General features: G+C 42.0%; 51 protein-coding genes (2 of these 51 only partly in view). 37 read left to right on the top strand and 14 right to left on the bottom strand.

Annotated features, from left to right (window positions below):
* The 12 genes from NDN13_RS09180 to NDN13_RS09125 form a co-directional block, all read left to right on the top strand.
* A protein-coding gene (locus NDN13_RS09180) for an RHS repeat-associated core domain-containing protein (RefSeq protein ID WP_251118017.1) crosses the window boundary here: on the top strand, positions 1–1,884 show its final stretch. 3,009 nt of this gene lie to the left of the window's left edge; only the last 1,884 of its 4,893 coding nucleotides appear in the window; the start codon falls outside the window, past its left edge; its stop codon occupies positions 1,882–1,884.
* A gap of 3 nt (positions 1,885–1,887) precedes the next feature.
* Entirely contained in the window at positions 1,888–2,277 is a 390-nt protein-coding gene (locus NDN13_RS09175) for a hypothetical protein (RefSeq protein ID WP_251118016.1), read from the top strand.
* Positions 2,278–2,342: 65 nt separating this feature from the next.
* Entirely contained in the window at positions 2,343–2,708 is a 366-nt protein-coding gene (locus tag NDN13_RS09170) for a hypothetical protein (protein ID WP_251118015.1), read from the top strand.
* A gap of 66 nt (positions 2,709–2,774) precedes the next feature.
* Positions 2,775–3,005 carry an SMI1/KNR4 family protein gene (locus tag NDN13_RS09165; RefSeq protein ID WP_251118014.1) on the top strand — a complete coding sequence of 77 codons (231 nt, stop codon included), beginning with the start codon at positions 2,775–2,777 and terminating at the stop codon, positions 3,003–3,005.
* Positions 3,006–3,034: 29 nt separating this feature from the next.
* Positions 3,035–3,211, top strand: a complete 177-nt coding sequence (locus NDN13_RS09160; protein WP_251118013.1) for an SMI1/KNR4 family protein — start codon at positions 3,035–3,037, stop codon at positions 3,209–3,211.
* 83 nt (positions 3,212–3,294) lie between these two features.
* Positions 3,295–3,660, top strand: a complete 366-nt coding sequence (locus tag NDN13_RS09155; protein ID WP_251118012.1) for a hypothetical protein — start codon at positions 3,295–3,297, stop codon at positions 3,658–3,660.
* Between the two features lie 310 nt (positions 3,661–3,970).
* Positions 3,971–4,591, top strand: coding sequence for a suppressor of fused domain protein (locus NDN13_RS09150; protein ID WP_251118011.1), 621 nt, complete (start codon positions 3,971–3,973; stop codon positions 4,589–4,591).
* A gap of 204 nt (positions 4,592–4,795) precedes the next feature.
* A complete protein-coding gene (locus NDN13_RS09145) occupies positions 4,796–5,101 on the top strand; it encodes a hypothetical protein (protein ID WP_251118010.1) in 306 nt (101 codons plus the stop codon).
* A gap of 173 nt (positions 5,102–5,274) precedes the next feature.
* The gene (locus NDN13_RS09140; RefSeq protein WP_251118009.1) at positions 5,275–5,643 is read left to right on the top strand and encodes a hypothetical protein; all 369 of its coding nucleotides are present in this window, start codon (positions 5,275–5,277) and stop codon (positions 5,641–5,643) included.
* A gap of 122 nt (positions 5,644–5,765) precedes the next feature.
* A complete protein-coding gene (locus tag NDN13_RS09135; RefSeq protein WP_251118008.1) occupies positions 5,766–5,999 on the top strand; it encodes a hypothetical protein in 234 nt (77 codons plus the stop codon).
* A 282-nt stretch (positions 6,000–6,281) separates the two neighbouring features.
* Positions 6,282–6,605, top strand: a complete 324-nt coding sequence (locus NDN13_RS09130; protein ID WP_251118007.1) for a hypothetical protein — start codon at positions 6,282–6,284, stop codon at positions 6,603–6,605.
* Between the two features lie 67 nt (positions 6,606–6,672).
* Positions 6,673–7,110 (top strand): hypothetical protein, encoded by a 438-nt coding sequence (locus tag NDN13_RS09125; protein ID WP_251118006.1) that lies wholly within the window; start codon positions 6,673–6,675, stop codon positions 7,108–7,110.
* 77 nt (positions 7,111–7,187) lie between these two features.
* On the opposite strand, the gene NDN13_RS09120 is transcribed toward NDN13_RS09125, so the two are convergent.
* From NDN13_RS09120 to NDN13_RS09110, 3 genes are read right to left on the bottom strand one after another with little or no spacing between them, the layout of a single operon-like run.
* Positions 7,188–8,660 carry an efflux transporter outer membrane subunit gene (locus NDN13_RS09120; protein WP_251118005.1) on the bottom strand — a complete coding sequence of 491 codons (1,473 nt, stop codon included), beginning with the start codon at positions 8,658–8,660 and terminating at the stop codon, positions 7,188–7,190.
* Positions 8,661–8,670: 10 nt separating this feature from the next.
* Positions 8,671–11,850: a multidrug efflux RND transporter permease subunit AdeG gene (adeG, locus tag NDN13_RS09115; RefSeq protein ID WP_251118004.1), complete on the bottom strand. Its 3,180-nt coding sequence runs from the start codon at positions 11,848–11,850 to the stop codon at positions 8,671–8,673.
* A 5-nt stretch (positions 11,851–11,855) separates the two neighbouring features.
* The gene (locus NDN13_RS09110) at positions 11,856–13,079 is read right to left on the bottom strand and encodes an efflux RND transporter periplasmic adaptor subunit (protein WP_251118003.1); all 1,224 of its coding nucleotides are present in this window, start codon (positions 13,077–13,079) and stop codon (positions 11,856–11,858) included.
* 197 nt (positions 13,080–13,276) lie between these two features.
* Between NDN13_RS09110 and NDN13_RS09105 the strand changes: the two genes are divergently transcribed.
* The 3 genes from NDN13_RS09105 (at position 13,277) to NDN13_RS09095 (ending at position 19,550) form a co-directional block, all read left to right on the top strand.
* Positions 13,277–14,308 carry a LysR family transcriptional regulator gene (locus tag NDN13_RS09105; protein WP_251118002.1) on the top strand — a complete coding sequence of 344 codons (1,032 nt, stop codon included), beginning with the start codon at positions 13,277–13,279 and terminating at the stop codon, positions 14,306–14,308.
* 196 nt (positions 14,309–14,504) lie between these two features.
* Positions 14,505–18,011: a two-partner secretion domain-containing protein gene (locus NDN13_RS09100; protein ID WP_251118001.1), complete on the top strand. Its 3,507-nt coding sequence runs from the start codon at positions 14,505–14,507 to the stop codon at positions 18,009–18,011.
* Between the two features lie 171 nt (positions 18,012–18,182).
* Positions 18,183–19,550, top strand: coding sequence for a PQQ-dependent sugar dehydrogenase (locus NDN13_RS09095; protein WP_251118000.1), 1,368 nt, complete (start codon positions 18,183–18,185; stop codon positions 19,548–19,550).
* A 318-nt stretch (positions 19,551–19,868) separates the two neighbouring features.
* Here NDN13_RS09095 and NDN13_RS09090 read toward each other — a convergent pair whose 3' ends face one another.
* Both NDN13_RS09090 and NDN13_RS09085 read right to left on the bottom strand, forming a co-directional pair.
* Positions 19,869–20,228 (bottom strand): hypothetical protein, encoded by a 360-nt coding sequence (locus NDN13_RS09090; protein ID WP_251117999.1) that lies wholly within the window; start codon positions 20,226–20,228, stop codon positions 19,869–19,871.
* Positions 20,229–20,611: 383 nt separating this feature from the next.
* Positions 20,612–21,004: a hypothetical protein gene (locus tag NDN13_RS09085; RefSeq protein WP_005321688.1), complete on the bottom strand. Its 393-nt coding sequence runs from the start codon at positions 21,002–21,004 to the stop codon at positions 20,612–20,614.
* Positions 21,005–21,377: 373 nt separating this feature from the next.
* Between NDN13_RS09085 and NDN13_RS09080 the strand changes: the two genes are divergently transcribed.
* From NDN13_RS09080 to NDN13_RS09065, 4 genes are all read left to right on the top strand, one after another.
* Positions 21,378–22,721, top strand: coding sequence for a spinster family MFS transporter (locus NDN13_RS09080; RefSeq protein WP_241271323.1), 1,344 nt, complete (start codon positions 21,378–21,380; stop codon positions 22,719–22,721).
* An 87-nt stretch (positions 22,722–22,808) separates the two neighbouring features.
* A complete protein-coding gene (locus tag NDN13_RS09075) occupies positions 22,809–23,819 on the top strand; it encodes an AraC-like ligand-binding domain-containing protein (protein WP_251117998.1) in 1,011 nt (336 codons plus the stop codon).
* Between the two features lie 84 nt (positions 23,820–23,903).
* Positions 23,904–25,010, top strand: coding sequence for an NAD/NADP-dependent octopine/nopaline dehydrogenase family protein (locus tag NDN13_RS09070; protein ID WP_251117997.1), 1,107 nt, complete (start codon positions 23,904–23,906; stop codon positions 25,008–25,010).
* Position 25,011: 1 nt separating this feature from the next.
* Complete coding sequence (locus tag NDN13_RS09065; protein ID WP_251117996.1) at positions 25,012–26,001, top strand: 3-hydroxybutyryl-CoA dehydrogenase; 990 nt, start codon at positions 25,012–25,014, stop codon at positions 25,999–26,001.
* A gap of 57 nt (positions 26,002–26,058) precedes the next feature.
* On the opposite strand, the gene NDN13_RS09060 is transcribed toward NDN13_RS09065, so the two are convergent.
* Positions 26,059–26,526 carry a MarR family winged helix-turn-helix transcriptional regulator gene (locus NDN13_RS09060; RefSeq protein WP_032860853.1) on the bottom strand — a complete coding sequence of 156 codons (468 nt, stop codon included), beginning with the start codon at positions 26,524–26,526 and terminating at the stop codon, positions 26,059–26,061.
* A 148-nt stretch (positions 26,527–26,674) separates the two neighbouring features.
* Here NDN13_RS09060 and NDN13_RS09055 point away from each other — a divergent pair, with 148 nt between their 5' ends.
* From NDN13_RS09055 to NDN13_RS09000, 12 genes are all read left to right on the top strand, one after another.
* The gene (locus NDN13_RS09055) at positions 26,675–27,787 is read left to right on the top strand and encodes an amidase (RefSeq protein WP_251117995.1); all 1,113 of its coding nucleotides are present in this window, start codon (positions 26,675–26,677) and stop codon (positions 27,785–27,787) included.
* An 18-nt stretch (positions 27,788–27,805) separates the two neighbouring features.
* A complete protein-coding gene (locus tag NDN13_RS09050) occupies positions 27,806–28,972 on the top strand; it encodes an acyl-CoA dehydrogenase family protein (protein WP_251117994.1) in 1,167 nt (388 codons plus the stop codon).
* A 41-nt stretch (positions 28,973–29,013) separates the two neighbouring features.
* Complete coding sequence (locus NDN13_RS09045) at positions 29,014–29,541, top strand: nuclear transport factor 2 family protein (protein WP_251117993.1); 528 nt, start codon at positions 29,014–29,016, stop codon at positions 29,539–29,541.
* A gap of 30 nt (positions 29,542–29,571) precedes the next feature.
* Positions 29,572–30,849 (top strand): aromatic ring-hydroxylating oxygenase subunit alpha, encoded by a 1,278-nt coding sequence (locus tag NDN13_RS09040; protein WP_251117992.1) that lies wholly within the window; start codon positions 29,572–29,574, stop codon positions 30,847–30,849.
* A 10-nt stretch (positions 30,850–30,859) separates the two neighbouring features.
* Entirely contained in the window at positions 30,860–31,345 is a 486-nt protein-coding gene (locus NDN13_RS09035) for an aromatic-ring-hydroxylating dioxygenase subunit beta (protein ID WP_005238964.1), read from the top strand.
* A 9-nt stretch (positions 31,346–31,354) separates the two neighbouring features.
* Positions 31,355–32,092, top strand: a complete 738-nt coding sequence (locus tag NDN13_RS09030) for an SDR family NAD(P)-dependent oxidoreductase (RefSeq protein ID WP_251117991.1) — start codon at positions 31,355–31,357, stop codon at positions 32,090–32,092.
* A 34-nt stretch (positions 32,093–32,126) separates the two neighbouring features.
* The gene (locus NDN13_RS09025) at positions 32,127–33,080 is read left to right on the top strand and encodes a PDR/VanB family oxidoreductase (RefSeq protein ID WP_241271333.1); all 954 of its coding nucleotides are present in this window, start codon (positions 32,127–32,129) and stop codon (positions 33,078–33,080) included.
* A 66-nt stretch (positions 33,081–33,146) separates the two neighbouring features.
* Complete coding sequence (locus tag NDN13_RS09020; RefSeq protein WP_251118206.1) at positions 33,147–34,106, top strand: p-hydroxyphenylacetate 3-hydroxylase reductase component; 960 nt, start codon at positions 33,147–33,149, stop codon at positions 34,104–34,106.
* A 197-nt stretch (positions 34,107–34,303) separates the two neighbouring features.
* Positions 34,304–35,221 (top strand): transcriptional regulator FeaR, encoded by a 918-nt coding sequence (gene feaR / locus NDN13_RS09015; RefSeq protein WP_004805411.1) that lies wholly within the window; start codon positions 34,304–34,306, stop codon positions 35,219–35,221.
* Between the two features lie 203 nt (positions 35,222–35,424).
* On the top strand, positions 35,425–37,740 hold the full coding sequence (gene tynA / locus NDN13_RS09010; RefSeq protein WP_251118205.1) for a primary-amine oxidase: 2,316 nt from the start codon (positions 35,425–35,427) through the stop codon (positions 37,738–37,740).
* 142 nt (positions 37,741–37,882) lie between these two features.
* A complete protein-coding gene (locus tag NDN13_RS09005; RefSeq protein ID WP_251118204.1) occupies positions 37,883–39,100 on the top strand; it encodes a hypothetical protein in 1,218 nt (405 codons plus the stop codon).
* 30 nt (positions 39,101–39,130) lie between these two features.
* Entirely contained in the window at positions 39,131–40,618 is a 1,488-nt protein-coding gene (locus NDN13_RS09000; protein ID WP_251117990.1) for an NAD-dependent phenylacetaldehyde dehydrogenase, read from the top strand.
* A gap of 68 nt (positions 40,619–40,686) precedes the next feature.
* Here the strand turns inward: NDN13_RS09000 and NDN13_RS08995 are convergent, their stop codons facing one another.
* From NDN13_RS08995 to NDN13_RS08960, 8 genes are all read right to left on the bottom strand, one after another.
* Positions 40,687–43,101: a penicillin acylase family protein gene (locus NDN13_RS08995; protein WP_251118203.1), complete on the bottom strand. Its 2,415-nt coding sequence runs from the start codon at positions 43,099–43,101 to the stop codon at positions 40,687–40,689.
* Between the two features lie 354 nt (positions 43,102–43,455).
* Positions 43,456–44,229 (bottom strand): 3-oxoadipate enol-lactonase, encoded by a 774-nt coding sequence (gene pcaD, locus NDN13_RS08990; protein WP_251117989.1) that lies wholly within the window; start codon positions 44,227–44,229, stop codon positions 43,456–43,458.
* A 10-nt stretch (positions 44,230–44,239) separates the two neighbouring features.
* Complete coding sequence (gene pcaF / locus NDN13_RS08985; RefSeq protein WP_251117988.1) at positions 44,240–45,454, bottom strand: 3-oxoadipyl-CoA thiolase; 1,215 nt, start codon at positions 45,452–45,454, stop codon at positions 44,240–44,242.
* A 218-nt stretch (positions 45,455–45,672) separates the two neighbouring features.
* The gene (locus NDN13_RS08980; protein WP_251117987.1) at positions 45,673–46,326 is read right to left on the bottom strand and encodes a 3-oxoacid CoA-transferase subunit B; all 654 of its coding nucleotides are present in this window, start codon (positions 46,324–46,326) and stop codon (positions 45,673–45,675) included.
* Positions 46,323–47,012 carry a 3-oxoacid CoA-transferase subunit A gene (locus tag NDN13_RS08975; protein WP_251117986.1) on the bottom strand — a complete coding sequence of 230 codons (690 nt, stop codon included), beginning with the start codon at positions 47,010–47,012 and terminating at the stop codon, positions 46,323–46,325. Before NDN13_RS08975 ends, NDN13_RS08980 begins: the two co-directional genes overlap by 4 nt.
* 119 nt (positions 47,013–47,131) lie before the next feature.
* Complete coding sequence (gene catA, locus NDN13_RS08970; protein ID WP_241304193.1) at positions 47,132–48,052, bottom strand: catechol 1,2-dioxygenase; 921 nt, start codon at positions 48,050–48,052, stop codon at positions 47,132–47,134.
* Between the two features lie 119 nt (positions 48,053–48,171).
* Complete coding sequence (catC, locus tag NDN13_RS08965) at positions 48,172–48,462, bottom strand: muconolactone Delta-isomerase (protein ID WP_005190515.1); 291 nt, start codon at positions 48,460–48,462, stop codon at positions 48,172–48,174.
* Between the two features lie 14 nt (positions 48,463–48,476).
* Complete coding sequence (locus NDN13_RS08960; RefSeq protein WP_251117985.1) at positions 48,477–49,586, bottom strand: muconate/chloromuconate family cycloisomerase; 1,110 nt, start codon at positions 49,584–49,586, stop codon at positions 48,477–48,479.
* Positions 49,587–49,690: 104 nt separating this feature from the next.
* Here NDN13_RS08960 and catM point away from each other — a divergent pair, with 104 nt between their 5' ends.
* The 6 genes from catM to NDN13_RS08930 all read left to right on the top strand — a co-directional run.
* Complete coding sequence (gene catM / locus NDN13_RS08955; RefSeq protein WP_004654826.1) at positions 49,691–50,608, top strand: cis,cis-muconate-binding transcription regulator CatM; 918 nt, start codon at positions 49,691–49,693, stop codon at positions 50,606–50,608.
* Positions 50,609–50,898: 290 nt separating this feature from the next.
* Complete coding sequence (locus tag NDN13_RS08950; RefSeq protein ID WP_241288592.1) at positions 50,899–52,164, top strand: OprD family outer membrane porin; 1,266 nt, start codon at positions 50,899–50,901, stop codon at positions 52,162–52,164.
* A gap of 320 nt (positions 52,165–52,484) precedes the next feature.
* Positions 52,485–55,319: a TonB-dependent receptor domain-containing protein gene (locus NDN13_RS08945; RefSeq protein WP_251117984.1), complete on the top strand. Its 2,835-nt coding sequence runs from the start codon at positions 52,485–52,487 to the stop codon at positions 55,317–55,319.
* A 59-nt stretch (positions 55,320–55,378) separates the two neighbouring features.
* Complete coding sequence (locus NDN13_RS08940; RefSeq protein ID WP_251117983.1) at positions 55,379–55,726, top strand: iron transporter; 348 nt, start codon at positions 55,379–55,381, stop codon at positions 55,724–55,726.
* A gap of 4 nt (positions 55,727–55,730) precedes the next feature.
* The gene (locus NDN13_RS08935) at positions 55,731–57,428 is read left to right on the top strand and encodes a PepSY-associated TM helix domain-containing protein (RefSeq protein ID WP_251117982.1); all 1,698 of its coding nucleotides are present in this window, start codon (positions 55,731–55,733) and stop codon (positions 57,426–57,428) included.
* A protein-coding gene (locus NDN13_RS08930) for a DUF3325 domain-containing protein (protein WP_251117981.1) crosses the window boundary here: on the top strand, positions 57,428–57,671 show its 5' portion. The gene runs 92 nt beyond the window's last position; only the first 244 of its 336 coding nucleotides appear in the window; its start codon is at positions 57,428–57,430; the stop codon falls past the right edge of the window. The genes NDN13_RS08935 and NDN13_RS08930 overlap by 1 nt, the downstream gene beginning before the upstream one ends.

Genomic DNA, 57,671 nt, shown 5'->3' with positions numbered 1-57,671 from the left:
TATACCGAGCAGGAATTAGAACAAAAACAGGTTGAAGAATTTGCCTATAACAATAATGGCCAATTGATTCAGGCTAAAAATAATGAGAGCAATCTTCAGTGGTATTACGATGTCATCGGCAATCTGGTGAGAGAGCATCATCAAGATCAGCAAACGCATAAAACTGCGGTGTGGAAACACAGTTATGATGAAATTAATGATCGAATTAAAACCATACGTCCAGATGGGCAACAGGTCGACTGGTTAACTTATGGCAGTGGGCATGTTCATGGTTTGGTCCTGAATGGTAAAGATACTATCAGTTTTGAACGAGACGATTTGCATCGTGAAACTGTCCGCCATTATGCCAACGGGATTAGCCAAGAGCAGCATTATGATGAACTGGGGCGTCTGACTCAGCAGCGCGTGCTGAATGGGCATGAATTTGCATATACATCGCCGCAGCAGGCAATACAGAACAATGCCATTCAAGAAACTGAACAGTTGATTCAGCGTTTATATCAGTACGATAAAACGGGGCAATTGCTCAATATTGCAGATACTCGCCGTGGCAATATCCAGTATAAATACGATCCTGTCGGTCGTTTACTGGAAGCCAATAGTAAGCTGGGCAAAGAAACTTTCAGTTTTGACCCTGCAAGTAACATCATTGACCGAAATCATCATCAAGAACCGAGTGCAGCCCCAACAGCAAGTAATGCTTATGGTTATAACCGTTTAGTGAATAATGTTGTTAAAGCATATTTAGATCAGCAATATCAGTACGATGCTTATGGTCAATTGGTGCGTCAAAAGTCATCTAAAGGGGACTTGTACCTTGAGTGGGATGCTTGTGGGCGGTTAATCAAGAGTCGTAATACAGAATACACTGCGGAGTATCGTTATGATGCTTTAGGACGACGTATTCAAAAGCGCAGTAAACACCATCATACAGGTGAAGAGCAGAATGTGATCTATGGCTGGGATGGCAATACTTTGGCCTTTGAATCCAATGATCAGATCACCAAGCATTATGTGTATGAGAAGGATAGTTTTGTCCCTCTATTGCAAGCAATCTATCGTGAACCGATTGAGCTTGTACAAACACCTGATTGGACAGATCAGCCTTATCATATTGCCAAAGATCCTTTATGGCGTAAGACTGCCTCAGCAAAATCTTTAGATGATATTTGTTTCTATCATTGTGATCATTTGGGGACGCCTCAGGAGATGAGTGATGCTCAAGGTCAAATGGTCTGGAAAGCTGAATATAAGGCATGGGGCGAGCGTGTATCAGTAAAGTCAGCATCTAACTTTTTTGAAAATTCAGAAATCGTCACCAATAATATCCGCTTCCAAGGTCAGTATTTTGATGAAGAAACAGGTTTACATTACAACCGTTATCGATATTATTCGCCTTATGTAGGACGTTTTATCTCTAAAGATCCAATTGGGTTGTTGGGTGGTAATAACGTTTATGCTTACGCGCCAAACCCTATAAGATGGGTTGATCCTTTAGGATTGAATAAAGATGATTGTTCTCCAGGAAAAAAGAACCATTATGACGCTTATTCAAGAAAAGAAGCTCTAAGAAAGGCTAAACAAGATGCTAAAATTCCAAAAAGTCAACAACCAATAGTAACGAGAGAGTATTTAGATGATGGTTATGGAAATAAAGTTCTAAAAGATGGGAAACCTGTAATGACTCGAAATTATCAGTATACAAATACAGAGGGTAAGCAAATCGTTATTCAAGAGCATACTTATGGTCATACTAAGGCTGAGACAAACAAAGGTTTAGAACCACATGTGAATGTCAGACCTATTGAAAATACACAAACAGGATATGTTTCTGGAACATATGGGCATTATAATATTAAACCTAAACCTGAGGATGGTAATTAAGCTATGGTTATTGAGAATATAGATAATAACATTTTTTTGAAAAAACTTTATCCTTCTGGTATTGTTTTTCCTGTAAGAATAGGGCGCTTTAGTGTTGATCTATCTGGGTATTGTGATATCGATTTTCATATTAGTGAACGACCAGATGTAGATATTAAAAAATATGGTTTGTGGGGAGAGGATTATAATACTGTTGTTATAAAGTTGAAAGCACGATTGGTGGGGAGTATATCTATTGAAAATTGGATTAAAAATAGTTTTGGTGAGTTGATTTTTGAAAATATAGGAAAATATTTTGTTTTAAAAGTGCATAAAGATGATTTTGTTTTTTCTGTTGAAATAGATGGTTTAATATTTCAAGAGTTGTCTGTTTATTTTAATGGTGTTGAGTGATTTAATTAATTTGAGTTGGGGTGTATACAAATTCCATGAAATAATTTGGTGTTTTAGGGGGTGAGGTGAAGTTTAATATCCTTGATAAGTTAAATAGGATTATGGGAGATTCTTTAAGTACAGATTCTTTATTTGAGGAGCTAGGTGAGATTTCAGATCTGTTTTCTCCTTATTTGAATGAGAAAATATTTGAAAATGATGTTTTAATCAAATTATGGGATGTTTTAGTATATATATGTATTAATAATCCACTGAAGGAAAATAGGTCGGATGCTCTATCTGTTATTTATGATGTTTATATTTATGCTGTGAATATAGGTTTTTCTATAGATAAAAAAGAACTGATTAAACATTATCTGGAGTTGAGTGGTAACGATAAATTAGATCAAGAATCTAAAGAAATTTTAGAAGAAATTTTGTTTGATATTTAATAATTTTAAAAGTTTGCTTAATTGAGGTTTAGTGATAAATAGCCTGTAATCGAAGAGGGAGCTGTGGTGGACGCCTATTTATTGGATAGATTATCAAAGTTCTATAAAGATAACCCAGAAATGAAAGGGGTTCCATTAACTTTGGATGATATTAATAATGTGGAAAATATCTTGAAAATAAAGCTTCCAGAGGACTATAAGCTATTTGTTAGTACATATGGTGGTTCATACGCAGGTTTAGCTATATATGGTTTGAAAAATGCTGAGATGATGGGGGTGAAACTGTTATTGAATTAACTAATAGAGCAAGAAAACTTTTAGATGATTTGAAAGTTGATAACTATATTTTAAAATCAGTAGTAGTTTCGGATGATGGTGCAGGTAACCCTATTTTTATAAATGTAAATGGAGAAGTATATATTTATTATGTAGATAATGGTGAGTATAATAAGTTGGGGGATTCTTTGGGTGATGTAATAGAAGAAAATTTCCATGAGTGGTAACTATTGAAGAGAAACTATATATGTGTAAGATTATGGGATGCAGGTTGTGTTAAATATTGAAAAATGAGTATAAATGAGAAAAATTGTTAGATGTATATCAGTTGATAAATCAGTTCTTAGATTATTTAAATCAAAAGGATCAGCATCAACTTGAAGAAAAGCTTGAGTTGTCATCAGCAATGTATGAAGAAATTATTGAGGAATTAGAACGGAACTTTGATAATAATTCGTATGTTTTATCGTTGATACCCTTTAGCGAGATGGAAAGTGTAAAAGTAAAATCTCCTAATAGACCTATTTTTGAAATAGAGGATACCGATGAGGATGGCGAGTTTATTGTTGAGTGTAATATATACAACAAATCAAAAATAACTGATTTAATTTTGCAAGGTTATCTTGAATACGAGGATGGAATATTGAAATTTACATTGCCATTATTTAGGTCTTGATCTTAAAAAGAAAAACTCAGAATAAGTTACTGGGTTTTTGTTTAATACAACATAGATATCGTTTATGATCTTGTAGAGTAAATTACCCTTAAATATTACAATGAAGTATCGGGTAGTGAGATATTTATACTTGTCAAAGAAATTATAGGCTATAACACTGACCAAAAAGTAGAAATTAACTGTATAACTTAATGACAACGGAAATTAATTTTTAGAGTGCCAGAGATCAGAAGGCGGTCAATTAAGTCATACTCAAACATATCGAGCAGACATTGGTTTAAACTATGAGGTAAAAGCCAAGAGGGAAAAAATGAAGTTTGATAGCAAAGAAAGCTTGATATTAGATATATATCGTTCTCAAATTTTATCTTTGTATATTAGAGAGTGGGGGCAGCCGGAGAATAGATGGATTTTTAAAAAAGAAAATGATATTCCATTAGAAATATATTTTTTCCCTAGGAAAGATAATGATTCTATATCTCGTATAGTAACAATTGGTATAGGGCTTATTAGTCAATTCAAGAAGCAAAAATTTAATTTTGAGTATCTTTTTGCCTTACCATATGATTTTGTAGAGAAAAATGAAGAGATGATTGTGAAATACTTATTAGATATAGCGCTGCATCTTTCTAAGTCAGAGGTAGAAAGTGATATTAGAGTTATTTCAGAGATTAATGTTGCACCGAATTGTTTTTTGCAAAAATCAATTCTTGTTGATGAGGCAAGAGGCGAAGCAGAAGAACTTGCTGATATCTTTATAGCAGAAAAATTTAATAACGTTGCCTTGCGATGGGTAATCCCAGTCTATAAGGATGAAGCAGATTTTATATTGAAAAATGGAATAGAGGAATTTGATTGTTTAGAATCGAGTAGTAATCTTAGTCTAATTGATATTAATAGAAATTCATTTTTAGATACTCTTATAAATTGAAAATTACTGAAATATTTTATTTTTATTGTGTGCTTGTTGGCTTTGAAAATAATATTTATAATAGAGGTAAACTTATTATGAATAAGATTGGTTACTTCGGGGAAATGATTTTAAAGGTTTTTCCTTTAAAAATGGTTTAAATCTGAGAAGTGATATAGGTGGCAGAAATTTTTATCGTCTCATTATGTAGGTCCTTTTAGTGATTTGGAAACTTTTTATAAGGTAATTCATAATAAGGATAGAAGAATTTATCTGGAAATTATTGATTTTAAATGTGGTAGTGAAAGTAAGCTATTACTAAAAGGAAGTTATGTTGGAGTTGATTCTTATTCATGTATAAGATTGTTATTCGGTTTTGATATAAAAGAAAATCTGTATTTATTTTTTTTAGGTGATAAGGTGTTTTTAGATTTGCTAGTTAAAGATTTAAATTTTTGTGTTGAAAATTCCTTTGAAAAAGTTGTTGTAGACCGTATTAATTTTTGGAAAAAAATACAGATGAAATGTTAGAGATATTAAATATTTTTAAGGGTGAACTGAATGTTTGATTTTTATTTAATTTTAATTCGTGAGTTTTAAATATAAAAACCTTTGAAGGCCGAGTGTAAGGTGGGCAACTCCCGAAGAGATACAAAAGAAGCAACTTTAAGTAGGTTTTCAACAACAGACGCAGGTAAATATATATGTCCGAATCAACATTCTTACCCATACAAACAAAATTTGGAATTTTATGTTCAAGAACAGATTTTTGGTTAAATAGCTTTGTTTTTGATGTGAATGGAAATAGTCTAGAGATTAATATTAACTTTAGTATGGTTAAAAAAAATGAAGATGGGAGTAGTTTTAGAATGTCAGAACCTTTTTTAATAAGGTTTAATAATGTAAAGAGTTTTAATTTGATTCAATATGATGATTTTGAAAGAAAATTTTCAAATGTTTCTGGTTCTAATTTTGATCAGTCTAATAGTGATAGTAGTGGATTAAATATATATCTTTTGTGGACATATGATCATTGTTTTGAAGTGCATGCAAAGGGATATTCATTTAAATAGTTTAATTTTTATGGCAAGTAAAAATTCAATAATTTTTGATGAAAACCTATATCCAATAGTATGGCGTTTTAACTCTGATGATTGCTCTTTATCAGATAAAGAAAAGAAAGAAATTTTTTATAATGAGTGAAGAATCAAAAAAACTTTGGGATTCATTATTTCCTTTTAATAATCTAATGGATATTGGGAGAGATTCTTTTTTCTTAAAAGAAAAAAAAGAACTTGATTTTGATGATGAGAATGAGGCTTTAAGTTTTTTCGAAGAAAAGCTAAAAGGGGTTTCATATTTAATATTCTTTTGGGGGAGGTGTAATTGTGCAATTGTTCCATCATATATATTTAAAATCATGGAGTGATTTTTTTTACCCTAGTGATGAAAATTGTATTGCCTATTTAGTTAATAAAAGTGAGGTTGTTTTTTCTTACGAAGAAACATTCTTTTATGGGGGCGTTTTTAATGAATAGTAATTGGTTGATGTTGATTAATTGATGTGTTGTATTTTTTGTCGATATGAAGAGTAGAGCTAGTCTGGTATGGTTAAGTTTTTTATGAAGCTAGAACAAACTGAAACAGCAGATATGGATGTAAAAAGTACAAAGATTTTTATCAAGTTTCAGGTCGTAATCACAGAGATTAAATGATGTCAGCCGAGTTATTTATAAAATTCAATGATAAAGAATGGCTTGAGAAAAACAAGTTAAAAGTAATTGATAAACTTAAAGAATTAAAAAGTTTTTCTGTGTTTGATACGGAAAAGAAAGTAGTTTATTTGAAAGATGAAAGTGGAGATAATGGTTGGGTTTATGATGTTAGATTCTTCTTTCATGAGAATTATATTTTTTTTGAAGTGTCATCACATGGAGAAACTGTAACTTCAGATTTAATTAGTTTTTTTGGCTGGTTACGTAATAATACAACTATTTCTATAGAAGATGAGGATGGAGAACTTTCAAGCTGGTGAAATAGGGGGTAGCTATCCATTTAAGTAGCTTTATTTTTTAGTATATTTTTATGGTGAATAGAATCCGATGATTGTTGAAATAGAAATTCCCTTTTGGCAAGATCCCCAATGTCATGTTTTTACTCAACATTATCGGGATGATTTAATTACCTATTTTACATGCTGGGATGATAATGCTGAGCTGATAAAAAATAAACTCGGAGAGATTTTTTTTAATGATGTTTTAAGTGTCAAAATTGAAAGTGAAATTAGAAGTTACCTAATAGATGAGCCCGAGTATAGGTCATCTATATATGAGGTTTTAGATTCTAAAGTGATAAGAAAATACTTAAAGAAAAGAAAGAAATGGGAATATTCTAAAGTTAACATTAAAGATTATAGGTGTTTCGTTGTTAACAGTCATGATTATCAGATTGTAATTATAGCAAAAAAATATACATTTAAACTAATTTCAGTTGATCCGCATACAGAGGTGATATATAAGAAAATTTTAGAGGTAATTTAGCAATAAGCTAGTAAAATTTAACTTGCCCAATATAACCGAGAAAATCTACATCCTTGTATATTTTCCCAATTTAAGCCTTATTGCCGTACCAACTCCACTTGCCCAGTATGCCAACCACCACCTAAAGCCCGAATAAGATCCACACTGGCAATCATTCGACTGCCATGAAGCTGTGCAGCGAGTTGCTTTTGCTGCAAGATACTCCGATCCGAATCAATCACATCCAGATAACTAATGCTGCCTTCACGATAACGCAAATGTGAAAGCTGATTGGCATGTCGGGATGACGCAAGTGCTTGAGCTTGTGCCTGAATTTGCTGATCCAAAATACGCTGATCAGATAAACCATTTTCAACCTCACGGAACGCATTCAGCACGGTCTGCCGATAATTGGCGACACTTTGTTCATAGCCTGCACGTGCCTGAGCAACGCCTGCCTTACGTTGCCCACCATCAAATAACGGTAAAGACAAAATTGTGCCCGCGACAGGGCCGAGTAAAAAAGTTCGACTCGACCATTTACCCAAATCGCCTAAACTTGCTGATTCATAACCCAGCGCACCAGTGAGATCCAGTTTGGGGAAAAAGGCAGCACGGGCAATACCGATGCGTGCATTATCGGCGGCCATAGCCCGTTCTGCGGCAGCGATATCGGGACGACGTTCAAGCAAGCTCGAAGGCAAACCCGCAGGCAGGCGAATCGCAGTAGCAGACAAGGGTTGAATCGCTAAGCTAAATTCAGCAGGTGGTTTACCGAGTAATACTGCCAATGCATGTTCGGTACTGGTTCGATTCCGTGTAATGCTGAGCGCAGCGCTTTGGGCGGTCGAGAGTTCTGTTTGCGCACGAGAAACATCCAGATCACTGACAAGACCATTGCGATAACGTGCTTGAATCAAATTTTGATTCTCAGTCAGTAACTTGATGTTTTGCGTATAGATGGCTTGTTCAGCATCGAATTGACGTATCAGAAAGTAAGCCTGTGCCACATCTGCTTGCAAGGCTAACAGTGCAGAATGATACAAGGCTTCCTGTTGCTGCACATCTGCGGTTGCTGCATTGATACTGCTAGCAACCCGTCCAAATAGGTCCAGTTCATAGGAGACATTGGCTTGCACCCGCCATAAGGTACGTGCAGATGTAGATGCATCCGAATCAAGTCCTAAAGAAGCGGGTGAGGGCTTCTGACGGGTTGGCCCAAAACCTGCGCTGATACTAGGCAAGCGTTCAGCTTGTGCAGCAGACCTTAAAGCACGTGAGGCCTGAATATTGGCTGCGGCTGCCTTTAAATTCTGGTTACCTGCAATGGCCTGTTGTTCCAGATCATTCAGTTGCGGGTCATTAAAAATACGCCACCATTCACCGCGAGACTGCGCATCGGCAGGTTGCGCGATGGTCCAGTTGGGATCATCCAGTTTGGTATCCGCTTCTTTGAATTGCAGTGGAATAACTACCTTGGCAGGCTGATATTCAGGTGCCAATGAGCAGCCTGCAAGCAGCAGGCTTCCCATCAGTGAGGAGAGTATCCAGTGGGGTTTGAATCCTGTCATGGCCTGCTCCTTAGTGATCGTGTGAACTGTGCAGTGGTGCTTCATGCACAGCTGCCGAATGCAGTTTATGTTTGCTGTTCAGGGTACGAATCAACACATAGAAGGCAGGGGTCAGGAACAAACCAAAGAAGGTCACGCCGATCATACCAAAGAACACCGCAACGCCCATGGCATGACGCATTTCAGCACCCGCACCTGTTGATGTGACCAGTGGAACCACCCCCATAATGAAGGCGATTGAAGTCATCAAGATCGGACGCAAACGTAGTCGACTGGCTTCAACCGCAGCATTGAATGCAGTCGCGCCTTGCATCTCCAGTTCTCGGGCAAATTCCACGATCAAGATGGCATTCTTACAGGCCAGCCCGACCAGTACCATCAAGCCGATTTGGGTAAAGATGTTGTTATCACCGCCTGTGAGCCAAACCCCTGTTAGTGCCGCCAAGATACCCATTGGCACAATCAGAATCACGGCCAATGGCAAGGTCAGGCTTTCATATTGTGCTGCCAAGACCAAGAACACTAACAGCACACTGATCGGGAACACCCACAATCCGGCATTACCTGCCAAGATTTTTTGATAGGTCAGATCGGTCCATTCAAATTTCACCCCACGTGGCAAGGTTTCAGCGGCAATGCGCTCAACCGCAGCTTCAGCTTGGCTGGATGAATAACCCGGTGCAGGACCACCATTAATATCGGCTGCGGTATAACCGTTATAACGCACCACCATTTCTGGACCATAGGTTTGAGTGACATTGACCAGAGAAGACAGCGGTACCATTTGTCCTGCATTGTTACGGGTTTTAAGCTGTAAAATATCTTCAGGGTTGGCACGGAACGGCGCATCGGCTTGGGCACGCACCTGATAGACACGACCAAAGCGGTTAAAGTCATTCACGTATTGTGAACCGAGATAAATCTGCATGGTATTAAATACATCGGTCACGGCAACGCCTTGCTGCTTGGCTTTGACCCGATCCAGATCAACATTTAGTTGAGGTACATTGATTTGATAACTGGAGAACATTGGCCCCAATTCAGGTGCAGATTGTGCTGCCTTCATAAAGGATTGCGCTGCGTTGTTTAACTCGGCATAACCCAAAGCACCACGATCTTCCAGCTGGAGTTTAAAGCCGCCCATTGTGCCGAGACCCATTACGGGTGGTGGTGGGAATACTGCAATATAAGCATCTTGAATCGCGGCGTATTTCTGATTCAAAGCACCTGCAATGGCATTGGCAGAAAGATCAGCCGCTTTACGTTCCGCAAATGGTTTTAAGGTGACAAACACAATCCCTGCACTGGAACTGTTGGTAAAACCATTAATGGATAAGCCAGGGAAGGCCACCGCACTTTCTACGCCGGGTTGTTTCAGCGCGGCATCACTCATTTTACGAATCACGGTTTCGGTTCGATCCAGTGAGGCACCATTCGGTAATTGGGCAAAGCTGATCAGGTATTGCTTATCTTGTGCGGGCACAAAACCGCCCGGAACGATATAAGAAATCCCAATGGTCAGACCGAGTAGTACTGCATAGACACCCATCGCTGAGGTTTTATGCGAAATCACCCGACTAACGCCACGACCATATTGATCCGATGCGCGTGAGAATACGCGGTTAAACAGGGCAAAGAAGCGTCCGAAAATACGGTTCATTACGCGGGTCAGGAAGTCAGGTTTGGCATCATGACCTTTGAGTAGCATGGCGGCCAAAGCAGGTGATAACGTGAGGGAGTTGAAGGCCGAAATCACGGTGGAGATGGCAATGGTCATGGCAAACTGTTTATAGAATTGCCCTGTTAAGCCGGTCATAAAAGCGAGAGGGACGAACACGGCAACCAAGGTCAAGGCGATGGCAATAATCGGTCCACTGACTTCACGCATGGCACGGTAGGTGGCATCTCTTGGACTGAGTCCTGCTTCAATATTCCGCTCGACATTCTCCACCACCACGATGGCATCATCGACCACGATCCCGATGGCGAGCACCATCCCGAACAGTGACAAGGCATTGATGGAATAACCAAAGGCTAGCATCAAGGCGAAAGTACCAATGATTGAAACAGGCACTGCCAGTAATGGAATGATTGAAGCGCGCCATGTTTGTAAGAACAGGATCACCACCACAACCACCAGTGCAATCGCTTCAAGCAGGGTATGAATTACCGCTTTGATACTTGAACGTACAAATTGAGTCGGGTCGTAAACGATATCGTATTTAATCGAGGCTGGAAAATCTTTGGACAGTTCCGCCATGGTGCTACGCACTTGATCAGAGACCTGTAAGGCATTGGCACCCGGTGCTTGGAAAATTGGAATCGCCACCGCCTGTTTATTGTCCAGTAATGAACGCAAGCCATATTGCGAAGCGGCCAGTTCAACACGGGCCACATCACCGAGTCGAGTTACTGCACCATCCGCAGCCGTTTTTAAAATAATGTCGGCAAATTCCTGTTCGGTACTTAAACGGCCTTGTGCATTCACCGAGAGCTGTAAAGGTGAATTGTTTGGCGCTGCACCGATGGTTCCTGCGGCAACTTGAATATTTTGCTCACGGATGGCATTGACGATTTCGGTCGCAGTGAGATTACGTTGTGCTACCTTTTGTGGGTCTAGCCATACACGCATAGCGTAATCGCCTGAACCAAATAGCCCCACTTCACCTACACCTTGTAGGCGTGCTAAACGGTCTTTGACATTGAGTACTGCATAGTTACGCAAGTAGGTCATGTCATAGCGATTATCCGGTGAGGTCAGATGCACCACCATGGTTAAGGTTGGTGAGCTTTTCAGCGTAGTCACACCGAGACGTTGTACATCTTCAGGCAAACGTGGCAGGGCTTGTGAAACCCGATTCTGGACCAGTTGCTGGGCTTTATCGGGATCAATCCCAAGCTTGAAATTGACGGTAATGGTCAGGTTACCATCGCTGTTGGCTTGAGACTGCATATACAGCATGTTCTCTACGCCGTTGATGGATTCCTCCAACGGAGAAGCAACCGTTTCAGCAATCACTTTAGGGTTTGCACCCGGATATTGGGCACGCACCACCACAGAGGGTGGCACTACTTCTGGATATTCAGAAATAGGCAGTTGGAAAAGGGAGAGTAAGCCTGCCAGTAGAATCAGGACGGACAGCACCCCAGCAAAGATCGGACGATCAATAAAGAATTTAGAAATATTCATGCGGATTAACCTTTTGCCGAAGTTGGGGTTTTATCTGTAGGCTGAGGTTGTTGTGCGGTGTTATCGGCAATGATTTGAGGATTTGGCATAGGGACCAGATGTGGATTTACAGGATCACCCGGACGGATACGTTGCAAACCATTCACCACGATGCGGTCACCGACTTGCAGGCCGCTATTAATGATTTGTAGGCCGTCTTGTTGTGCGCCGAGTTTTACTTCACGGTATGCAGTTTGGTTTTTCGCATCGACCACCACCACAAAACGTTTGTCCTGATCGACACCAATTGCCGTTGGGCTAATCAGAATCGCTGCGCGAGGTTGTCCACCACCCAGACGGATGCGGGCATACAGTCCAGGGAGCATCACACCTTTGGGATTATCAAAGGTGGCACGAACCCGGATGGTGCCTGAGGTGGTATTTAAATTATTGTCGATGGAACTGATATAACCTTCACGGCTAAAACCAGATTCATTGGCGAGACCGAGATAAACGGGAACTTGAGCCGAATTGCGTTGATTGCTGATGTATTTTAAATAAGTTTGTTCATCGACATCGAAAGATGCATACAGACGTGACACCGAAACCAAACTGGTGAGGACTTGTGCGCCATTGCCTGCGGAGACCACGTTACCGACCGTGACTTCGGCACGGGAAATACGCCCACTGACAGGGGCAGTAATACGGGTATATTCCAGATTCAAACGGGCGGTTTCCACTGCGGCTTTAGCGGCTTGCAAGTTGGCATTGGCTGAGCGGGCTTCATTTTCCGCTTGATCGAGTTCTTGATGGGCAATCGCATTACTTTGGATTAAACGCTGGTTGCGGCCTAAGTTAGCTGAAGAGTAAGTCACTTGCGCTTCAGCCGAGGCCAGTTGTGCTTTGGCGCGATTTAGTTCTGCTTCAAAAGGCCGTGGGTCAATGGTAAATAGCAGGTCACCTTTGTTAACTAAACTGCCATCTTTAAAATGCACGGCAATCAGTTTGCCTGAGACCTGAGGGCGGACATCGACTTGATCGATGGCCTCGAGGCGTCCGGAGTATTCTTGCCAATCGGTAATGGTCTGACTGACCACACTGGCGACATCAACGGTTGCAGCAGGTGCTGCACTTGCTGTTGGGGTAGCTTTCGCATCTGCATTTTCTTGGAAGAGAATAAAACTGCCACCCGTTGCAAAAATAGCAAGAATGACGGCAGACAGCGTTAGCTGTTTGCGAGAAAGTGACATGGGATGCTCCTGGTTATTTGAATCCCTGTTTTCAGACTTTTTGTTGTGGTCTGTATGGGAGAAACAGGTTTATGGAATGAAAGGAGCATAAAAGTTTGTCAATTACGAATAAATATACTAAATTTGATAACACTATTCGTATTTTTATAATAATTGTTGTGTCAAACTGAAAAAATGCAGCAATGAGGAGTGGGTGTGTGGACCTATTTCATGCAATGAGAGTCTTTAATAAAGTGGTTGAAACCAACAGCTTTAGTTTGGCAGCTGACAGTCTGGGACTACCGCGTGCTTCTGTCACCACGACCATTCAGGGTTTAGAAAAGCATTTACAGGTTCGTTTACTGAATCGAACCACCCGTAAACTGAGCCTAACACCCGATGGTGCAGTGTATTATGACCGTACGTTGAGAATTTTGGCCGATGTTGAAGATATTGAGGCCTCTTTTCATGATGAGCAACGAGGGCCACGAGGGCGTTTACGCATTGATGTACCTGTCTCGATTGGTCGTTTAATCTTAATTCCAAGATTGCGAGAGTTTCATCAGCGTTATCCCGATATTGAGTTGGTGATTGGCTTGAATGATCGGCCAGTCGATCTGGTAGGTGAGGCCATTGATTGTGCTATTCGGGTTGGAGAATTACAGGATTCAAGTTTAATTGCACGCCGTATCGGTACGTTCCAGTGTGCTACGGCAGCATCGGCCTGCTATTTAGAAAAATATGGTGAACCGAAGACACTTGAAGATTTACAAAAAAATCATCAAGCCATTCATTTCTTCTCCAGTCGGACAGGACGCAATTTTGATTGGGATTTTGTGGTCGATGACTTAATCCAGAGTGTCAGTGTTAATGGGCAGGTGTCGGTCAATGATGGCGATGCTTATATCGATTTGGCGCTGCAAGGCTTTGGGCTGATTCAAGGACCGCGTTATATGCTGACCAATCATTTTGAAGCAGGGACTTTAAAAGAAGTCTTGCCGCAGTGGACATGTGCACCGATGCCGATTTCAGTGGTATATCTACAGAGTCGGCATTTATCCCAAAAAGTTCGGGTCTTTGTCGACTGGGTGGCGGAGCTGTTTGCAGGATGTCCACTATTGGGTGGTAGTGCTTTGCCGCTGGATCAGAAATGTGAATTTGCCTGTGACCAAAAAAGCAATCATGAATATACCATCCGGACTTTGGTGGAGCAGCATAATATTGCTGAAGCGCGGGCTTTAAAGACTTAAAGATCAGTGATGGAGTTACAAGCTTAGTCATCACTGAATCTATAAAAATGCGTAAAAAGGAGATCAAAACGCTACGATCTTCTGCATGCGCTTCATCCGAAAAATGATAAAAAATGATCAGAAAAATAAAATATATGGTAAAAAAAATGCTCAACAAAAAGTTGAAATAATATTAAAAATCAAAGGGGAAGTATAAGTGAATAAAGTTTATAGAATTGTATGGAATGCAACACATCTCTGCTGGCAAGCCGTGAGTGAGAAGGCCAAAGGTGGAATCGTTGCAACGCAATCAACAACAAATATCAAATCTAAAACTTCTGTTGCTCATACAGCAAAAATAACAGCATTCTTTGCAGTGAATGTATTGAGTGCAAGTATTGTTTTCGCGGGACCAACAGGTGGGGTGGTGAGTTCTGGAACAGCGAGCATTTCAACCGCAGGTACCACCACCACGATTAACCAGTCCACCGCAAAAGCTGCAATTGACTGGAGCAGCTTTTCCACCAATAGCAATGAAATTGTGAATTTCGTGCAACCGAATAGCAGTTCAATTACCTTAAACCGCGTCACAGGTACAAGTGCATCCAACTTAAACGGTCAGTTAAATGCCAATGGACAAGTGTTTATTATTAACCCGAATGGGGTGCTATTTGGCAGTACCTCACAGGTGAATACCGCGGGTTTGGTGGCATCGACTTTAAACTTGAGTAATGCTGATTTTAATAATAATCTATTTAATTTTAACAATCCTACCAATAACAAAACCGTTGAGAACCGAGGCAAAATTACCGTGCCTACTGGCGGTACGGTTGCCTTAATTGCACCAACGGTAAAACAGACAGGTACGATCAAAGCACCGCAGGGCAATGTATTATTGGCAGCAGGTGGTGATATTACCCTGAATCTAAATAATGGCAGCCTATTGGGTTACACCATTAATCAAGGTAAAGCACAGGCCTTGATTAACTCAGGTGGCATGATTCAGGCCGATGGCGGTAAAGTGATCCTTACTGCAAAAGGGATTGATGAATTAAGCAATGCAGTGGTGAATAGTGTTGGGGTGATCCAAGCACAAACGGTGAATAATGTCCGTGGCGTGATTGAGCTTGGCAGTGATTTAAGCAGTGGTACCGTGAATGTCAGCGGTACCTTAGATGCATCCGCCCCGAACGGAGGCAATGGTGGGCAGATTAAAACTTCTGCGGCAGAGGTAAATATCAATTCTGGGACCAATATCACGACACAGCGAAATAGTACGAGCAGCTTACCGCCGACCACCAGTGGCTGGGAGCTGAAATCCAAAAATGTCGATGTCAATTTCTTTGGTGGCAGTGTCAGCAGTACCACTTTGGGTGATGCTTTAAACAAAGGCAATGTTACTTTGAATGCGATTGGTACGGCAGAAGGCCAAGGCAATATTAATCTCAATGATGCAAGCAGTTGGAACGCCAATACCGCACTAACACTAACCGCAACTAAAGATATTAATTTTAATAGCGATTTGGACTTAAGTGGAGATAAAGCCAAGCTTGCTATGAACTATGGAGCTGGTTCGGATTACAACTTAAATAATGGTGCCAAGATTAATATCAGCGGTTCATCACCGACTTTATTGATTAATGGAACGTCTTACATTGTAATCAATGACTTAGGTGAGGAAGGTGATGCCAATATCAATACCCTACAAGGGATGAACAATAACCTTACTGGAAATTATGCTTTAGGTAGCAATATTGATGCCTCTGATACGGTGAATTGGAATAATGGGAAAGGTTTTGACCCCATTGGTAGTTTTGGCACAATTCTCACGATATTGAATGACCCCAATAATCCAGGTGGGATTACCGCAACTCAAACAACGATTGATAAACCTTTTACAGGCGAATTCCATGGTCTTGGGCATACGGTTAATGGATTATATATAAACAGGCCTAATCCATTACTGTATGAAATTCCGACACAGTTACCAGCGGTTTTTGACGCTTATTCAGTAGGTTTGTTTGGCGCAACGACAAATACGGTGAGAGATGTTGGAACGATTGAAGGAATGGTAAGCGGTACAGGTAATGTTGGTGGCTTAATCGGTTTTCAAAAATCTGGTGTCGTTAAACATGTATTTAGTTCCAACGCTGTGCAAGGAACCTCAGGGGTAGGAGGACTCATCGGTACAAGTGGCTACCGAGATGAAAATCATCAACAAAGCACTGCTTCTATTTTGAATTCTTATGCGACGGGTGAAATTACACTGTTAAGTCTGCCTGCGCCACTTATTGGAGGAAGTGCAGGTGGATTGGTAGGTAAAAGTTATAGTTTAATTAAAGAGAGTTATGCGACGGGAAATATTCATTCAGAACAAAGCAATTCCTCAACAGTTGGGGGGCTTGTGGGGCAGCAAATAAATAATGACATTATTCAGAGTTATGCAACAGGCAATATTTCTGGAAATATAGACAGCTTAGGCGGTCTAGTTGGTTCATTATTATTTTCTCAAGGAAATACTAAAATTTTGCAAAGCAATGCCACAGGAAACTTGAATGGAAAATCTGCGGTCGGTGGCTTAGTGGGTTCGATTGGTCTTGAGGCTGTTTACAACAATCCGACTCGTGATATTAATGCGACTGCTTCAATTGAGGACAGCTTTGCCGTAGGTAAAGTAACAGCTACTGATGATAGCTATCTGTCATCAGCAGGGGGATTAATTGCTTCAATTAATGGTGCTGTCAAAGTTAAAAATAGTTACTCAACTGGAGAGGTGATTGGGACATCTAAAACTGGAGGTCTCGTTGGTTCAATCAGTAATAACTTCCCAAGTTTGCAGAATAAGACTGAAATTGAAAATAGCTACGCAACTGGTAAAGTCATTGGAACCGAATATACAGGTGGCTTAGTTGGTTATAACTTGTCTGAAAGTATTATCAAGAATAGCTATGCTCAAGGCGATGTTCAGGGAACAAACAGCGTTGGTGGTTTAGTCGGATTTAATGCCACTGAAATTTCGAATAGCTCAGCTCAGGGTCATGTCACTGGAGAAAAAAATGTGGGCGGTTTAGTGGGGAAAAATGTAGAAGGCGTAAGTCATAGTTTTGCGACAGGGAATGTAACGGGAACAGAGAATGTTGGTGGCCTCGTCGGGTATAATGAAAAGTGGGCAAATGCTGAAGAGGGTGTAATTTTTCGTAGTTATGCCACTGGTTCAATTAACGGAAGTACCAGCGTCGGTGGTTTAATTGGCTTGAATCATCTTGGGAATGTGTCTTCTAGTTATGCAACAGGTGATGTGAAGGGCTATCAATATACGGGTGGCTTAGTTGGGAATACGCAAGGAGGGTATCTTCTCAATACCTATGCTTTGGGTAATGTTATTGGGCAAAACTCTACTGGTGGACTACTTGGAGGTAGAACAACGAATTACTTACCAAAAGTTGAAAATAGCTTTTCTTCTGGTTCTGTGAGTGGCGTAACGAATACAGGCGGACTGATTGGCAATACCAATGGAATCACGATTGATGTAAATAGCTATTGGAATAAAGAGACCTCTGGACAAAGCCAAAGCGCTGGAGGATATGGAAAAACCACGGCTGAGCTGCAACAAATTCTGACTTTTTCAGGGTGGGATATTGCCGATGTTTCTGACCCAAATTCAACCTCTGTTTGGGTGATTGATGAAAATAATAGCACCCCATGGTTGCGTTATAATCACTAATATTCAAAACAAGAATGCGTAGATAAAACAAGAGGTTTCGGCCTCTTGTTTTGATGAATTGTTCATTTAAACGATGATTTCACCTGAATACTCATCTACTAAACACGTTGTATTCCAATGCTGCATCGGATTATGCTTTCGATAATGAAAAAATAAAACATAAGGTAAGCGATGTCGACTCAACTAAAATGGTTCATGTTCGGAACCAGTATTGTTCTCGTACTTGCAGGTTGTAGCGCCGCATCTCAATATCCCATTTCTGCCAGTTATGGCCCTCAACCGGTATTGCCCAAACCTCAATCGGGTTTAGTGCCTACTGTGAATATTGCCCCTGCTAAAGGCTGGCCGAAGGGTATGATGCCAACGCCAGTAGAAGGTTTAAAAGTTCAGGCATACGCCCAAGGGCTAGATCATCCAAGATGGCTGTATGTATTACCCAATGGTGATGTGTTAGTGGCTGAAACTGATGCACCGCCTAAGCCTGATGATAGCAAAGGGATTCGTGGAAAAATTGCGAAAATGGTGATGCAACGTGCTGGAGCATCTTTTCCTAGTGCCAATCGTATACGTTTATTGCGTGATACCAATGGCGATGGGATTGCCGATAAAAATACGGTTTTTCTGGAAAATTTAAACTCGCCCTTTGGTATGGCTTTGGTTGACGACATGCTCTATGTGGCCAATACCGATGCCTTGATGCGTTTTCCTTATCAGGATGGTGCGACAAAAATTACGGCGCAGGGAACGAAGGTTTTGGATCTACCTGCAGGAAAACTCAATCATCATTGGACCAAGAATGTGATTGCAAATCCTGAGGGTACCAAACTATATATCTCTGTTGGCTCTAATAGTAATGCGGCTGAAAATGGCTTGGATCAAGAAGTGGGACGAGCACAAATTATAGAGTTTGATCTTGCCTCAGGCAAAGCACGGCCTTTTGCTACAGGACTTAGAAACCCGAATGGGATGGGCTGGCAGCCGCAAGGTGGTCAGCTCTGGACGGTAGTAAATGAGCGTGATGAGTTAGGCAGTGATTTAGTACCTGACTATATGACCTCAGTCAAAGACGGGGCATTTTATGGTTGGCCCTATAGCTATTACGGTCAACACGTCGATACACGGGTAAAACCACAACATCCTGAGATGGTGGCTCGTGCACTTAAGCCTGATTATGCTTTGGGAAATCATACCGCATCTTTAGGATTGGCCTTTTATGCCACTGAATTAATGCCGCAATATCGTGGTGGCGCATTTATTGGTCAGCATGGTTCATGGAATCGGAAACCACATAGTGGCTATAAGGTGATTTTTGTCCCGTTTAGAAGTGGCCAACCTGCTGGGGAACCACAAGATGTGTTGACGGGCTTTTTAAGTGATAAAGGCCAAGCCTATGGACGCCCAGTCGGTGTTGCCATTGATTTTTCGGGTGCACTGTTAGTGGCTGATGATGTTGGGGATACCATTTGGCGTGTTTCTCCCATTGCTCAAACCACATACGAAAGTCCCATGCAAGAGCCTAAAAGCAGTCATTTTAAATAGTAAATGTTTGAAATCAAAAGATGCTTAAAGCTTTAGTTTGAAACTGGGTGTTGAAAGTCTTAGATAGACAGTTATGTATTGTTTTTGTGAATCGTTCTAGGTTTTAAGATCAAATGTGTGATATAAATAACATTATTAGCGATAGTTAATATCGTAGTCCCATTCTCTTCCCCAAGGGTTTGGGATTTTTTTTGCTCTTGCTAACGATGCATCCTGAATATTTGAGTGATTTTGATGGGGAGTCAATCTGATTTGCATGGCTTGGGATGAAAGATCTGAAAAAATATTTTCCAGACCTGATTTTGAAAAGGGCTGTGTTTATTTCTTTTGTTTAAAACGATATTTGCATTTCAGACAACGATAGTCCTGAAAAATATTCTTATCGACCAGCACACCTGCTTTTTTCCCAAATATATTGCCAACTACACCACCCGTAATTCCTGCACTGATTGCACCGACAAAAGTGCCTACCGTACCACCGACAATCACACCTAAAGGACCAGCAACCGTACCAATTGCTGCACCGATGGAAGCACCGCCTGCAGCGCCACCGACTGTACCTGCAGTCGTACCTGCGGCCGTGAGTAAGACACCGCCCGTGGTTCTCAATAATTTGTCATGATTACGTGTTTCAACTTCTGTTGAACCACATTTAGGGCATTCGATAGGTTTTTCCATAAAACGATTTATCCTGTCTTTCTTTATTGAGTCACCCAGTCGATTTTGCTCAATCAAATGAGTGAGCCAATATCAGACTTTGGAAGAAGATATGTTTCTGATGAAAGAAATCAGCTACATCACTTTTTCAGTTTTGATTTTAGCGGAACAAGGGCATAAGTATTTATAGTTCATGTAAATTATCTGTGCATATATCCATCTGCATTTTTTAGAAGTGAAATAATTCATTAGGTCTAAGTAAAGGAGAGCTGACTGGGCGATACAAAGTGATATTCAGTTGAAATTTTAGAGATTAAAAGGAAAGATCGTTGCTGAAGGAGATAATTCGAATCAGCAATAAAGCTCCTGTTGTTACAAGAGCTTTGATGTGGTGTGCTCAATCTTTAGGCTAAAAAAGTTTCTTGTAGATAACTCCACAACATTTTGCCATCGATCTCTTCAATTAGCGCACAAGAACGTCGAATCAGCACGCCAGATGCTTTGGTATGTTTTTCCGTATAGGTCAAAACAATCGCATCAGGCTTTTGCATCAAGATTTGCTCATCATAAATTTCAATCTGGATATCTGGCATTTTGCCTTGATTATTGGCAAATAGACCTTTCACTTGTTCGAGTGAAATACGTTTTCCAGCCGCACCGACCATTTCAAAATGATCTGCAAAATACTCAATCAGCAGGGGAAGGTCTTGTTCTGCATGTTTGCCACTAAAAATATTTTCAATCAACACATGCATGCTATGGATGCTTTCGATTGCCCGTTCTTTTATCAGTGCCATATTCATTTCCATTGAAAAGTATCATTTGGTCTTATTTTAAACCAAAAATAAATGTAATATTCAATATAATTTTAAAATAAATTTAAGATTGATTATCTGATATAAAGGACCTTTTATTTAAAAAATATAATATTTATCATATGATTAAATTTATATTTTGTGCTTTTGGGGTAGCTTTGTGCAAATATAAAATCGTTTAAATCATAAAAAAGGTATAACTTTATACCTGAAATATTATGGAAAATTCCATGTAAAAATAATAATTATAGAGCAGGATAATTTTCCTTATTGAAGACAGAGCAGAAACGGATTCTGCTCATATTGTCTCCAATAAGAAGACCCATTAGAAAAATGGCATGGACAAGGAAGCAAAATGGATACGCAATCTACTGAGCCCAAACAAGCTCAATCAAATCTTTATGCATGGTATGTGGTACTACTGTGCATGTTGGCCTATATCTTTTCATTTATTGATCGACAAATACTGGCGCTGATGATCGAGCCGATTAAAGCGGATCTCGGGCTTTCAGACACGCAATTTAGTTTATTACACGGTTTAGCCTTTTCTCTGTTTTATGCCTTTATGGGCTTACCCTTGGCATATCTGGCAGATCGTTTCTCCCGTCCAAAAATCATTGCCATCGGGGTGGTATTTTGGAGTATTGCAACGGCATTTTGTGGGCTAAGTAAAAACTTTCTGCAACTGTTTTTGAGTCGTATGGGCGTTGGTGTGGGCGAAGCTGCTTTGTCACCCGCAGCTTACTCGATGTTTAGCGATATGTTTAGCAAGGATAAATTAGGACGCGCTGTCGCCGTTTATTCGATTGGTTCTTTTGTCGGTGGCGGGATTGCTTTTCTGGTCGGTGGTTATGTGATTGGCTTGCTCAAAAATATGGATAGCATCATGGTTCCAGTTTTTGGTGCACTTAAGGCATGGCAAGCCGCATTTATTATTGTCGGCCTGCCTGGTGTCTTTATTGGTCTATTGGTTTTACTCACCGTGAGAGAGCCGCAACGCAAAGGTCAGCGTCTAAATGCACAGGGGCAAGTAGAAAAAACCAGTATGAAGGATGCATTCAAATTTATTAAAAAGCATGGTCGTACCTTCAAATGTCATTATTTAGGTTTTACTTTTTATGCAATGGCCTTGTATTGCCTGATCAGTTGGTCACCTGCGTTCTATATGCGCAAGTTTGGTCTTACCCCAACTGAAGCGGGCTATATGCTGGGCAGTGTGTTACTGGTGGCGAATATCCTAGGTGTATTTTGTGCCGGTTGGCTGAACGACTGGTTTATTCAAAAAGGCCGTAAAGATGCGCCGATGATTACTGGCGTGATTGGGATTGTGGGTTTAATTATTCCGATGATGATTTTTACTCAGGTGAATGAGTTATGGTTATCCGTGGTGTTCTTAGTGCCTGCAATGTTCTTTGCTTCATTTCCGATGCCGATTTCAACCACGGCTATGCAAATGTTGGCACCAAACCAGTTACGCGCACAAATCTCAGCGGTATTCCTATTGATCAGTAATCTGGTTGCGGTTGGGATTGGGACGACATTGGTGGCTTTGATTACTGATAAGGTGTTTGAAAATCCACTCATGGTCGGAATGTCTTTGTCGATCGTGGGTACGATTTCCTGTGTATTGGCCTTTATCTTACTGAAAAAAGGCTGTCAGGCATTTAGTGACAGTATGCAGCAGGAACATGGATCTTGATTTGATGCTGTACTGAGTAGGTAAGGCCCATTCTTTGTAATGGGCTTTATGCTTTGCCCGTGAAATCTTTAGCAAGGGAGTGAAGTGATGCAAGCGAGTTTTAAACTGGATCATTTGCATTATCTGGATGAGTTTTTATTATTTCAGTCCAATGATTACCAGACCATTAAAGATCAAATCAGTCACTATCTCTGCCCGCATCGTTTTGATGTCGAAGTACGAGAACCTCTAAATACACGTTTGAATGGCTTTAGCTTTGGTAATGGCGCGCTGTACGATCTGAAATATAGTGCGCCTGTGATGATTAACATTGAGGATAGTGCTGACTTTTATTTATTTAGAATCACGCTGGAGGGGCAATGTCAGGTGGGATTTGATCGGCAGCAGATCGTACAATCAGTGGGGATTATGTCAGTCACTCATCCACATACACGACAGCAGATCATCACCAATCAGCATTGTCGTAATATTATTTTAAAACTGGCGCAACAGGATATCGAAACCCAATTATTCAACATGTTAGGCTGTCATAGTCAGGAACCATTGCGCTTTCATTCCTCATTATCCTGTAGTTTAGAAGGGATCGATGCGATTATTGAAACACTGAATTATCTGTGTCATGCCTATTATAATATTCGCAACTGGAGCTTTATTTCAGCCAGTTTTAGCCAGTATTTGATTGAGCTAATTTTGCTTAAAATCCCGAATAATTATACCGAACGGTTGAATGCCCAACGACAACAATTGCTGCCAAGCTATATAAAAAGAGCACAACAATATATTCAGGAACATCTGCAACAGGCTATTTCCTTAGCTGATTTAAGCCAGTATTGCGATGTGTCGATACGAACTTTGCAAAAAGGTTTTAGCCAGTATTTACAGCAAAGCCCAGTGGAATATATCCGTGAGCAACGCTTGGAGCAGGTACATTTGGCTTTGCAGTATGCGCAGACAGATGAAACTGTGACCGATATTTTATTGGAGCATGGCATCCAAAGTTTTGGGCATTTTTCCAGCCTATATAAAAAACGTTATGGCTGCTTGCCTTCGCATACTTTAAAAAAAGATGCTGTGCCAGTCAGTCAAATGCGTGCGTAAATGGAATATTCACTGCGCATTTGGATAAGCCATTAAGCTGTAGTCGTTCTATGCTGAATGACAAATCAATCAGCAGGAGCGCACATGAAAATTACAGTACTCGGTGGCGGGCATGGATGTTATGCAGCAGCAGCGGAAATGGCAGAAAAAGGCCACGATGTCGTGTTATGGCGTCGAGACCGTGAAGCCTTGCAGCAGTTGGCTGCTACGGGCGAGCTTAAAATCAAAGATTATCAGGGTGAGCGCTCAGTGAGTGTTGGCTTTGAAAATAGCCAGATTAATCTCTCGGATCATTTAGAAAAAGCCATTCAGCATGCCCAGTTGATTATTATTCCTTTACCCGCAACCACGCATCTGGATTTGGCTCAGCAGGCAGCGCCTTTCTTTCAAGCGGGTCAGGTGGTGTATTTACCGCCTGCAACCTTTGGTAGTTTTATTTTTGCCAACGCCATGCGTGAAGCAGGTAACACCGCTCAAGTGGCTTTTGCGGAAACAGGCACACTGCCATATTTGGTGCGTAAGCATGGGGTCAATCAGATTGTGGTGAGTGGTTATGCGACCCGTTTACCGACTGGTGTTTTGCCAAGTAAGTTGTCTGAACACGCGTTTCAGGTATTAAAACAGGCTTATCCAAGTGTAGAACCGATCGAAGATAGCCTCAGCGGTGCATTAATGAATGCAGGGCCAATTATTCATCCACCGTTGATTTTGATGAATGCGGGGCCACTCGAACATTTCGAAGCGTGGGATATCCATAATGAAGGCACACAACCCTCGATTCGCCGTGTCACCAATCAGCTTGACGCAGAGCGTATACGTGTAAGGGAAGCATTGGGCTATGCTGCGCCGCACTTTCCACTGGCTGATCACTACAATAAAGATGGTGAGGGTGATGAATGGATGTATGGGCGTGGGGCGCATGGCAAATTAACCGATAGTGGCGACTGGCGTGAGGACATCAACTTACAGACCCATCGTTACATGCTGGAAGATACGCGTCTCGGGCTATCCTTTCTGGTTTCGGTGGGGCGTTGGGCGGGTGTCGCGACACCTGTGGCAGAAGGGCTACTGAATATTGCTTCTGCGGTGACAGGAAAGGATTTGTATCAGGAAGGGCGGACTTTTGAGAATCTGGGGCTAGCTGATAAAAGTAAGGCTGAGTTGCAAGCGATCTTGCAGCAAGGAGTCTGAAATGACAACGATTCAACAGGTTGCAGTATTGGGTGCAGGACGGATGGGTAAGGCCATCGCCATTGCCTTTGCCTATGCGGGGTTAAAGGTGGCTTTAATCGATGCCCGACAACGCACAGAGGCTGAGTTTGAGCAATACCAGGCTCAGGTCCAAACCGACTTAAAACAAGAATTGCAATTACTGGAAAGTATTCAGTTTATTCAATCTGAACAAACCGTGTTTATTCTGAATCAGATTAAGATTTTAAGTCGCGCAGCTTCAATATCAGCCTTAGCCCACTGTGATCTGATTATGGAAGCTGTACCCGAGCTCAGGCAAGCCAAAGAAGAGATTTTTGCTTGGCTGGATCAATATATTACACCGACGTGTATTGTTGCATCGACGACATCAACCTTTCTGGTCACTGATATTGCGCAGATGATTTCTCAGCCTGAGCGGGTGGTCAATGCGCATTGGCTCAATCCGGCCTATCTGATTCCGCTGGTTGAATTAAGCCGTTCTGAGCAAACTTCAGATGAGACTCTAAATACCCTGAAAAGCTTTCTGCATGCCATTGGCAAAGTTCCTGTGGTCTGTCATGCCAAAGCGGGCTATATCGTGCCACGGATTCAGGCCTTGGCCATGAATGAAGCAGCACGGATGGTAGAAGAAGAAGTGGCTTCCGCAGAAGATATTGATATCGCAATTCGGACGGGTTTTGGTCTGCGTTTTTCGGTATTGGGCTTGCTGGAATTTATTGACTGGGGCGGAGGTGATATTCTGTATTACGCTTCACAATATTTACAAAAGGAGCTAGGCGAACGTTATAGCACGCCTGAAATTATTGCCGAGAATATGCGACAGCAACGCAATGGCTTACGCGAGCAACAGGGTTTTTATGATTATCAGCAGATCGATATTGCTGCTTATAAACAGCAAGTTTTACAAACCTTTTCAGATCGGATTGCTGCAAATCAGCTTAAACCGCCGTTTAATATTTTAACTCAGTAATCAGCTTGGTCCGCACTTTTGCCCATCTCTGCATAGACATGGGCTTTTGTTGTTACTTTAACTTGAGGGCATTAAATCAAATAGCTTTTTTAATTGACCGTTGAGCTGGTGCAGTTCAGCATCGTCAAAGGCGTTCAGAATCCCAGATAAGGTGACCTGACTGATCTGGTTAATTTGTTCAACCATTTCTTTACCTTTATCGGTCAGTTTCACCATGGAAATACGTTCATCCGATTCGGATGAAAACACCTGCACAATATCATCTTCAACCAAACGGTAAATGGCTTTGGTTGCCGTGGTCAACTTGAGGGTAGAGAGGTTGGCAATCTCGGTAATACTGGCTTGTTCAAGCGCATTGGTGCTTAAAATAATTTTACGACGTGTATTGTCGATACCTAATTTTTTAATTGATTTTTCAATAAGTTGTGTGTATTTACCATTCACTTGAGAGATCCAGAAAAAAGGATAGCTCTGTAAGCTGCTCGGTTCATTGTTGGGTAGAAATTGTTCTAAATGAGTAAGCATAGCCAAGTCATTACTTTTATAAAAATGGACATTCAGCATTATACAAAAATTAGAAACATTTTCTTGATTCTTCGTATCGAAAAATACTTGACAATTACATTACTTTTTCCGATATTTGTATTAAGTATAAAAATACATGGAAAAGTGAATGAATATTATTGTACAAGAGGTACAAAAAGGAGCAGGTACTTTGAAAGTCATGGTGAAAGATTCCATTGATATTCAAGGTATGCAGACCATGGCGGGTAGCAAAGCCTTAATGCACAGCCAACCTGCAAGTACAAACGCGGACGTGGTAAACCGTATTCTCGCTGCTGATTGCCAAATTATTGCAAAGACCAATCTGCACGAACTGGCGTTTGGGATCACAGGGATTAACCATGTCTTTGGTACGGCACTTAATCCGAAATATCCTGAGCTTATTCCAGGCGGTTCATCAAGTGGTTCAGCAGCAGCAGTTGCGGCAGGCCTAGCCGATTTTACCTTAGGCACCGATACCGGTGGTTCGATTCGTATGCCAGCAGCCTGTTGTGGTATTTTCGGTTTAAAACCAAGCTTTGGCCGTGTCAGCCGTGCAGGCGTACATCCAGCAACAAGTTCATTGGATTGTGTTGGCCCCTTTGCAAATTCAGTCGAGATGATTGAAACCGCAATGCAGATTATTGATCCTACGTTCCATCAATCTACTGAATTGACTCAGGCACCGAAACTGGCGTGGCTCAATGTTGTTGCTGATTCAGTCGTCATTGAGACGATCCAGCATTTTCTGACTAAAGCCAATCTGACAGTATCAGCTGTGACTCTGGAAGGCTTTGAAGCTGCTTTTAATGCAGGTATGCAAATCATTAATTACGAAAATTGGCAAGCCTATGGTGAGTTGACTGAAACAGGCTTGCTGGGTGCTGACGTCAATGCTCGTTTACTCAAAGCAGCCGACACCACATTGACCCAAGTCAAACAGGCCGAACAGGTGAAAGCAGATTTTACCGCTGAAATTAATGCCTTATTCGATCAATACGATGCCTTGATTTTACCGACCTTGCCACAGCTTCCACCTAAAGTTGCTGATGCCGAAAATACCGTGGCTTTTTTAAATCTCACGGGTTTGGTTCGGCCTTTTAATCTTTCTGGACACCCTGCGATTTCAATCCCACTGCAAAGCAGTGAAGGATTACCTGTGGGCTTACAAATCGTGGCGAAACACAATGCCGATGAATATTTATGTGCTGTTGCGAAATATATCGTGAGTGCAGCGCAATAACCGAAAAGGAATGAGGGAATGAATAACTTATCGATAAAGGAATTTGTCATGGACACAACCACAACGGAATTAGAGCGCTTGTGTCAGGAAATTCGTGAACGTGCCTGCACAGGGGAGTTCGATAATCAGGCCTATGTCAGTCAGGACATCATCGACAAACTCAAACAGATTGGCGTTTACCGTGCTTTGGTGCCGAAACGTTTTGGCGGCAATGAATGGTCACCGAAACAGTTTTGCGAATTGATCGAGCAACTCTCCAAAGCTGATGGCTCAGTTGGCTGGGTCGCAAGTTTTGGTATGAGTCCAGCCTATTTGGGCAGTTTGCCAGAAGCAACGCTTGCGCAACTGTATAAAGATAGCCCTGATATTGTGTTTGCAGGTGGCATTTTCCCTCCACAACCCGCTGAAATTACTGATGATGGCGTGGTAGTGAGCGGACGTTGGAAGTTTTCCAGTGGCTGTATGGGCGCAGATATTGTTGGTGTTGGGATTTCTCCACAAAAAGACAACGAAGCCCAAGGTCTACCGCGCATGGCGGTGATGCCAGCCAATAAAGCACAAATCGATATGACCTGGGACACGGTCGGCTTGAAGGGCACAGGTAGCCATGATCTGGTGGTGAAAGATGTGTTGGTGTCAAAGGAATGGACCTTTGTCCGCGGTGAACCATCCAAGTTACCTGAGCCATTTTTTAAATATCCATCGCTGTCTTTAGCCACTCAGGTCTTAACTGTGGTCGGGATTGGTGTTGCTGCCGCAGCGATCGAAGAATTTCAAAAACTGGCGCCGGGCAAGTCTTCAATTACTGGTGGGGCTGAAATTGCCAGCCGACCTGTAACCCAATATGAATTTGCCCAAGTCGAAGCAGAGTTTAAGGCTGCACGCGTGTGGTTCTACGACACCATGCAGATCGTCTGGAATGAAGTGCTTGCAGGGCGTACGCCAACTGCAGAACAGATCAGTGACATGCGTTTGTCTTGTACCCATGTGGCCCGTGTTTGTGCCCGTGTGACTCGCAAAATCCAGATGCTGGCAGGCATGACCGCGATTTATACCCATAACCCGTTTAGCCGCTTTGTCAATGATACCAATGTGGTGACGCAGCATGCCTTTATGGGCGATGCCACTTTACAAAATGCAGGTTTGGTCAGCTTCGGGATGAAGCCAGCACCCGGTTATTTATAAGCCTAATTTTATCAACCCGTGTGGTAACAAGGATGAATGACATGAATGCGCCAATGGATTTAACGGAACTGTTACCACGCCTGCAACAGCTCGAAGCTCAAAATGCGATCCGTAACTGCATTAACCGTTATATGGAAATTTGTGACGCCTTGAATGCCGATACCGACCTGAATGAATTGATGGATTTATTTGATCCGAACAGCATTTGGGAAGGCATAGGCGAAAAATATGCCCAGTCTTTTGGTCGCTATGCGTCATGGCAAGCCATTTATGACATGTTCAAAAGCTATACCCAGCAACAGTCGCATTTTGTTATGAATGTGCATTTTGTCAGTTCAGAACAAATTTATATCGAAGCGGATCAAGCCAATGCCAGCTGGTTGATGTTGCAAACCTCAACCTTCCGTGATGGTCGTAGCCATTTAAATGCCGCCAAACTCACGGTGCAGTTTAAACAGCAACACGATGGACGTTGGAAGATCAAACATTTTCAGACTGAAAATATTTTCAGTCGCCCCGTATCTCACTGGGACAGCACAGCCACATTGCCAGTGCCGTCTCAGCAATAACCAATGGATAGACCGAAAAGGATCGTGGATATGAACAGTATTATTCCAATGCAGAATATTGAAATGGATTACAACGAATTGGTGCAAAGTGATCGTGCGCATACCTCATTGTATAAGGACGAAAAAATCTTTGAAGATGAGATGGAAAAGATTTATTACAGCACCTGGGTGTGGGTAGCACATGCCAGCGAGATTCCAGATGGTGGTAGCTATAAGACCATCAATATTGGTAAACAACCTGTAGTGGTAGTTCGTGATCGTAAGAAAAAAGTCCATGTTCTGCTGAACCGTTGTCGTCATCGTGCTGCAACAGTGTGTGAACATAAAAAAGGTAAAACCAACAGTTTTGTGTGTCCATATCATGGCTGGAGCTATGCACTGGATGGCTCATTACGTGGCGTGCCTTCACCTGAAAGCTATGGCGAATGTTTAGATAAATCTGAGTTTCCATTGATTAGCCTGCGCGTTGAAGAATACAACGGCATGATTTTCGCCACCTTTAAACAGAACATTGAGCCTTTAGAAGATTTCTTGGGTGCTGCGAAAAAATGGATCGACTTGTTTATGAAACAAGGGGCTGGTTATCCAATCAAGGTCTTGGGTGAACATCGTTTCCGTTTTCCGGGTAACTGGAAAATCCAATTGGAAAATACGACCGATGCTTACCACTTTCCATTGGTGCACAAGTCATTTTTAAGTTCAGTCGATGAAAAAACCGAAGAACTGTTTAACTTTGAAAATCAGCCGGGTTATGTCGAAGACCTAGGTAATGGTCACAGTGTCATGGTGATGATTCCTGAACTGGTTGATCTGGATGAAGAGTTAATGGAGCGTCCAATTCAGGAACGTTTTGAAGACTTGGCTCAAGCCTTGCGTGATGAAGGGCATGAAGAACTTGAAGTACGTCGTATTGTGCGTGCGGTGGGTGGTTCTGGTTTCAACCTGAACCTGTTCCCGAACATTGCCTGCTCGATGGCGTTCTTCCGCGTGATGCAACCGATTTCTGTCAATGAAACTGAGATTCATCATTCCGTGATTACCATGGATGGCGGTCCACAAATTGCCAACCAGTATCGTTTACGTCTGCATGAACATTTCCAAGGTCCATTTGGCTTTGGTACGCCAGATGATTCCGAAGCGTGGGAGCGTGTACAGCATGGCGCCAATGCAGGCAATGACCTGTGGATCATGCTCAATCGAGGCTTGCCAGGCGAAGTTAAAACTGAAGATGGCTTAAAGAGCGATGTCAGTGCTGAAACAGGGATGCGCGCTGCCTATCAGCAGTGGAAAAAGATGATGACGGCATAAGGAGAGCGCCATGAAAATCGATTTAAATTTACTGAATGAAGTGACCGCTTTTATCTGGGCAGAAGCCGATATGCTGGACCATTCTGAGCATGATACTTGGCTGGATCTGTGGAATGAAAAAGGTGTGTATATCATTCCGATTGACCCCAAACTGACCGATTATGAAAATAATCTGAACTATGCCTATGACGATCATCATATGCGTAAGTTACGGGTACAGCGTTTGGAAAATGGTGAGGCGATTTCAACTGCACCGAAAGCCAATACCGTGCGTAGTGTTTCCCGTATCCGCATCGTCAAAGATCAAGATGGTGAAATCATTTTGCGTTGTGCACAGAACTTGCGTGAATTCCGTAAAGAAAATCTGAAACATTATACCGCTGATGTGACTTTCCATTTGGTTCGTGATGCGGAACAAGGCTTTAAGATCAATCGTAAAATTATCAATTTAGTTAACTCAACCGATACCTTGGCGGGTATCAGCTACATTCTCTAGGAGCAAAAAATGAAACAGGTTGTTTTAGTCACAGGTGCCGCTTCAGGTTTAGGGAATGTCATTGCCGAATATTTTGCAGCACAAGGGCATCAGGTGATCTTGTCTGCCAGTACTTTAGAGAAAGCAGAGCAAGCCAAAGCACGTAGTGCATATGCAGAGAATCTATTTCCACTGAAACTGGATATCTCGGTTGAGGCTGATTTTCATGCCGCTGTGCAGTGGATTCAGCAGACATTCTCAAAACTGGATGTGTTAATCAACAATGCCACCATGACCAAAGCAACCCCAGTTCTAGAAATTAGTGCCGCGGATTTTGACATGATTACGCAAGTGAATCAGCGTGGTACGTTCCAGTCTTGCCAGATCATTGGCAAATATATGGCTGATCAAGGCTATGGCCGTATCGTCAATATGGCATCTTTAGCGGGACAAAATGGCGGTACTGCAACGGGTGCGCATTATGCCTCTACTAAAGGTGCAATTATTACCCTGACTAAAATCTTTGCCAAAGAATTTGCAGCCAAAGGGGTGACGGTGAATGCGATTGCGCCTGGGCCAATGGAATCACCGATTGTACATAGCGTGGTGTCTGACGAAAAAATGGCGCAATTTATTCAAAATATTCCCGTCAAAGCATTAGGCAGCATGGAATTTATTGCCGAAACCTGTGCGCTATTGGCCAGTCCAAGTGCTGCCTTTGTAACTGGGGCAACATGGGATATTAACGGTGGATTATTTATGCGTTAAGCCTTCGGCGAGATGCATATCAGGGAGAGAAATCATGACGATACTGTATAACGTGGTGGTGAAAAACCGTCATGTCGAAGGTGGGAATGTTGCAGTCATGGAGTTTGAATCTGCAAATTCGACCGTATTACCCAAAATTGAAGCCGGTGCGCATATTGATGTGCACTTGCCGAATGGCATGGTGCGTCAGTATTCATTATGCCAAAACCCGAATGATGTGGGGAAGTTCCGACTCGGGATTCTACGTGATCCCGAATCACGCGGCGGTTCAGTGTCGGCCTTTGATGATTTAAAAGATGGCATGCAGATTCAGGTCAGTGAACCGAAGAACCTGTTTCCTTTAGTCAAATCTAAACATGCGGTACTGGTGGGTGGGGGGATCGGGATTACCCCACTGATTACGATGGCCTATCAGTTGGCACAGGAAGGCACTTCTTTTGAACTGCATTACTGCGGTGCAAGCCCAGAACGCTGTGCTTTTGTCGATGAAATTAAACACGGCATCTTGGCGCCTTTCACGACCTTTCATTTTAAATCGGAAGGGGCGAGCCACCGTGAGTTTTTCCAGTCCGCCATTCAAGACATTGATCAAGACAGCCATATCTATACCTGTGGCCCGAATGGATTTATGGATTGGGTGATCAATCTAGCCCTGACACAAAACTTCCCTGAACAGCAGATCCATAAGGAATATTTTCAGGTGGAAGTTGAAACAGGTGGTGATGCATTTGAAGTGGTGGCGCAGCAAAGTGGCAAGATCATTCTGGTCAATGCAGAAGAAACTATTTTGCAGGCCTTGGCACGTGAAGGCATTGAGATTGAAATGTCATGTGAACAAGGCGTTTGCGGGACCTGTATGTGCGATGTGATCGAAGGTGAACCTGATCATCGTGACGTATATTTTACCGATGAAGAAAAAGCCAGTAATGAGCAGATATTGGTGTGCTGTTCACGTTCTAAGTCAGCACGATTGGTACTGGATATTTAAGCGATTTAATCAGGATAAATCGCTATCCAATATCGGCCAGAAACAGGATAAAAGATTCAGGAGAGAATAATGAATTCACTAAAATCAATGGATGAAATCACAATAGATCCAATGCAGTTTAGACGTGCTTTGGGCAATTTTGCCACAGGTGTCACCATTGTGACTGCGCAAAATGAACAAGGTGAAAAGGTGGGCGTGACTGCCAATAGTTTTAATTCAGTGTCGCTAGCTCCACCGCTGATTTTATGGAGCATCGATAAAAACTCGTCGAGTTTTCCTGTATTTGAACAGGCTTCACATTTTGCCGTGAATATTCTATCGGGCTCGCAGATTGAATTATCCAATAAATTTTCACGCCGTAATATCGATAAATATGAAGGTACCAGTTATCAGACAGGTTCGGGTCAAGCGCCCATTTTAGACCATTGTTCTGCGGTGTTTGAATGTGAACGCCATGAGATTATTGAAGGTGGGGATCACTGGATTATTATCGGCAAAGTGGTGCGTTTTCGTGATGAAGGACGTAGTCCGCTGGTGTATCACCAAGGGGCTTATTCGGGCGTGATTCCACATCCGTTATTGCAGTTAAAAGACACCGTTGAAGCTGAAGATATTGGTGAAATGCATCAGGGGCATTTATATAGCAATGTCTGTTATTTGATGAGTCGGGCTTTTAAATTCTATCAAACTGATTATATTCCCAAGCAGCTTGTGACAGGATTCCGCACCAGTGAAGCGCGTTTATTGTTGGTATTGGGCAGTGGTACTGCGTCGAATAAAGCAGATTTGCCACGCGATATTGCCATGCCGATGCGTGAAGTGGAGCAGGCAGCGACCATTCTGAAAAAAGATGGTTTGCTGATTGAGAGTGATGGCTTTTTCAAACTCACCGAAAAAGGCAAGAAAACTGCGCATTATCTATTTGATATCGCCGATAGTCATCAAAATGAGGTGTTTGAAAAATATTCGGATGAGCAAAAGGAGACTTTTATCACCATGCTAAGAGACTTTGCTGGTGTAGCATAAGCTGGGTGAAGCTGATAAATTGAGTTCATTTATCAGCTTTTGATCGAGCTGACTCTAATCAAAAAAGAATTCCAAGGATGAGGAATTTTTGGCACGCAACTTGTTTATTGATCAAACATGATTGCATACATGCCAAAACAGAGCAGCAGTGCTAAAGAACAAACTTTAGCAATTGTGCAGCACAGGGGAGCGAAGGGATGAACCAATATGTGAGTGATGCACTGTTAACGTGGACGCATCATATCAAGAATGTGTGCGGCAATTTTGAAACAGATTTTGATGGGACACGACATTTATTTATTGGCGAAGTGCAATGTTTTTTACTGGGTGATACCGAGATTGCCTTTATTAAAAATAATGCCAATAAAATCGTCCGAAAGGCGGATGAAATCGATCGGGTCAATAATCGCTTCTGTTTTTTAATTTTGCAGAATTCGGGCAAGATGTTGCTACAATATAAAAATGAAACTTTGACCTTAAATGAGGGCGATATTGTCTTGGTTGATCCCGTTGAAACCATTTCAATGTTTCCACAAGGTTTAGTCAGTCAAATTTCAGTGCATCTGTCGCGAGAAAAATTGCTAAAAGAGAATATTAGTTCTGAATATTTTGGTAAGTTGATCACCCAAAATATGAGTGGTTTTCTGCTGAAGAATATTTTGAAAAATATGTCGCCTGAAAATATCAAGCTCTGGTATGCATCGGAAGATGGCAATGCCTTTGAAGATGCGTTGATTGCCCTCATCAAACCGACTATTAATTATAAAAACATCAATAATAATCAGAATCATCTTTTGGAAAAAGCCGAGCGCTATATTATTGAAAATCTGACAAAACCTGATCTCTCTCCCAAGTTGATTGCCGCACATATCGGGGTATCGTTACGGCATCTGTATCGATTATTTGTGCAAGAAAACCTATCGATTAATAAATACATACAGATCAAACGACTCGAGAAGGTCAAAACAGATCTGTTGGATAAAAGAAACAAGCAGAGTTCGATCACTCAAATCGCGCTGAAATGGGGCTTTTGGGATGGTGCTCATTTTTCAAAGATCTTCAAAAAAACCTATGGCATCTCTCCGAAAGAATTTAGAGAAACGATGTTGGCTTAAACATTTTAGATGTCATTTTTAGACAAGTTCCGCGTCATTCTTGGACAAGCTAGACCCATGCAACTGTGTTGAAATTAAACCAATAAGGGAAGATTAAAGCGCTTCAATCGACTTGAAATATGAAGTTGATTTTCGCTGCTGCACACAGAGCAAAGAGCATTTTAACGATCTGATACAGATCGCTCAGGGATAGATAAAAAAGGATCAACGTGATGCGTAAACAAAGATTATTCAAAGAGATACAAAAAATACTGGCGTTTAACCTATCCATCGCTGCGAGTTTATGTGGTGTTCATAGCACCGCTTATGCGCATGGTGAGGCTGCCGAATTGGTGCCACTCTATCAAAACATGAGTGAGCAGGGTGCCAAAGTGGTCAAGGATGACTTCACTAATAGCTATACCATCTCCAAAGGTTCTATAGTGGTCAGAGCCAAACCCAATTCAGATCAGGTCTTGGTGAATGGAAAACCCTTAAAGCTGAGTGTTCCAGTATTAATCAAAGACGGTAAGCCTGTTATTGGGAAAGATTTTTTCAATGAGGTGTTTCAGTCGGGTTTAGACCAGACCTTTAAAATTGAAAATACCTTTCATCCGCTCAATAGTTTAAATACGGCAGAAATCAAAAAGACCTTTGACGTCATTAATCGCTCAAAGTATGCCTATAAAAATATGCGTTTTGCTGAGCTGAAGCTGAAAGAGCCAGAAAAGGCCAAAGTCTGGGATTTCTTTATTAATCATAAAGAGTATCAAGATGATCGGGTGGCGTCATTCATTTTATTGAAAGGCAATCAGGCAATTGAAGGTGAAGTAGACCTGAATACGCAGCAAGTCACAAAATGGAATGTCCTTAAAGATACGCACGGTATGGTGTTGCTGGATAATTTCGAGACGGTTCAGCGTGTGATCGAATCCAGTAAAGAATATCAGGATGCTTTACGTAAACGTGGCATTACTGATGTGAAGAAAGTGATCACCAATCCATTAACAGTGGGCTATTTTGGTGGTAAAGATGGCTTGGATAAGCAACTGAATGTTTTAAAAGTGGTGTCCTATCTGGATACGGGAGATGGTAACTATTGGGCCCATCCGATTGAAAATCTGGTCGCTGTGGTGGATCTGGATAAAGAAAAAATTATTAAAATCGAAGAAGGAGCAATGATTCCTGTACCAATGACAGACCGTCCTTATGCCACCAAGAATACTCAGCCACCGAAAATTAAACCGCTGAATATCAGTGAACCTGAAGGCAAGAACTTCACCATTACAGGACAAACCGTACATTGGGGGAACTGGTGTTTCCATGTGGCACTAGACTCACGTGTCGGCCTGCAACTTTCAACCGTGACCTATAAGGATAAAGGGGTAAAACGCAAGGTCATGTATGAAGGGAACCTGGGTGGCATGGTGGTTCCTTATGGTGACCCAGATATGGGATGGTACTTCAAATCTTATCTGGATTCAGGCGAGTATGGCATGGGAACCCTGACCTCAAATATTCAACTGGGTACCGATGCGCCAGAAAATGCGGTGTTACTGGATGCAGTGATTGCTGACTATAAAGGCCAACCACAAGTGATTCCAAATGCAATCGCCATTTTTGAGCGTTATGCAGGGCCTGAGTATAAACACCAAGAGATTTTTGGTGATCAGGATGCTAGCGAAGCACGCCGTGAACTTGTTGTACGTTGGATTAGTACGGTGGGTAACTACGATTACATGTTTGACTGGGTTTTTGCCCAAAATGGCGTGATTGGAATTAATGCGGGTGCGACAGGGATTGAAGCGGTAAAAGGCGTTAAAGCCCGTACCATGCATGACAGCACCGCCAAAGAAGACACCAAATATGGCACCTTGATTGACCACAATATTGTCGGAACAACCCATCAACATATCTATAACTTCCGCTTAGATATGGATGTAGATGGGGAAAACAACAGCTTTATGCATATGGACCCTGTGGTGAAGGCCAATGATCGAGGTGGTGTTCGTACAAGCACGATGCAAATTGATAGTAAAGTGATTAACAATGAGCAAAACGCGGCTGAAAAATTTGATCCATCTACTATTCGTTTACTCACCAATTTCAATAAGGAAAATAAATTAGGTAATCCGGTTTCTTATCAATTGATCCCGTTTGCGGGCGGCACTCACCCCGTGGCGAAGGGTGCCAATTTTGCCCCAGATGAATGGCTATTTAAACGTCTTAACTTTATGGATAAACAAATTTGGGTGACACAATACAAGCCAGATGAACGTTATCCTGAAGGGAAATATTCGAATCGTTCAACTCATGATACGGGTTTAGGTCAGTTTATTCAGAACAATGAAAATATTGAAAATAAAGACCTTGTGGTGTGGATGACCACAGGAACCACCCACGTGGCACGTGCCGAAGAATGGCCAATTATGCCAACAGAATGGGTCTATACCTTGATCAAACCTTGGAATTTCTTTGATAGTACCCCAACGTTGAATTTGGGTAAAGAAGAGCAAAATACGCAGCACGACCATCACTAAAACGCAGATCAAGTGACATGGGTAATCCAAGATTACCCAAAACTGAGTGTTGAGTAGATCGCTGATAAAAAAGGAATTTTGTATGAAAACGCTACTTTCTCAAGTTATGAGAGGGACTCTCTTTGTCTCATTTTTTTCAACTGTGCATGCAAGTGAGCTAGAAATTAAACCGACTTTTGAAGCAACTTTTGGGGCTTTTAGCAGTGCTAAAAGCTATAACGGCGAAAACCTAGAGGATGAAAGAATCAATTGGCAAGAAGGTCACCTTAAATATGGTGCTAAAGGACAATATACATTTAACAACAACCAGCTCTATGCAAGCTTGAGCGGTATTAGCTCGGCAACCTTTGGTGATGGTGACGCAGGCCAAAATAGTAATGGCAAAGAACGTAAAACAGATGTGAATGAATGGATCATTGGTTTTAAAGATGGCACCAATAAAGATGAGTTAACGACCTATGATTTAAGTATTGGTCGACAAAATATCATGATTGGTGATGGTTTTTTCATTGCTGGGGATGCGTTAAACCTTGGAAAAGTACCTGCGAATGGCACACTCGATCGGGGCGGCGCCTATTATCTGGCGGCACGTCGAAGCTTTGATTTTAGTAGCCTGCTTCAATACAAACCGCAACAGGATACGACGCTAAAGCTGGCTTACCTAAAGTCAGACAATAAAGCACAATTTTCCCCAGAACTCTTTGTGACTGATCTGATGTATCAGCTTAAAGATAAAGGTGTTGGGTTTACTTATTTAGATGTATTAGATCTTGAAGATGCTGAACAGGTTTCAGGGCGCGAAGACCTTAAAAACTATGCTTTACGTTTGAATTATCAACCTTTACCAGAGCTGCAAGTTAAAACTGAGTTTGTTGTACAAGATAAAAAAGAGGGTCAAGAAAATGCAGGCTATTTAGCACTGAACTATAACTTTTTATCTTCAAAATATACGCCCTCATTAGGCTACCGTTTTAGTCATTTTTCCGACCAATACGATCCAATGTTTTACGGGAATACGGTTGGATTTGGAACATGGTTTCAGGGCGAAGTCGCGGGGAACTATGCAGGACCCTTCAATAAAAATGCCGATATTCATCAAGTCTCTTACAGTATGAATTTAAAAGAAAATTTTATGCTGGGTGCATTGGCTTATAAATTTCAAACCGTAAACAAGGCATTGGCAAATGTCGATGGGCATGAGCTGGATGTGTTTTCAGTTTGGTCAGTCAATAACAATCTCACCATTATTCCGCTGATCGGACTGTATCAACCAAAGCACGATATCCACAGCGGTGGCACACAAAATTATGATGACAAAACCAATCTATATGCCCAGTTGATTCTGCAATACATCTATTAATTGGTTCTAAAGTGATTTAAGGAAAAGAAAATGAGTGAAGTTCAGATTTTAGCAAGCGTACAGCAATTTATGACACGTCAACATGGACATTTTATTGATGGAAAACTAGTTGCTGCCGAGCTTTTGGATAAAGTGGATATTGTAAATCCATCGACTGAACAGGTGGTTGCTCAAATTAGCATAGGTAGTCAACAAGATGTCGAAAATGCGGTGAAAAGTGCGGAACATACTTTTCAAAATGCTTGGGCTGAAACGACGCCGTATGAGCGTGGCGTGAAACTGAACAAGCTCGCAGATTTAATTGAGCAATATGGTGAAGAACTTGCACAGCTCGAATCGTTGTCTACCGGAAAACTCATTAATATCTCCCGCCATCTTGAAGTCGCACAATCTGTTATTTTCTTGAGATATTTTGCGGGTTGGGCAACCAAAATTAATGGTCAAACCATGCAGCCCTCTATTCCTTCTATGCAAGGTGAGAAATATACGGCCTTTACTTTAAGACAACCGGTTGGTGTGGTTGCAGGGATTGTGCCTTGGAATTTTTCACTGATGATTGGTGTGTGGAAAATTGGTTCAGCTTTAACAACGGGCTGTACCATTGTGCTTAAACCAAGTGAGTTTGCCAGCTTATCTTTATTACGTTTAGCTGAACTTGCCATTGAGGCAGGTATTCCAGCAGGTGTAATTAATGTAGTAACAGGTAAGGGCAATACAGGACAATATTTAATTGAATCGCCGCTGGTTAAGAAAGTTTCATTTACAGGTTCAGTTCCAACTGGCATTGCCATTGGTAAACTGGCAATGAGCAGTGATTTAACCCGTGTAAGTCTGGAGCTCGGTGGTAAAAATGCCATAGCCGTTTTGGCTGATGCAAATATTGATGAGATATTACCGACTTTATTGCGAGCAACTTTTGTGCATCAAGGCCAAGTTTGCGCATCCCCAGAGCGTTTTTTTGTACACCGTACAAAATATGATGAACTGGTCGAGAAACTCTCTAAAGCACTTTCACAGTTTAAAATTGGATCGGCGATGGATGAGGGAAGTATGTTTGGTCCGCTCTCTAATCAGCCACATTTTCATAAAGTAAAACATTATTTAGATATGGCAAAAGCCAACAACCAGATTATTGCAGGTGGTGAGGCTTTAGATCAGACAGGGTATTTTGTACAGCCGACTTTAATTTCCTTTAAAAATACCGATGATGCTTTATTTTCAGAAGAAACCTTTGGACCTGTGGTTGGGGTAATGCCATTCGAAACTGATGAAGAGCTCGTTCAACTGATGAATCAGTCACGCTTTGGTTTAACCGCAAGTATTTGGACAAATGACTTATCTAAAGCTTTGCGGTTAATTCCTAAAATTGAAGCGGGGACTTTATGGGTCAATATGCATACATTCTTAGATCCATCTGTTCCATTCGGTGGAGTGAAAGCTTCTGGTCTTGGTCGAGAGTTTTCAGATGCGTTTATTGAAGATTATACTGAACTTAAATCGGTGATGATTCGATATTAAGTGAAAAACGAGGTTTGTTATTTGAGACATAATAAACCTCGTTTTTAAAAAATAAATTGGCCTAAAAGTTAGTAAGTTAAAGTGATACTTTGTTGTGTTGCTTGATCGATTTCCTTTTGACTCACCGCATCATCTTTACATTTATAACTTTCAAATAAAGGAAGCTGATCTGCAAAATGAGCATTAGTTTTTCCATTTTGATTGATAAAGCCACTTTGACCCGGCGCTAAAATAGAACACATGCTGATCTGATTGGGATTTAACACCACTCTAAATGTAGCACTTCCAGTATTGCCATAAGTACTGAGCTGTTGTTCATGCGATGCATCCGCCCATGGAATACCGACCGAATTTTTGCTGGAAAAGCCCATGGTTGCCACTGGAATTTTCCAATCATTCGGGTCAGTAGAGTGATACTGTTTTGAAAGTTCAGCCAACGCATTTTCTAAAGCTTTTAAAACAACCTCATCTGCTGTTTGTCCTTTTAAGAAATCAACATTCTGAGGAACGCTTGCCTGTTTTCCTTGCAATGCATTCCAGATTAATTTTGAGGCGCTGGCTGGCTGGGCACTACGTGGATCATTATTGACGGGATAAAGCGTATCGGTATAACGCTGATAAATACTTTCGGATAAGTTCGGTTTTAATACCAAGATAATCATCTGATTCAGCCATGCACGCATAATCGCTGGCGCTGCACTTTGATAATATTTCCCTTCACGATCTGGGCGTAATTTTAGATCCCATTCTGCCAATAGCAGTGCGACTTTTTTAGCCTGAGCAGAAGCTTTGTCACTTTGTGCGGCCTTGATCATAGAGGGAATAAAATAGCGCGCATTTAGATCCGACCAAGCACCTGTTTTATTGATGTCCCAAATCTCTTGCTGGCTTAACTTTGGTTTGCTTTCCAATGGTTCGATCAGTTCATTGACACGATCAACATATGAGAAATTCGAAGAGTCAGAACGTAAACCTGCATATGCTTTATTATTCCAACTACTGATATAACCTTTCTCAGGATTATATTGTTTTGGATTATGTGAGAAATCGTAGAAACCTTGCCATTCCATTGATCCATCACCTAAGGCTGGAAGCTGAATGTGCTGATTTTCAGGGCGGATCGGTAAACGGCCTAAAGCAGCTACCCCGATATTGTCTTTAGTATCGGCATAGAACCAAGTTATAGAGGCAGCGACATGTTTGGCTTGGGCAAGAAACTCATCCCAGTTGCTGGCCTTGGCTGCATTGGCCCAGCCTAACAAGGTTTCAATTTCTACACCTTCCCAGCTACGTTTTTGTGCATAGGCGGTGTGATTTTTTTCATCCCATGTGCTGACAAAACCTTGTTTGCTCTTATAAACATCTAAAATATGGTCGGCCTGATTCTTAACTTTTATTTTTACTTGCTTGTGCTCAAATGGAATATACGCGCCTTTGTATAAATATTCTTTTGAATTGCTTGGATTTAGAGTGAGTTGGTAAACATCGTTAGTATCGAGTGAGCCTACCGTAGAACCCCATGCGATTTTGCCATTGGTGCCAAATAAAATTGCAGGTAAACCGACAGGGGTAATACCTGTTAGGTCATAGCCAGCGCCGTGCAGGCCAATGGCATAGGTAATCGCAGGGGTATACCAGCCTTGTTGGGGACCATTATATAAAACAGTCTGGCCCTCAATGGTCTTATCTCCCTTTACCACCCAGGCATTGCTGGCTGTTGGAACACCATCAATCACGCTTTTACCCAGCGCAATACGTACTTGTGCCAAATATTTTTCTGCTGCCTGATTGGAGATAGGCAAAACCTTTTTCGGGATAGTTTGCTGTCGTGCTGAAAATTGTGGGGCTTGTTCAGACTGAATAATTGTTGGTGCTTTTGGATCATCTAGCCAGCGTAATTGTTGATAGACTTTAAGACCCTCAGCTTGACCTTTTTCTTTTTGTAGTTGGGTGAGCAAGTCTAAGTTTGAAACTTCTGAACTTGCTGAAAAGAAGCGATTGAGAATAAGACCGACCCAAACCATTGCGATGTCTTCTGTTTCCCAGCTTGAGGGTTTAAAGCCATAATCAACAAATTCTTTTGGCATGAGTGCTGGATTGGCTAAAACTTCTTTGACGCGTTTATTGAAACCTGCTGCATAACCCTCAAAAATTGCACGGTCTTCAGGGGAGAGTCGCGCAATTTGTTGTCTGATATTTTCAGGGTTAAAGCGACTATGCGTTGCAATATCATATTGCACATAATCGGGACCCAATACTTCAGCGACCGTGCCTAAACCTGTACGTTTTGACATTTCCATCTGAAATAAACGATCTGTTGCGACGGCATAGCCATAACCGTAAAAAAGGCCAAAAGTATCCTTGGCATAAATATGTGGTGTTCCATAGTGATCACGCTTAATTGTGATTTGTTTTTGTGCCGAGATAGAGTCGGCCTGTGTTGAGGAGTGACAGCCGATCACAAACAATAAACAACTAAACATGCCAGACTTGAGTAACAGTCGAGTAGGGAAAGGTGGGTAGTTCGAACTTTGATTTTTCAATTGAAATATCCTTGTTTCATTATTTTTGAAAGAGCGTACTTTTTAAAAGCCTGCTGAATAAAGAATCAGTAAATATTGTGCTGATTCTTTATTTAAAATTATTGTTATTTATCTCTGTAATTTTCCACTATTTGCTGGGTATATCTTTATACCTTTTAAATGAGTGAATTGGTTCTAATAGGTTTAATCCTTGAAAAAGAACAATACATTTTTGAAGGTGAAAGTGGTGAAGATCTTTTTCGTTGAGCAATAAAAAAGGGATAACAATTATCCCTTTTATCAACCATCAAATCACTATAAAAAATTTTCAAGCGCTACATTAAATGCCTCGGGACATTCAATATTTGAAATATGTGAGGCATTGATTTCGACCAGTTTCGATTGTGGTATCTGCTGTTGCATAAATTGACCGTCTGCCACTGTAGTGACAGGGTCTTGCATCCCTGTAATCACCAAAATTGGAATGTGGATGTCTTTGAGTTGATCACGGACATCCGCTTTAGCCAAAGCCTCACAACAATTGGCATAACCATTTGCGCTGCCAGCACTTAAGTCGTTACACAGATTATTGACGATTGCAGGATGACTTTGGATAAAGGGATCTGTAAACCAGCGTGAAGCTGCTGTGGTAGCGATTGGAACTAAACCTTGCTTTCGAACCAGTTGGGCACGATCCAGCCAAGCTTGTTCCTGTCCAATCTTCGCAGCGGTATTACTCACAACCACACGCTGAAAACGCTCTGGATAATGGATCGCCAGCCATTGACCTGTTATTCCACCCATGGAAATACCACAGAAATTGGCTTTTTCAATCTTTAAATGATCGAGTAGGTGAATGACATCTTCACCGAGTTGTTGCAGCGTATATGGGCCTGTTGGTGTTGAAGATGAACCATGACCGCGTGTGTCATAACAAATCACATAAAAGTGTTCTTTAAAATAATTGAACTGCTTTTGCCACATACCATAGTTAGTGCCCAAAGAGTTGGAAAACAGCAGTGCAGGGGAGCTGGGATCGCCAAAAGTTTGATAGTTGATCTGTGCATCGGCGGATTGAAAAACTGACATTCACTCTTCCTTAATTTTGTTCGATACGTTGAATAATCAAGGCAATCCCTTGACCAACACCGATACACATTGAACACAAGGCATACTGGCCTTTGATCTGTTCAAGTTGATTCAATGCGGTGGTGACTAGACGCGCACCCGAGGCACCTAAAGGATGACCCAAAGCAATCGCACCCCCATTTGGGTTGATACGTGCATCGTCATCACTCAAACCTAAATCACGAGTCACGGCTAAAGCTTGTGCGGCAAAGGCTTCATTCAACTCAATCACATCCATCTGCACTAAAGAAAGATTGGCTTGTTTCAGTAATTTTTTGATTGCAGGTGCAGGTGCAAAGCCCATAATCCGTGGTTCAACCCCAACTGTGGTTGCCGCAATAATTTTTGCACGTGGTTTGAGCTGATATTTTTCAACCGCTTCGTCTGAAGCAATCAGCAACGCTGCTGCGCCATCATTAATTCCAGAGGCATTACCCGCCGTGACCGTCCCCTCGGCTTTAACCACACCTTTGAGTTTGGTTAATGCTTCTAAGGTGGTTGATGCACGTGGATGCTCATCAGTATCCACCACAACTGCATCACCTTTACGCTGTGGAATCGTCACAGGGATGATTTCACGAGCAAAGAAACCTTTGGCTTGTGCAGTTGCAGTACGTTGTTGGCTGTTAAGCGCAAACTGATCTTGATCAGCACGATTAATATTGAATTGTTCCGCCACGTTTTCTGCGGTTTGCGGCATGCTATCTACGCCATACAGTTCTTTCAGTTTTGGATTGATAAAACGCCAGCCCATGGTGGTGTCTTCAATCTTTTGACTACGACCAAAAGCAATGTCGGATTTGCCCATCACATAAGGGGCACGGCTCATACTCTCGACACCGCCTGCAATAATCAAATCAGCTTCATTGGCTTTAATGGCACGAGCAGCCATGGCAATGGCATCTAGGGATGAGCCACATAAACGGTTCACCGTGGTGGCAGGCACTTGATAAGGTAAGCCTGCCAATAAGGCTGACATGCGTCCGACATTGCGATTGTCTTCACCCGCCTGATTGGCACAGCCATAGATCACATCATCGACTTGCTGCCAGCCGATACTTGGATTACGTTGCATCAAGGCTTGAATCGGAATGGCTCCCAAGTCATCGGCACGTACAGGTGCAAGACCGCCTGCATAACGACCGAATGGAGTGCGGATGGCATCGATGATATAAGCGTTTTTCATTTTAAATATTTTCCTTCAATCCATGTCTGGCTCAGTTGGATTCAATTTCACTCTAAGTATTTCGCGGCGGCGGCATGGATGCCGCCTGTTGGGCTGTGGTATATGGATATACCATCAGTCCAACAAAGGATTTTTGTTACTTTTTATCCTTAAAAAGTAAGGCAATGCCTATACAAAAAAGCCTCTGCTGTAACCGGTAATTAGTGGCTGTGTAAACATTATCCTTGCGTCGCGTCAATCAATTGAGCACCCGTCAACGCCTGCAACTCCTCAAAGCTCAAACCATCCACTTTCTCAATCACTTTTAAGCCGTCCGTGGTCACATCAATCACACACAGGTCGGTATAAATACGATCGACACATTTCAAGCCTGTGGCTGGATATGAAAGCGTTTCAACAATCTTGGGTTCACCTTGCTTGGTGTTGTGATCGGTGGTGATAAATACTTTCTTGGCACCAACAGCGAGGTCCATGGCACCACCCACCGCAGGAATCGCATCTGCCGCACCGGTATGCCAGTTGGCTAAATCACCATTGGCTGCCACTTGGAAAGCACCCAGTACCGCGATATCCAAATGTCCACCACGCATCATGGCAAAGGAATCACCATGATGGAAAAAACTGCCGCCTGTGAGCATGGTCACATATTCTTTACCTGCATTGATCAGTTCTGGATCTTCTTCACCTTTGGCAGGTGGCGGGCCAAAAGCCAGCAAGCCATTTTCCGAATGCAGAAATACATCTTTGTCCGCAGGAAGATAATTGGAAATTTTGGTTGGCAGGCCTATGCCGAGATTGACATAAGCACCATCGGGAATGTCTTGCGCCACACGTTCAGCAATCTGGTCACGGCTTAATTTTTGATAGCTCATTGTTCTGCTCCTGTGCCATTAACTGCATCAACAGCGACCACATGCTGTACAAAAATCCCAGGGGTAATGATATGTTCAGGATCTAGCTGACCGAGTTCGACCAGTTCTGAGACTTGGGCAATAGTGATATCTGCTGCCATCGCCATGATTGGGCCAAAGTTACGTGCAGATTTGTTATAAACCACATTGCCCCAACGATCACCTTTGTGTGCTTTGATTAAGGCAAAGTCGGCTTTGATTGGATATTCAAGTACATAGTCTTTGCCATCGATATGACGGGTTTCTTTGCCCTCTGCCAGTAAGGTACCGAAGCCAGTTGGGGTAAAAACTGCACCGAGGCCCATGCCCGCAGCTTGAATACGGCACGCCAGATTGCCTTGTGGCACCAATTCCAGTTCAATCTTGCCCGCACGGTACAGTTCATCGAATACCCATGAATCCGATTGACGGGGGAAGGAACAGATGATTTTACGTACCGCACCTGTTTTGAGTAGTTTGGCCAAACCATAATCGCCATTGCCTGCATTATTATTGACAATGACAAGGTCTTTAATCCCAAGTTCGATCAATCCGTCAATCAGTTCAGCGGGTTGTCCTGCGGTGCCAAAGCCACCAATCATGATGGTTGCACCATCCTTGATCTGTGACAGTGCCTCAGTCAATGTGAGGGTACTTTTATCAATCATAAGGCCAACCTTTTATCCATGTTTTCAAATTTCTATACATACGAATTGCTGTATAAACGGGTATGCATAGAAATTTAAAAACTGTGAGCTAAGGTCTAGCTCACAGTAAATTTGTGGTGTTAAGCACCGACACGACGACGGTCAACTTCGGTAGTTGGCGCACCTGTTTTTTCTGCCACCAATTCAACATTAAAGGTAATGTGTTTGAATGGCTTATTCACACCACGACGAGCAAGTTCAGCTTCATCAGTCACATCCACAGCAGTTGCGACCAAGCCTTCACGTGTTGCAAATGCAAAGTCATCCCATAGGTATTGATCACCTTCGATATTGAACTGCGTGGTTAATTTACGATAGCCTGGTGCAGACACAAAATAGTGCACATGAGAAGGGCGGTTACCGTGACGGCCAAGCAAGTTCAGTACTGCTTGTGTGGTCCCTTCTGGTGGGCAGCCATAACCGACAGGCATAGTGGTTTGTGCCACATAGTGACCGTTGGTATCAGATAAAATGGTACGGCGTAAGTTAAAGTCAGATTGCGACTTATCAAAGAATGAATAGTTACCTAGGCTGTTGGCATGCCAAACTTCGACTTTAGCGCCTTCGATAATATGACCTTCAGGATCAGTGACAGTGCCTTCGATGAATAAGGTATCGACTTTGTCTGATTCAGAACCGTCATCCATACGGGCAAAACCAACAGATTCAGGCGCCCCAGCCACATACAGTGGGCCTTCGATGGTACGTGGAGTTCCACCCGTAATGCCTGCTTTGGCATCTGCTTCATCAGCACGTAAATCTAGATAATGCTCAAGACCTAAACCTGCCGCCAATAGGCCAAGTTCATTGGCTTGGCCTGCATCGGTAAAGTATTCCAGACCTTTCCATAGCTCACTTTGTGAGATGTCCAAATCTTCAATCGCCTGAAAAAGATCACCGAGCAGACGAACCACGATTTGTTGTACACGTGGATTGACTTCACCTGTTGCGGTATCCACATTCATTTTTTTAACCAGTGCATCGATTTCTTGACGGTTCATACATATTCTCCTGAAGTATGATAATTTTTGGTGGCTCGCGGACTTGCTGTTTTGCTGCTTGCTTGGCTTGCCACATTCCTTGTTCAAATTCTGTTGCGATCCTGATGCCACGATGGGCTTTAGCTATCGTCTTCGCGGATGGCTGATGGGTGACGATTCATCGCCATCACTTCAATATTCATGTAGGGATACAACGGTAGTCCCTGTAAAATATTGTGCAGTTCCTCATTGCTTTCCACATCAAAGATACTGATATTTGAGTATTGTCCAGTGATGCGCCAGATATGACGCCATTTACCTTGACGCTGTAAATCTTGTGAATAGGCCTTTTCAACAGCTTTAATTTGATTGGCTTGTTCAACTGGCATATCGAGCGGGATATTTACATCCATTCGTACATGAAAAAGCATGGCAACTCCTTAAATTATTGACGACGTAAGTTGTCGATTTTGTCTTCATCCAGTTCAATACCGAGACCCGAGCCAGTTGGAATTTTGAGTTCAAAATTGCCATATTGAAGCGGTGTTTTTAAAATTTCTTCCGTGAGTAGTAGCGGACCAAACAGTTCCGTACCAGCGGCTAAATTGCTAAAAGTAGAGAAGGCATGTGCGGAAGCAATGGTGCCAACTGGACCTTCCAACATGGTGCCACCGTAAAGATCAATCCCTGCCAGATTGGCAATTTTCCCGACTTCACAGGCTTCAATCAGACCACCTGATTGTGCAATTTTTACTGCAAACACTGAGGCGGCATTGCTTTTTGCCAGTTGATAAGCACTTTGCGGACCGGTTAAAGATTCATCCGCCATAATGGCAATATCAAATTTACGGGTCAGACGTTGCATGGCATCAATATTATGAATTGCACACGGTTGCTCAATCAGATCAACACCGCCATCCTGAAGCATTTGAATCCCTTTAATCGCATTCAACTCAGACCATGCACGGTTGACATCAACACGAATCGAAACCTCTGCGCCCAAGGCTTGCTTAATTGCCAGTACATGTTCAACATCCTGCTCAACGGGGCGAGAGCCGATCTTGAGCTTGAACACATTGTGGCGTTTTAACGCAACCATTTTTTCTGCTTCAGCAATGTCCTTTTCAGTATTCCCAGAGGCTAGAACCCAAAGTACAGGAACGCTATCACGTAGGCGCCCACCTAACACTTCACTGAGTGGTAGACCTAAACGTTGTGCCTGAATATCCAGTAACGCCGTTTGAATAGCACATTTAGCAAAGCGGTTCCCATTGATACTGTGTTGAATGGCCTGTAGGGTCTGAGCCACATTAAAACTGTCCAAGCTTTTTAACAATGGCGAAAAGTAGTGCTCAATATTGGTTTTGACACTTTCAGGACTTTCATCTCCATAACCCAAGCCACCAATAGTCGTTGCTTCACCCCAACCAATCAAACCATCTGCTGTTGTCACTTTAATGAGGACTAAGGTTTGGGTTTGCATGGTTGCAACCGCCATCTTATGTGGGCGGATGGTTGGAATCTCGACAAGTAGGGTTTCTATGGATTTATACATCTTTGGTATTTCTTTCGTCCTAAGCTATTTACATACCCTAAATTAATGTAATATCTATAACTAGGCTGAATTTGGTATTTTTAGATACTTAAAAGGTATATTAAATGGAATTAAGACATCTTCGTTATTTCGTGACGGTGGTCGAGGAACAGAGCATTACCAAAGCCGCAGAAAAGTTATGCATTGCGCAACCACCATTAAGCCGTCAGATCCAAAAATTAGAAGAGGAACTCGGTATCCTGTTATTTGAACGTGGTTCGCGACCTGTAAAAACCACAGAGGCGGGGCAGTTCTTTTATCAACATGCAGTGCAGATTTTGACCCATACTGCTCAAGCGGCTTCCATGGCAAAACGCATTAGCACGGTGAATAAGATTGTGCGTATTGGCTATGTCAGTTCATTACTTTATGCATTGTTACCGCAAGTGATTTATTTATTCCGTCAAAACCATCCTGATATTCAGGTGGAGTTGATTGAACACGGCACCAAGGATCAGATCGAAGCATTAAAGCTGGGTAAAATTGACTTAGGTTTTGGACGTTTAAGAATTAGTGATCCTGCAATTAAACGGATTTTATTGCGCAAAGAAAAACTCAAATTAGCCATTCATAAAAACCATCATTTAACCCGCTTTATCGATCAGGGCATTTATCTGTCTCAGATTATCGATGAACCTATTTTTTCTTATCCCGCCACCCAAAAACCGAATTTTTCCACCTTAATTCAGTCGATTTTTACCGACTTGGGTTTGGTGCCCAAAGATATGGTCGAGGTACGTGAAATTCATATGGCGCTTGGTTTGGTATCATCGGGTGAGGGGATTTGCCTGATTCCAGAAAGTGCCAGTGATATTGGTATGAAGAATCTGGTGTATATCCCAATCTTAGATTTAGAAGCCTATACCCCGATTTCATTGGCAGTGCGCAATATGGATCAGAGTCCGTATCTACCACAGATTTTAGAATGCATTAAGCAAGTATTTGAAGAGGAAGGCATTCCGATCCAGCTAGAGGGTGATTAAGCCACGCTAGGCACCAAGTTTATTTATCAGCGGTCATCATGATCGCTTTTTTAATTGTGGTGAAAATGACCTAAAACTAGACTTAAAAGGTATAACTATATACTTCATTATCTATGGAAAATTACATTAATAATTCAAATAATAAGGTGTGGCCAATATTTACTCAAATATATCTTTCTGAATTTATGTCAGTTTTAAAGGTATCGGCAAGTATGGTCTCAGTTGTGAGGACGGTCTTAACTCTCAGCGTGAATGAATAAGAATTTCAAATACTCAGGAAAGGATTTCCCATGTTAAAACCAGATACGCTGTATAAAGCACAGCGCGTAGCCCTATATACACTCTTTGGCTGTCTAAATATCAATGTGGCTTATGCAGATTTTTTTGAAGACAGCGAAAAAAGCATTTATCTACGTAATTTTTATTTAGAACGCGATTTTGAAAATACCAATAAAGATCTGGGCAGTTGGTCTCAGGCGATGACAGGACGTTTTGAATCTGGCTATACCGATACACCGCTTCAAGTCGGTTTGGATTTGGGGTTTCAATATGCATTGCGTTTAACGGATCGCTATGATGAACGTCTGGATACCGTATTTAAATATGATCAGCACGAAGGTCGGCAGGAGCGTGATTATTTAAAATTAGGCGCAACTTTAAAATTTAAATATCACAATACTGAACTGAAAGTCGGTGAGCTTTTCCCAAAAACACCGGTACTGTTTATTGATGATTCTCGGCAATTGGTCACCACCTATGCGGGTGCAATGCTCGAAAGCAAAGACATTAAAAATTTAAAAGTGTCGGCAGGGCGTTTTACCCATGTGAATGCCCGAGATGATGATGAATATCGAAAATTTACCTTAGGCAACTCGACAGACCCAAACAAAAGAAGTGACGGGCTGAATTTTCTGGGCCTCGATTATAATTTTACCCCTCAGTTAACGGGTTCTTATTGGTTTGGGCAGCTCGAAGATATTTATCAACAACAATATTTGAGTGCGGCCTTTACGGAAACGGTCAACAAAAGCAAGCTTAAAGTGGATGCCCGCTATTTTAATTATAAAGAAGATGGGGATGCCTATTTTGGCGATATTGATGTCCAGTCAATTGGTCTGCAAGCCAGTGTGCAAAATGGACCACATACCATTTTGACGGGTCTGCAAAAGCATATGGGTGAGGACAATATTCCCTTGTTGAACGGTTATGTACCACAAGCCTATTTACAGAGTTGGTCTGCAATTGCTTTCTACAAAGCCAAAGAGTTCACTTGGCATGTTTTATATAGTTATGACTTTAAAGAGCAAGGTATTCCCGGGTTAAAACTGACTTTACGTTATTTAAATGGCAGTGAAATCTATCGGGAAGGCTTTAAGGATAATAAAGAAACTGAGAAGAATGTGATCGTCAATTACACCGTACCAGAAGGTAAATTGAAAGGCTTGGGCTTTGAATGGCGGCATATTCGAGCTGATATTAAATATGGAGCAGGCAATAACCCTGGCACAGATTTTGTCGAAAATCGAATTATGACGACGTATACACATAAGTTTTAATTGTCGATTCAATACAAGAATTGAACAGCCCATCTTATTCAAATTCGTGAAAAAGATGGGCTTATTTTTTTAATCATAATCACTAAAAACTGCAAACACTTGGCTCCACATCTTCCTAAAATTAGGTGCTTTATCCGCTGTTAAGACGAATTGATCACGTTCTCCCATTTCATAAGCTTTTGTTGTTATTGATCACTTTAAAATATGGAGGAATATGGGGCGCTAATGTTATTATTGATAATAATTATCATTATTATTGTCATTTTTGTTTGTTTTGTGTATTATTCACGAAATTTTTAATAATGAATTAAGGTTCTTACGTGTTAGAACAAAATATCTCTCTTAAATCATCTCAATTTATTAGAACAACACTTTGTACTTCGGTTTTATTGGTGTTGTCATCTCCACACGTATTTGCACAGGACAGTGCAGATAAAGCCTCGACGCTGCCGACCATTGCAGTGACGGCAAGCAACGCTGATGTTGCCTATAAATCGGGCAATATGGATATTCCACGTAGTGAAGACGATGTCCAAGCCTACACCATGATCGAGCGGGAAGAGATTGAGCGCTCAGGTACCACCACAGTCACTGAGTTATTATCTAAAGTATTGCCAATGGCAACCTCAACCAATAATTCCAGTTATTTCTCTGGCACATCAAGTCAAATTAATTTACGTGGACTTGGTGCCAGTCAAACTCTAGTGTTGATTAATGGTCGCCGTAGCGCGGGAACAGGTAGCCGTGGTACTTCTGAATCTACCGATCAGCCTAATTTAAATAATATTCCTTTGGCTGCAATTGAACGGATTGAAGTATTACCGACATCAGCTGCTGCGATTTATGGCAGTGGGGCGATTGGTGGTGTCATCAATGTGATTTTGCGTAAAGACTATGTCGGCACCGAAGTGAATGTGCGCTATAGCGATACAGTGGATAATCAACAACCTGCCAAGTCTTTTAATTTGGTTTCAGGCTTTTCTCTGGAAGATGGTCGTACCCATGTGATGTTGACTGCTTCTAAAAAAGATCAAGATAGTTTGCTAGCGAGCGAACGTGACTGGAAAAGTAAGTCACGCCAAAATATTTTAAAAAATAATCCAAATAGTCTTATTGGGGACAAGGTCAACCCGCCTACAGGTAATTTAACCAATATTCGTAGTAAAGATGGTTCTGAATTAGTACCAGGATGGGGCTCATCTATGGCACATCTTCCCAAAGGTTGGAATGGCGATCTGAGCAAACTGGGCCAAGGCTATGCATTGGGTTTGTCAGACGGGGTGAGTGGCTGGTCAGGTAAAGAGGCTTTGCTTTACGATACCAAGACCGAAGCCTTTGGTCTTTCTTTAAATCGTGATTTTACTGATCGTCTGAATGTGTTTCTTGAGGCGGGCTATGAAAAAGAAGAGGGTTGGTCATTTAATACCTCTCCGCACGGTTATAACGTGGTAACAATGAGCAAAGATAGTCCACGTAATCCTTTTGGCAAGGATATTCTGGTGAATTATCCAATGCGTTTGGATAGCCTAGGTGGCTTTGCCAAGGACACCTTTGAAACCACCCAGAAGAAAGTTGCGACGGGCTTTACCTTTGACCTGACACCAGAATGGATACTCTCGGCAGATTATGCATGGAGTAAATCGGATATTCGTCAACGTTATACGCGTCAAGGCAGCAAAAATCCGAAAGCCAGTGCATGGAACAAAGATACTGCCAATAATGCAATTGATTTTTTGCAAGATTTCACCACCACACCAACCGACCTAATTTCAAAATACTGGAACTATCCAAAAAATAATACACAGCAGACCTTAAATGATTTCTCAATTCGAGCCACAGGGCCAATTGCAAAATGGTATGCAGGCGATATTCGATTGGCAACGGGGATTGAGCATCGCCGTTATGAAAGTGAAGGCTTTGCGGATCATCAACATGTCGACAATCCTTGGGTGAAGCCGACTGAACGTAAGAGCAATGCATCCAGTGTTCACACGGAATTTAACATTCCAGTGATTTCACCTGAGCTGAATTTACCTTTCGCCAAATTACTGGATGTGCAATTGGCTGCACGTTATGAGGATTTCAATGTCCAAGCCAAGATACCGCAATATGACAGTAAAATTGATCCTGCTACGGGCTACCGTTCCAAGTTCTTAAATTATAGCGATTCGGGTAAATCAAAATTTGATGCGATCACGCCAACAGTAGGTTTCCGCTTCGCACCGAATGACCAATTGATGTTCCGTGCGTCTTATAGTGAAGGCTTTGTTACACCATCGGTTTCGCAGATCTCTCAAGCGACTTCGACCCAAGTGACGGGAGCGACATTAACTGATCCAGCAACGGGTAAAATCATTAGCACCTATGAAAGCATTTCTGGGGGCAATCCAGATCTGACGCCAGAAAGTTCAAAAAGTATTAATGCTGGGATTGTGTTAACCCCAGAGGCGATTCCTGATCTACGCCTATCGATTGATTATTACAACATCAAAAAAACCAATAATATCAGTTCGATCAGTGCGCAATATATTTTAGACAATCAAAGCAAATATGGTAGCCGCATTCAACGCAATCAAGCTGGCGATGTGGTTTCAATTGATATCACGCCATTCAACGCTTTAAACCTTAAAACCAGTGGGATTGATACCAATTTAAATTATCGCTTTGATAGCGTGATTGGAGAAACCACCTTTAATTTGGGCTATACCCATGTTAATGAATATCGCCAACAACATAATTTGATTGACCCAGAGAAGAATTTTGTCAGTGTGGTGGGTGGCGCGGTCTCCGATGCACCGCTAAAACATCGTGCCAATGCCTCGATTTATCTACAAGCCAATGACAATTGGGGCTTTGGTTGGGCAAGTCAATATTATGGTTCTTATGACATGGTTAATGCGACTGCGATTTTGAATCAAACGGGTCGTGCCGATCAAAAATTAAAAATCGAAGATCAAATCTACCATGACATTTTCGCCAAAGTGAAATTGCCGAGCAGTAAGTTGCTAAAACACAGCTCAAGCGAACTGAGCTTCGGTATTCAAAATTTATTTAACGATTACACGGTCGATATGTCTGGAACTCAGTCTTACCTCAGTAAATACAGTGATGTCCGTGGTCGTCAATATTATCTCAATCTTAAGTTTTCTTTCTAATCTTCCTGAAATGCAGGTGGCGATTATTTTGCATCATCGCCACCTGACTGGGTGTCTTTATGAATATTGAAGCGTCTGTGCCCTTGGCCTCCGCCAAAAGGGTCACAAAAAAGAAGGTTGAACAATCATCATTGATTAAATATCGATTGATGATTTTTTCACGTTTTGTCTTGGCTATTTTTGGTGGTTATTACTTTGCTGCGATTGCTGCAATGTTGATGGGTTTCCTGTTTGCCGCTGAACCTTCCAAAGCCAATGCCGTGTTTGGGGCAACCATGTTGGCTTTTGTGATCCATTGTGCCGTGTTCATTTGGGTATTTTTGGTCAACTCAATCGTGAAAGTCTGGTTGGGCGTTATTGTTCCCAGTGTATTGATGACGTTGATCTATTGGTTTTTAAAAGGGTAAAGTCATGCGTGTTGATGGTAAAAATGAAGGCCCTCGCCAATCCATGTCATGGTTACATACATGGACAAGCCTGCTCTTGGGATGGCTGCTTTACGCCGTTTTTCTGACGGGCACGCTCAGTTTTTTCCAAAATGAAATTACGGTGTGGATGAAACCTGAATTGCATCAGTCTGTGAATAATACTTCTCAGCAGCAACAATTGGGTTATGCACTACAGTATTTGCAGCAAAACGGGCAGCCTGCTGAAAGCTGGAATATCCGTTTTGCCAATGAACGCCAACCCGCGATTATGCTGAATATCCGTAAGCTGGGTGAAGGTCGCCGTCGTGGGGGGGAAATCTATTTAGATGCGCAAACGGGCCAAGAGATTAAAGCGCGTGAAACTCGGGGTGGTGGTTTCTTGTATCGCTTCCATTTTGAACTCTATGGCATGCCACGTATTTGGGGGCGTTGGATTGTTGGTATCGCAACCTTATTCATGTTTGTCGCGATTATCAGCGGTATTATCACTCATAAAAAGATTTTCAAAGATTTCTTTACTTTCCGTCCAGCCAAAGGGCAGCGTTCGTGGCTCGATGCGCATAATGCAACGGCTGTGTTTGCTTTACCTTTTCATATCATGATCACCTTTAGTGGTTTGCTGCTGTTAATGTTCATGTTTATGCCTTGGGCGATGAACAGCCATTATGGAAACGGTCAGAATTTCTATCAAATGCTGAATGAACCTGTTGCTAAAACACCTGAGCAAGCACGGTTATTGGCAGAGCAAAAACAAAAAGAAGCTGCAGAGGAAGGTCGTAGTAATCGAGGTGGTGGCCGTCGTGGTGAAGCTGAACAGGTAGCGCCTGTGCTTGCAGCAGCACCGATGGTGAATTTAGTCGCATTGAGTCATTACGTTCAACAAAGTTGGGAAGATAACCCGATTGCTTCAATTCGCGTGAATAAACCGAATACCGTTGAAGCAGACGTTCAATTTAACGCAACACATACGACAACATTGCTTGATCGAGAAAGCATTCCTTCAATGAAGTTTAATGCGGTGACAGGACAACTGATTGATGAAGCCAAGCCTGTTAACTCGGCATCAAAAGCCATTTATACCTTAGTGACATGGTTGCATATGGCACGTGGTGTGGATTCAGTGTTGCGTTGGTTGCTATTTTTATCGGGCATATTAGGCACCATGATGGTGGCTTCTGGTCTGATCTTGTGGGTGGTGAAACGTATTCCAGATGTACAGAAATTGGGTTATAAGCCTTTTGGTCATCGTCTGGTTGAAGTTCTGAATATTACTGCAATTACAGGCCTACCAATTGCTTGCGCAGCTTATTTTATTGCCAATCGTTTTATCCCCGCTCAATTGGCTGAACGCTCTCCGTTAGAGATTAATGTGTTCTTTATCGCATGGCTTGTGTGTTTAATTCATGCGGCTATTCGGGCGCATCGTCCCGCATGGTTGGAGCAACTGGCTTTAGCCGCTGTACTGTTCCTGTTTATGCCAATCCTAAACTTCTTAACAGGTGGGCAGGCGCTGTGGATGAGTATTTATCATGGACAATGGATGATCGCCAGTTTTGATCTAGTGTGCATGATTTTGGGTCTGATTTTTATCTATTCTTATTACAAGTTAAAGCGTTACCAAGGTTTAGCGGTGAAGCAGAAAAAACAGCCTAAGGTTCAAGCTGAACAGGAGCAAGCATAATGGCAGCATTGATGTTGTGGTGTGTTGCTGTGGTGGCGTTATCAGCACTTGCCTGTGGGATGAGTAAGCATCAGCGCGATATTTTTAGTGCTCAGATTTCAGCGCAAAATAGTCGACGTTTTGAAATTGTAGGCTGGGTGATGCTACTTCTCTCTGCGTTGGTCATGATTTATTTTAAAGGTGCTTCGGTCGGTTTATCTGAGTGGTTGGGTTGTATGAGCTTTGCTGCTTTGGCAGTGGGGT

This window comes from Acinetobacter sp. C32I (assembly GCF_023702715.1).
GTDB lineage: Bacteria > Pseudomonadota > Gammaproteobacteria > Pseudomonadales > Moraxellaceae > Acinetobacter.
The sequence above is the reverse complement of the archived record's forward strand: the minus strand, read 5'-3'. Positions and strand labels throughout refer to the sequence as shown.

Coding starts and splice junctions, on each gene's coding strand:
- NDN13_RS09175 (WP_251118016.1), top strand. CDS start 1,888: ATGGTTATTGAGAATATAGATAATAACATTTTTTTGAAAAAACTTTAT.
- NDN13_RS09150 (WP_251118011.1), top strand. CDS start 3,971: ATGAAGTTTGATAGCAAAGAAAGCTTGATATTAGATATATATCGTTCT.
- NDN13_RS09140 (WP_251118009.1), top strand. CDS start 5,275: ATGTCCGAATCAACATTCTTACCCATACAAACAAAATTTGGAATTTTA.
- NDN13_RS09135 (WP_251118008.1), top strand. CDS start 5,766: ATGAGTGAAGAATCAAAAAAACTTTGGGATTCATTATTTCCTTTTAAT.
- NDN13_RS09130 (WP_251118007.1), top strand. CDS start 6,282: ATGATGTCAGCCGAGTTATTTATAAAATTCAATGATAAAGAATGGCTT.
- NDN13_RS09125 (WP_251118006.1), top strand. CDS start 6,673: ATGATTGTTGAAATAGAAATTCCCTTTTGGCAAGATCCCCAATGTCAT.
- NDN13_RS09120 (WP_251118005.1), bottom strand. CDS start 8,660: ATGACAGGATTCAAACCCCACTGGATACTCTCCTCACTGATGGGAAGC.
- adeG (WP_251118004.1), bottom strand. CDS start 11,850: ATGAATATTTCTAAATTCTTTATTGATCGTCCGATCTTTGCTGGGGTG.
- NDN13_RS09110 (WP_251118003.1), bottom strand. CDS start 13,079: ATGTCACTTTCTCGCAAACAGCTAACGCTGTCTGCCGTCATTCTTGCT.
- NDN13_RS09095 (WP_251118000.1), top strand. CDS start 18,183: ATGTCGACTCAACTAAAATGGTTCATGTTCGGAACCAGTATTGTTCTC.
- NDN13_RS09090 (WP_251117999.1), bottom strand. CDS start 20,228: ATGGAAAAACCTATCGAATGCCCTAAATGTGGTTCAACAGAAGTTGAA.
- NDN13_RS09085 (WP_005321688.1), bottom strand. CDS start 21,004: ATGGCACTGATAAAAGAACGGGCAATCGAAAGCATCCATAGCATGCAT.
- NDN13_RS09080 (WP_241271323.1), top strand. CDS start 21,378: ATGGATACGCAATCTACTGAGCCCAAACAAGCTCAATCAAATCTTTAT.
- NDN13_RS09075 (WP_251117998.1), top strand. CDS start 22,809: ATGCAAGCGAGTTTTAAACTGGATCATTTGCATTATCTGGATGAGTTT.
- NDN13_RS09070 (WP_251117997.1), top strand. CDS start 23,904: ATGAAAATTACAGTACTCGGTGGCGGGCATGGATGTTATGCAGCAGCA.
- NDN13_RS09065 (WP_251117996.1), top strand. CDS start 25,012: ATGACAACGATTCAACAGGTTGCAGTATTGGGTGCAGGACGGATGGGT.
- NDN13_RS09060 (WP_032860853.1), bottom strand. CDS start 26,526: ATGCTTACTCATTTAGAACAATTTCTACCCAACAATGAACCGAGCAGC.
- NDN13_RS09055 (WP_251117995.1), top strand. CDS start 26,675: ATGAATATTATTGTACAAGAGGTACAAAAAGGAGCAGGTACTTTGAAA.
- NDN13_RS09050 (WP_251117994.1), top strand. CDS start 27,806: ATGAATAACTTATCGATAAAGGAATTTGTCATGGACACAACCACAACG.
- NDN13_RS09045 (WP_251117993.1), top strand. CDS start 29,014: ATGAATGCGCCAATGGATTTAACGGAACTGTTACCACGCCTGCAACAG.
- NDN13_RS09040 (WP_251117992.1), top strand. CDS start 29,572: ATGAACAGTATTATTCCAATGCAGAATATTGAAATGGATTACAACGAA.
- NDN13_RS09035 (WP_005238964.1), top strand. CDS start 30,860: ATGAAAATCGATTTAAATTTACTGAATGAAGTGACCGCTTTTATCTGG.
- NDN13_RS09030 (WP_251117991.1), top strand. CDS start 31,355: ATGAAACAGGTTGTTTTAGTCACAGGTGCCGCTTCAGGTTTAGGGAAT.
- NDN13_RS09025 (WP_241271333.1), top strand. CDS start 32,127: ATGACGATACTGTATAACGTGGTGGTGAAAAACCGTCATGTCGAAGGT.
- feaR (WP_004805411.1), top strand. CDS start 34,304: ATGAACCAATATGTGAGTGATGCACTGTTAACGTGGACGCATCATATC.
- NDN13_RS09000 (WP_251117990.1), top strand. CDS start 39,131: ATGAGTGAAGTTCAGATTTTAGCAAGCGTACAGCAATTTATGACACGT.
- NDN13_RS08995 (WP_251118203.1), bottom strand. CDS start 43,101: ATGTTTAGTTGTTTATTGTTTGTGATCGGCTGTCACTCCTCAACACAG.
- pcaD (WP_251117989.1), bottom strand. CDS start 44,229: ATGTCAGTTTTTCAATCCGCCGATGCACAGATCAACTATCAAACTTTT.
- pcaF (WP_251117988.1), bottom strand. CDS start 45,454: ATGAAAAACGCTTATATCATCGATGCCATCCGCACTCCATTCGGTCGT.
- NDN13_RS08980 (WP_251117987.1), bottom strand. CDS start 46,326: ATGAGCTATCAAAAATTAAGCCGTGACCAGATTGCTGAACGTGTGGCG.
- NDN13_RS08975 (WP_251117986.1), bottom strand. CDS start 47,012: ATGATTGATAAAAGTACCCTCACATTGACTGAGGCACTGTCACAGATC.
- catA (WP_241304193.1), bottom strand. CDS start 48,052: ATGAACCGTCAAGAAATCGATGCACTGGTTAAAAAAATGAATGTGGAT.
- catC (WP_005190515.1), bottom strand. CDS start 48,462: ATGCTTTTTCATGTACGAATGGATGTAAATATCCCGCTCGATATGCCA.
- NDN13_RS08960 (WP_251117985.1), bottom strand. CDS start 49,586: ATGTATAAATCCATAGAAACCCTACTTGTCGAGATTCCAACCATCCGC.
- catM (WP_004654826.1), top strand. CDS start 49,691: ATGGAATTAAGACATCTTCGTTATTTCGTGACGGTGGTCGAGGAACAG.
- NDN13_RS08950 (WP_241288592.1), top strand. CDS start 50,899: ATGTTAAAACCAGATACGCTGTATAAAGCACAGCGCGTAGCCCTATAT.
- NDN13_RS08940 (WP_251117983.1), top strand. CDS start 55,379: ATGAATATTGAAGCGTCTGTGCCCTTGGCCTCCGCCAAAAGGGTCACA.
- NDN13_RS08935 (WP_251117982.1), top strand. CDS start 55,731: ATGCGTGTTGATGGTAAAAATGAAGGCCCTCGCCAATCCATGTCATGG.